The organism is Aurantibacter sp. UH7 (assembly GCF_056839165.1).
In genome coordinates this window covers 57,672-115,342 of sequence record NZ_CM166388.1, presented here as the reverse complement: position 1 = coordinate 115,342, position 57,671 = coordinate 57,672, and the positions used below count along the sequence as shown (strand labels likewise).

General features: G+C 34.5%; 47 protein-coding genes and 1 riboswitch (2 of these 48 cut by a window edge). Of the genes, 17 read left to right on the top strand and 30 right to left on the bottom strand.

What is annotated here, in order from left to right; translation table 11 throughout:
- From UH7x_RS00540 to UH7x_RS00530, 3 genes are all read right to left on the bottom strand, one after another.
- A protein-coding gene (locus UH7x_RS00540) for a 3-hydroxyacyl-CoA dehydrogenase/enoyl-CoA hydratase family protein (protein WP_482361771.1) crosses the window boundary here: on the bottom strand, positions 1-1,196 show its beginning. Its footprint begins 1,210 nt before the window's first position; the window shows 1,196 of its 2,406 coding nt (coding positions 1-1,196); its start codon is at positions 1,194-1,196; its stop codon lies beyond the left edge, outside the window.
- Between the two features lie 12 nt (positions 1,197-1,208).
- Positions 1,209-1,661, bottom strand: coding sequence for a MarR family winged helix-turn-helix transcriptional regulator (locus UH7x_RS00535; protein ID WP_482361770.1), 453 nt, complete (start codon positions 1,659-1,661; stop codon positions 1,209-1,211).
- A 117-nt stretch (positions 1,662-1,778) separates the two neighbouring features.
- Positions 1,779-3,554, bottom strand: a complete 1,776-nt coding sequence (locus tag UH7x_RS00530; protein ID WP_482361769.1) for an AMP-dependent synthetase/ligase — start codon at positions 3,552-3,554, stop codon at positions 1,779-1,781.
- A 252-nt stretch (positions 3,555-3,806) separates the two neighbouring features.
- Here UH7x_RS00530 and UH7x_RS00525 point away from each other — a divergent pair, with 252 nt between their 5' ends.
- Positions 3,807-6,404 (top strand): DUF6923 family protein, encoded by a 2,598-nt coding sequence (locus UH7x_RS00525; protein ID WP_482361768.1) that lies wholly within the window; start codon positions 3,807-3,809, stop codon positions 6,402-6,404.
- Between the two features lie 73 nt (positions 6,405-6,477).
- Here the strand turns inward: UH7x_RS00525 and purL are convergent, their stop codons facing one another.
- Positions 6,478-10,158: a phosphoribosylformylglycinamidine synthase gene (gene purL / locus UH7x_RS00520; protein WP_482361767.1), complete on the bottom strand. Its 3,681-nt coding sequence runs from the start codon at positions 10,156-10,158 to the stop codon at positions 6,478-6,480.
- A gap of 255 nt (positions 10,159-10,413) precedes the next feature.
- Between purL and UH7x_RS00515 the strand changes: the two genes are divergently transcribed.
- Positions 10,414-10,902, top strand: coding sequence for a winged helix-turn-helix transcriptional regulator (locus tag UH7x_RS00515; protein ID WP_482361766.1), 489 nt, complete (start codon positions 10,414-10,416; stop codon positions 10,900-10,902).
- Positions 10,903-10,941: 39 nt separating this feature from the next.
- Here the strand turns inward: UH7x_RS00515 and UH7x_RS00510 are convergent, their stop codons facing one another.
- Complete coding sequence (locus UH7x_RS00510) at positions 10,942-12,159, bottom strand: RsmB/NOP family class I SAM-dependent RNA methyltransferase (RefSeq protein WP_482361765.1); 1,218 nt, start codon at positions 12,157-12,159, stop codon at positions 10,942-10,944.
- 70 nt (positions 12,160-12,229) lie between these two features.
- Here UH7x_RS00510 and UH7x_RS00505 point away from each other — a divergent pair, with 70 nt between their 5' ends.
- Positions 12,230-13,258 carry a WD40/YVTN/BNR-like repeat-containing protein gene (locus UH7x_RS00505; protein WP_482361764.1) on the top strand — a complete coding sequence of 343 codons (1,029 nt, stop codon included), beginning with the start codon at positions 12,230-12,232 and terminating at the stop codon, positions 13,256-13,258.
- A gap of 19 nt (positions 13,259-13,277) precedes the next feature.
- Here UH7x_RS00505 and UH7x_RS00500 read toward each other — a convergent pair whose 3' ends face one another.
- The 9 genes from UH7x_RS00500 to UH7x_RS00460 all read right to left on the bottom strand — a co-directional run bounded on the left by UH7x_RS00500 (position 13,278) and on the right by UH7x_RS00460 (position 24,122).
- Entirely contained in the window at positions 13,278-13,733 is a 456-nt protein-coding gene (locus tag UH7x_RS00500) for a hypothetical protein (RefSeq protein WP_482361763.1), read from the bottom strand.
- Complete coding sequence (locus UH7x_RS00495; RefSeq protein ID WP_482361762.1) at positions 13,726-14,238, bottom strand: hypothetical protein; 513 nt, start codon at positions 14,236-14,238, stop codon at positions 13,726-13,728. Before UH7x_RS00495 ends, UH7x_RS00500 begins: the two co-directional genes overlap by 8 nt.
- 32 nt (positions 14,239-14,270) lie before the next feature.
- Positions 14,271-14,813: an RNA polymerase sigma factor gene (locus tag UH7x_RS00490; RefSeq protein ID WP_482361761.1), complete on the bottom strand. Its 543-nt coding sequence runs from the start codon at positions 14,811-14,813 to the stop codon at positions 14,271-14,273.
- 150 nt (positions 14,814-14,963) lie between these two features.
- Positions 14,964-15,851 (bottom strand): PorP/SprF family type IX secretion system membrane protein, encoded by an 888-nt coding sequence (locus UH7x_RS00485; protein ID WP_482361760.1) that lies wholly within the window; start codon positions 15,849-15,851, stop codon positions 14,964-14,966.
- Between the two features lie 20 nt (positions 15,852-15,871).
- Entirely contained in the window at positions 15,872-18,907 is a 3,036-nt protein-coding gene (locus tag UH7x_RS00480; RefSeq protein ID WP_482361759.1) for a T9SS type B sorting domain-containing protein, read from the bottom strand.
- 122 nt (positions 18,908-19,029) lie between these two features.
- Positions 19,030-20,850, bottom strand: a complete 1,821-nt coding sequence (locus UH7x_RS00475; protein ID WP_482361758.1) for an ABC transporter ATP-binding protein — start codon at positions 20,848-20,850, stop codon at positions 19,030-19,032.
- Entirely contained in the window at positions 20,850-22,559 is a 1,710-nt protein-coding gene (locus tag UH7x_RS00470) for a phospho-sugar mutase (protein ID WP_482361757.1), read from the bottom strand. Before UH7x_RS00470 ends, UH7x_RS00475 begins: the two co-directional genes overlap by 1 nt.
- 39 nt (positions 22,560-22,598) lie before the next feature.
- Positions 22,599-23,564 (bottom strand): glycosyltransferase family 2 protein, encoded by a 966-nt coding sequence (locus tag UH7x_RS00465; protein WP_482361756.1) that lies wholly within the window; start codon positions 23,562-23,564, stop codon positions 22,599-22,601.
- 36 nt (positions 23,565-23,600) lie between these two features.
- Positions 23,601-24,122, bottom strand: a complete 522-nt coding sequence (locus UH7x_RS00460; protein WP_482361755.1) for a DUF4199 domain-containing protein — start codon at positions 24,120-24,122, stop codon at positions 23,601-23,603.
- A 193-nt stretch (positions 24,123-24,315) separates the two neighbouring features.
- On the opposite strand from UH7x_RS00460, the gene UH7x_RS00455 reads away from it, so the two are divergent.
- From UH7x_RS00455 to mtaB, 3 genes are all read left to right on the top strand, one after another.
- A complete protein-coding gene (locus UH7x_RS00455) occupies positions 24,316-24,618 on the top strand; it encodes a type B 50S ribosomal protein L31 (RefSeq protein WP_482361754.1) in 303 nt (100 codons plus the stop codon).
- Positions 24,619-24,702: 84 nt separating this feature from the next.
- Entirely contained in the window at positions 24,703-25,884 is a 1,182-nt protein-coding gene (locus UH7x_RS00450; RefSeq protein ID WP_482361753.1) for a GlmU family protein, read from the top strand.
- Positions 25,885-25,902: 18 nt separating this feature from the next.
- The gene (gene mtaB, locus UH7x_RS00445) at positions 25,903-27,231 is read left to right on the top strand and encodes a tRNA (N(6)-L-threonylcarbamoyladenosine(37)-C(2))-methylthiotransferase MtaB (RefSeq protein WP_482361752.1); all 1,329 of its coding nucleotides are present in this window, start codon (positions 25,903-25,905) and stop codon (positions 27,229-27,231) included.
- 103 nt (positions 27,232-27,334) lie between these two features.
- Here mtaB and UH7x_RS00440 read toward each other — a convergent pair whose 3' ends face one another.
- Entirely contained in the window at positions 27,335-27,628 is a 294-nt protein-coding gene (locus UH7x_RS00440; RefSeq protein WP_348150134.1) for a GNAT family N-acetyltransferase, read from the bottom strand.
- Positions 27,629-27,786: 158 nt separating this feature from the next.
- Between UH7x_RS00440 and UH7x_RS00435 the strand changes: the two genes are divergently transcribed.
- The 3 genes from UH7x_RS00435 to cls are packed head-to-tail and all read left to right on the top strand — an operon-like array spanning position 27,787 to position 30,915.
- The gene (locus UH7x_RS00435; RefSeq protein WP_482361751.1) at positions 27,787-28,455 is read left to right on the top strand and encodes an alpha/beta fold hydrolase; all 669 of its coding nucleotides are present in this window, start codon (positions 27,787-27,789) and stop codon (positions 28,453-28,455) included.
- A 46-nt stretch (positions 28,456-28,501) separates the two neighbouring features.
- Positions 28,502-29,455, top strand: a complete 954-nt coding sequence (locus UH7x_RS00430) for a lytic transglycosylase domain-containing protein (RefSeq protein WP_482361750.1) — start codon at positions 28,502-28,504, stop codon at positions 29,453-29,455.
- Complete coding sequence (cls, locus tag UH7x_RS00425) at positions 29,455-30,915, top strand: cardiolipin synthase (protein ID WP_482361749.1); 1,461 nt, start codon at positions 29,455-29,457, stop codon at positions 30,913-30,915. Before UH7x_RS00430 ends, cls begins: the two co-directional genes overlap by 1 nt.
- Here cls and UH7x_RS00420 read toward each other — a convergent pair.
- Complete coding sequence (locus UH7x_RS00420; protein ID WP_482361748.1) at positions 30,912-31,427, bottom strand: DUF2892 domain-containing protein; 516 nt, start codon at positions 31,425-31,427, stop codon at positions 30,912-30,914. The genes cls and UH7x_RS00420 overlap by 4 nt on opposite strands.
- Position 31,428: 1 nt before the next feature.
- Positions 31,429-32,313 carry a DUF6263 family protein gene (locus UH7x_RS00415; protein WP_482361747.1) on the bottom strand — a complete coding sequence of 295 codons (885 nt, stop codon included), beginning with the start codon at positions 32,311-32,313 and terminating at the stop codon, positions 31,429-31,431.
- Between the two features lie 172 nt (positions 32,314-32,485).
- Here UH7x_RS00415 and rpmH point away from each other — a divergent pair, with 172 nt between their 5' ends.
- Entirely contained in the window at positions 32,486-32,644 is a 159-nt protein-coding gene (gene rpmH / locus UH7x_RS00410) for a 50S ribosomal protein L34 (RefSeq protein WP_153755057.1), read from the top strand.
- A gap of 117 nt (positions 32,645-32,761) precedes the next feature.
- Complete coding sequence (gene carB / locus UH7x_RS00405) at positions 32,762-35,614, top strand: carbamoyl-phosphate synthase large subunit (protein ID WP_482361746.1); 2,853 nt, start codon at positions 32,762-32,764, stop codon at positions 35,612-35,614.
- A 41-nt stretch (positions 35,615-35,655) separates the two neighbouring features.
- Here carB and UH7x_RS00400 read toward each other — a convergent pair whose 3' ends face one another.
- From UH7x_RS00400 to UH7x_RS00385, 4 genes are read right to left on the bottom strand one after another with little or no spacing between them, the layout of a single operon-like run.
- Positions 35,656-36,006: a GIY-YIG nuclease family protein gene (locus tag UH7x_RS00400; RefSeq protein ID WP_482361745.1), complete on the bottom strand. Its 351-nt coding sequence runs from the start codon at positions 36,004-36,006 to the stop codon at positions 35,656-35,658.
- 21 nt (positions 36,007-36,027) lie between these two features.
- On the bottom strand, positions 36,028-36,819 hold the full coding sequence (locus UH7x_RS00395; RefSeq protein WP_482361744.1) for an alpha/beta hydrolase family protein: 792 nt from the start codon (positions 36,817-36,819) through the stop codon (positions 36,028-36,030).
- 6 nt (positions 36,820-36,825) lie between these two features.
- Positions 36,826-38,787, bottom strand: a complete 1,962-nt coding sequence (pulA, locus tag UH7x_RS00390; protein ID WP_482361743.1) for a type I pullulanase — start codon at positions 38,785-38,787, stop codon at positions 36,826-36,828.
- Between the two features lie 44 nt (positions 38,788-38,831).
- Positions 38,832-39,698 (bottom strand): Nif3-like dinuclear metal center hexameric protein, encoded by an 867-nt coding sequence (locus tag UH7x_RS00385; protein ID WP_482361742.1) that lies wholly within the window; start codon positions 39,696-39,698, stop codon positions 38,832-38,834.
- Between the two features lie 113 nt (positions 39,699-39,811).
- Between UH7x_RS00385 and UH7x_RS00380 the strand changes: the two genes are divergently transcribed.
- Positions 39,812-41,116, top strand: coding sequence for a serine hydrolase domain-containing protein (locus UH7x_RS00380; protein WP_482361741.1), 1,305 nt, complete (start codon positions 39,812-39,814; stop codon positions 41,114-41,116).
- Positions 41,117-41,155: 39 nt separating this feature from the next.
- Here UH7x_RS00380 and gndA read toward each other — a convergent pair whose 3' ends face one another.
- Complete coding sequence (gndA, locus tag UH7x_RS00375; RefSeq protein ID WP_482361740.1) at positions 41,156-42,565, bottom strand: NADP-dependent phosphogluconate dehydrogenase; 1,410 nt, start codon at positions 42,563-42,565, stop codon at positions 41,156-41,158.
- A gap of 128 nt (positions 42,566-42,693) precedes the next feature.
- Here gndA and zwf point away from each other — a divergent pair, with 128 nt between their 5' ends.
- On the top strand, positions 42,694-44,211 hold the full coding sequence (gene zwf / locus UH7x_RS00370) for a glucose-6-phosphate dehydrogenase (protein ID WP_482361739.1): 1,518 nt from the start codon (positions 42,694-42,696) through the stop codon (positions 44,209-44,211).
- A gap of 28 nt (positions 44,212-44,239) precedes the next feature.
- Positions 44,240-44,965 carry a 6-phosphogluconolactonase gene (pgl, locus tag UH7x_RS00365; RefSeq protein ID WP_482361738.1) on the top strand — a complete coding sequence of 242 codons (726 nt, stop codon included), beginning with the start codon at positions 44,240-44,242 and terminating at the stop codon, positions 44,963-44,965.
- Here pgl and UH7x_RS00360 read toward each other — a convergent pair.
- From UH7x_RS00360 to UH7x_RS00335, 6 genes are all read right to left on the bottom strand, one after another.
- Positions 44,946-45,491: an acyl-CoA thioesterase gene (locus tag UH7x_RS00360; RefSeq protein WP_482361737.1), complete on the bottom strand. Its 546-nt coding sequence runs from the start codon at positions 45,489-45,491 to the stop codon at positions 44,946-44,948. The genes pgl and UH7x_RS00360 overlap by 20 nt on opposite strands.
- 2 nt (positions 45,492-45,493) lie before the next feature.
- Positions 45,494-45,859: a 6-phosphogluconate dehydrogenase gene (locus UH7x_RS00355; protein ID WP_482361736.1), complete on the bottom strand. Its 366-nt coding sequence runs from the start codon at positions 45,857-45,859 to the stop codon at positions 45,494-45,496.
- 62 nt (positions 45,860-45,921) lie between these two features.
- Positions 45,922-47,265, bottom strand: a complete 1,344-nt coding sequence (locus UH7x_RS00350) for a DNA recombination protein RmuC (protein ID WP_482361735.1) — start codon at positions 47,263-47,265, stop codon at positions 45,922-45,924.
- A gap of 77 nt (positions 47,266-47,342) precedes the next feature.
- A complete protein-coding gene (locus UH7x_RS00345) occupies positions 47,343-48,134 on the bottom strand; it encodes an ABC transporter ATP-binding protein (RefSeq protein WP_482361734.1) in 792 nt (263 codons plus the stop codon).
- Positions 48,134-49,165, bottom strand: a complete 1,032-nt coding sequence (locus tag UH7x_RS00340; protein ID WP_482361733.1) for a FecCD family ABC transporter permease — start codon at positions 49,163-49,165, stop codon at positions 48,134-48,136. Before UH7x_RS00340 ends, UH7x_RS00345 begins: the two co-directional genes overlap by 1 nt.
- A gap of 3 nt (positions 49,166-49,168) precedes the next feature.
- Positions 49,169-50,314: an ABC transporter substrate-binding protein gene (locus tag UH7x_RS00335; protein ID WP_482361732.1), complete on the bottom strand. Its 1,146-nt coding sequence runs from the start codon at positions 50,312-50,314 to the stop codon at positions 49,169-49,171.
- A gap of 126 nt (positions 50,315-50,440) precedes the next feature.
- A riboswitch (cobalamin riboswitch) is annotated at positions 50,441-50,650 on the top strand.
- A gap of 49 nt (positions 50,651-50,699) precedes the next feature.
- Here UH7x_RS00335 and UH7x_RS00330 point away from each other — a divergent pair.
- Both UH7x_RS00330 and UH7x_RS00325 read left to right on the top strand, forming a co-directional pair.
- Positions 50,700-52,529 (top strand): TonB-dependent receptor plug domain-containing protein, encoded by a 1,830-nt coding sequence (locus tag UH7x_RS00330; protein WP_482361731.1) that lies wholly within the window; start codon positions 50,700-50,702, stop codon positions 52,527-52,529.
- 4 nt (positions 52,530-52,533) lie between these two features.
- Entirely contained in the window at positions 52,534-53,958 is a 1,425-nt protein-coding gene (locus tag UH7x_RS00325; protein WP_482361730.1) for a DUF5074 domain-containing protein, read from the top strand.
- A gap of 87 nt (positions 53,959-54,045) precedes the next feature.
- Here the strand turns inward: UH7x_RS00325 and UH7x_RS00320 are convergent, their stop codons facing one another.
- On the bottom strand, positions 54,046-55,512 hold the full coding sequence (locus tag UH7x_RS00320; RefSeq protein WP_482361729.1) for a S41 family peptidase: 1,467 nt from the start codon (positions 55,510-55,512) through the stop codon (positions 54,046-54,048).
- 253 nt (positions 55,513-55,765) lie between these two features.
- Positions 55,766-57,292 carry a S41 family peptidase gene (locus UH7x_RS00315; RefSeq protein ID WP_482361728.1) on the bottom strand — a complete coding sequence of 509 codons (1,527 nt, stop codon included), beginning with the start codon at positions 57,290-57,292 and terminating at the stop codon, positions 55,766-55,768.
- A 242-nt stretch (positions 57,293-57,534) separates the two neighbouring features.
- On the opposite strand from UH7x_RS00315, the gene UH7x_RS00310 reads away from it, so the two are divergent.
- On the top strand, positions 57,535-57,671 hold the 5' end (the start) of the coding sequence (locus UH7x_RS00310; protein WP_482361727.1) for an RNA polymerase sigma factor. Its footprint extends 373 nt past the window's final position; the window shows 137 of its 510 coding nt (coding positions 1-137); the start codon lies at positions 57,535-57,537; the stop codon falls past the right edge of the window.

The following is a 57,671-nucleotide window of genomic DNA, read 5'->3' as shown; positions in this document are numbered from 1 at the left end:
AAACCAGCTTTCATGGCATCATCAATTTTGTATAACTCATCTGTTATTTCAGGAATACGATGTGATACATAAGCGAACAATTGTCCGAAACTTTTTCTGTAAAATTCACCAGCTTTATCTTTTCCATCAACTAAAACAGAAAAACGATTTATTACTTTATCTATAGTCTTAGTTAATTCTAGCGTAGCGAACTTGGCTCTCTTTTTAGAGCGATAATCCATCGTATTTAAATCCAAAGTCAATATTTCGGTCTTACCCGAAGCGTCTTTAGACTTTTTATAAAAACCTTGTCCTGTTTTGCTTCCTAACCATTTATTCTCCATCATTGTGGAAATAAAATCCGGTAGGGCAAAAAGAGAATGACGTTCGTCGTCGTTACAATTTTCTGAGATTCCGTTTGCTACGTGCACCAGTGTATCTAATCCAACAACATCAACTGTTCTAAAAGTAGCTGATTTTGGACGTCCGATGACTGGTCCTGTTAGTTTATCAACTTCCTCAACGGTCATATCCATTTCTTTAACCATATGAAAAAGACTTTGAATACTGAAAATACCTATTCTATTACCAATAAATGCAGGAGTATCTTTAGCTACAACAGAAGTTTTACCTAAAAACTGTTCGCCATATCCATTTAAAAATTCAAGAACTTCAGGAGCTGTTTTAGGTCCTGGAATAATTTCAAATAATTTTAAGTATCGCGCAGGGTTAAAAAAGTGGGTTCCACAGAAATGTTTTTGAAAATCATCACTTCTGCCTTCACTCATAAATTTGATAGGAATACCCGAAGTGTTGGAAGTAATTAATGTTCCTGGTGTTCTATGTTTTTCAATATTTTCGAAAACCATTTTCTTAATATCAAGGCGTTCAACTACCACCTCAATAATCCAATCTACTTTTGAGATTTTTGAAATGTCGTCTTCTAAATTACCAGTTGAAATTCTAGACGCGAATTTTTGTGAGTAAATTGGTGAGGGTTTAGATTTTAATGCAGCCATTAATGAATCGTTCACTAATCTATTTCTAACTACTTTATCATTTAAAGTCAACCCTTTAGCTTTTTCCTTTTCGTTAAGCTCTCTAGGTATAATGTCTAATAGGAGTACTTCGACTCCTATATTGGCAAAATGGCAAGCAATTCCACTTCCCATAATTCCGGATCCTATAACTGCGACCTTATTAATGTGTTTACGCATTGCTTTAGTTTGTTAATTGTTTGTAGTGTTATCTGAAAATATATTCTTCTCTGAAATTAGCTTGTTAATCGTTTCTGTTACTTCGAAAAAGGCCTTAATTTTTTCTTCCGAAACATTTTGTAAAACCATTTCATTAAAACATAAAACCGCATTTTTGGATAGATTTCTTTTTTCTAATCCTGTAGCTGTTAAATGAATTAATACACCTCTTCCGTCTTTAGGGTTTGGTTTACGTTTTATAAATCCTTTTCCTTCTAGACTCTTTAAAATTCGAGTTAGACTTGTGGCTTCCATCCCCATTTTTGGTCCTAAGGCCGTGGATGGGGTGCCAGTTTTAGGGTCTATACTTAATAATGTAAAACCCATAGCCATCGTACTTTCATAGTTCTTAGCCTCTTCGTTATACATTTTTGCAACCAATAACCAAGTTTCGCGGAGGGCATAATCTATGGTAATATCTCGCATAAGTGGTTTTATAAGTATAACCAAATATACGAATATTTATTATGCATGCATAATAAATATTTAAGAAAGTGAATAAATAGATTAGCTTAACATAATGTTTACGGAGTTAGTTTTTAATTAAGAGCGACCATACATATCGTTATAAAGATCTATGTACATTTCTTTTATTACAGACCTTTTCATTTTCATAGTAGGAGTGAGGTGACCTGCTTCGGGCGTCCAAGCATCTTTAGTTAATCTAAAGACTTTTATTCTTTCCCATTTGCCAAATCCAGCATTACATTTATCTAGTTCTACTTGAATTCTATCGATTACATCATTAGAGGATGCAATGGCATCAGCAGTTGCGTTTTTTATATCCTTTTTCTTTGCTAGCCATTCTTGAACAAATTCAAAATTGGGTTGAATAATAGCTGCTGGCATTTTTTCGCCTTCGCCAACGACCATTACTTGTTCTATAAATCTAGATTGTTTTAACTCATTTTCTAACAAAGTGGGAATAACATATTTACCTCCTGAGGTTTTAAACATTTCTTTTTTACGTCCAGTAATTTTAAGGAAACCTTCGCTGTCAACTTCTCCTTTATCACCTGTGTGAAAGTAATCACCGGTCATAACTTCATTGGTTCTCTCAGGGTCTTTATAATAGCCCATCATTACATTTGGACCTTTTACCAAAATTTCTCCGTCGTCTGCAATTTTAATTTCTACATCGTTAAGCGCTTTGCCTACGGATCCTACTTTGTACATTTTATTCGCGTACATGCCAACACTAACAACAGGTGAAGTTTCAGTTAAGCCATATCCTTCCATTACATGCATGCCAGCAGCTCCAAAAATTCTGCCTAATCTAGGTTGCAATGCAGCACTACCCGAAACCATAGTACTTAGCTCACCGCCCAATGCTTCGCGCCATTTGCTAAAAATTAGTTTATCGGCAATTGAAAGTTTAAAACCATACCACCATCCATTTTGCCCGTACGGTTCCCATTGTTCCCCAATTTCAACGGCCCAGTAAAATAGCTTTTTCTTGATTCCGGACAATTCCGCTCCTTTTGCTATTATTTTATCATAAACCTTTTCTACCAGCCTTGGAACGACAGACATTAAATTTGGTTTAATTTCTTTAGCATTATCTCCAATTTTATCCAGTCCTTCTGCGTAATATACTGTACATCCTGCATATTGATATATGTAAATAAGTACTCTTTCAAAAACATGACAAATGGGTAAAAAACTTAAAATTTTAGTTCCAGAGCCTGAAATAGGTAGCCTTTTACAACCCTCAAGGGCGTTACTTGTAACGTTATTATGGGATAGCATAACACCTTTCGGTTTACCTGTTGTACCAGATGTATAAATTATGGTTGCTAAATCGGAAGGTTTAACTGCATCCATTCTTTCTTGTACTTCCGATTGATTGCTGTCGTCCTTTCCTAATTCAAATAATTCCGAGTAATGTTTACAGCCTTCTATTTGATCAAAGCTAAATACGTCTTTCAACTGGGTTGTAGACATAACCTTTTTCACCTTTTCAAATACCTCCATATCTGATACAAAACAATATGTTGATTCGCTATGGTTTAGTACATATGCATAATCTTCGGCAGATATAGTTGGATAAATAGGAATGTTTTGCGCTCCTAATTGTAGAATGCCAATATCCATGACATTCCATTCGGTTCTGTTGGTCGATGATATAACCGCTATTTTATCATCCTTTTGAATACCTAGCCTAAGTAATGCACGACTAATGGCATTAGCTTTATTTATATATTCTTGGGAAGAGGTAGCTACCCATTCTCCATTATATTTGGTGACGAGCGATTTATCTAAATTATACTTTTCGAGTTGGTAATAAGGAAAGTCAAAAAGTCGAGTTACGTGTTGCATACTAAGTATCTAAAAAGTAATTGCAAATTAGTGAAAGAACATGGGATTTTAAAATTGTATTAATAAATATACGCAGTTGTGATTGTAAATTTCATAATTATCATATTTATATAATTGGCTTAATTTATAATTGTTGGTCTACAATAAATTGTAATTGAGCGTGTTATATATGTTACTCATATAATTGTAGGAAAATTCTTTATTATTATTTCCTAGGTTTGTTGTGTTCATTGACCCCAAATCATAGAAATTATGAAGATCTTTTACTTTTTAAAAAGCACTTTTAAGTACTCAACTGCTTTAATAGCAATCTTTTTTTTAAATCTAAATCTTTTTGCTCAGTCAGAGCCATTTGATTGCGATTTTAATGCGTACTTATTTCAGTATAATGATATTTACGCGCTTGATTTAGCATCAGGTAGTTCTTATTTGGTTGCCGAAGATATTACACCGGGTAATGTGAACGGGGTAGGCTATAATGCCACAGACGGATTTTTATGGGGGTATTTAGCAAGCCCATCCAGAACTATTGTTAGAATTGGTAAGGATTTTTCTGTTGAGCAATATACTATACCAGAATTACCAACTGGAAACAAATATGTGGGAGATATTTCTTCTGACGGTATATATTATTTTAAAGCTGGTGGTTCTTCGTATTTTAAAGTGGATATAAATCCCGAATCAGATACTTATTTAGAATATTTAGGGGCTTTCAAGCTAAGTCAAAGTTTGGCCATAGCAGATTGGGCTTTTAACGCCGCAGATGGAATGTTGTATACTGTTGAGGGAAAAAGCAATATTCTTTATCGGATTGATCCTGATACAGGCATTGTCACAACATTGGGTGTTGTACCAATCCTTGAAGGATTGAGATATGCTTTCGGAGCTGTTTATTTTGATGTGGATGGCAACTTTTATATTTCAGCGAATCAGACTGGCTCAGTATATAAAATAGATAGCGTTCAGAATATTTCAAATGGAGAAATAAATTCTAATATTTTTGCCTTTGGACCTGCGGCCTCTAGTAATGACGGAGCACGTTGCCCAACAGCTCCAGTACCACAGGAAGATTGTATTAATGGCATTGATGATGATGGCGATGGTCTTGTTGACTGTGACGACCCTTCTTGTTCTGGCGTTGCATCATGTCCAAAAATCACTTTAACTTCTGGAGCTAATAAAGGTGGATTAGAGAGTAATGATAGATTGTCAACCTTAATAAGTCAACGAAATTACAAACGCGCGAAAACAAATTTTGTTTTTGATAAAAGTGCAGCAAAAATTGTTAAGAAAAGTTCACTGTATGCCAAAAGTGGTAAGTTTACATCAGATAGTATTCCATTGAATGAATTAGTTCCGTTAGAAATAATTGGCGAGACAAGTACTATTGAATCTTCTCCGGTTGATCTCTTAGATTTAACTAATGCTTCTGATATATATTCTGTGGATTACCTTAAAGACTCAGAGAATATTGGAGCATTAATGGTAATAAAAACTGATAATAAAGTTTATGAGCACAGTAAATTTATTTGCGATAGATTTTTAGGGGCCCAGTTGTTGTCTGTTTCTACAATACAATTACGCGAAAAGGATTTTATCAAATCCATAATCAAACAACCCGACGGAAATACGGAGTTTGCCTTGACTTTTTCAGCAAGGTTAAATAATAAAAATGAGTTTGTTATTGAATCACATTGGAATATTGATTCGTATGAAGAGGATACTGCTTATTACAATTTTCAGATTTGGTCGAATACTGTAGATGACTTATTGCTCTTAGCAGATGAAATTTTAAACCTTTTAGAAGTTCATGCCGTTATTAATGAGTATAAAGGCTCTACGCCACCGCCAGTTTTTGTTAAATCTGCTAAGTATGCTAATGGTGAAGTGCAATTGAGATTGTTAAATAATAATAAATCTGAGCAAATAAACTTAGAAGGTGGTGTAAAGAGAACGGAAACAATGACAACAGAAAGTTTGTCTTTTGCTACCTCAATTGAAGGGTATCTCGATTCGGTCGCTCTAAAGACTGGTAGTATATTCGATTTTGGTTTTAGAATTAGTAATTTAAATGGTGGAACACCAGATGATTTATTTGTTGCCGATGCTCCTTGGGGGTTAGATGCTTCGTCTGAAGGAACTGAAATTCAAGTTTATGATGTGTTGGAAGATTTACAACCTTATATTGAAGACGGTTATCAAATAGAACGAAATATAGCCTTAAGTGGTTCTACTTCTAATTATATAGGAGTATATAGAGCATTAAGTCCTAGGTTTACCCCTGTAGACCTTTCCGAATATGAAAAAATATCTTTCGATGCTGAAGGTACGGGAGCATTAGAAGTTAAATTAACAACGGGTGATGGTTCTGTTTTTACTGCAAATGTAAACTTGACTGCCACAGCAAAAAATTTCACATTAACAAATGCAGATTTTGTTGGTGGAAATGGAACTACTGATTTTTCTAGTATTAAGGTTATAAACTTTAATCTTATTGCTGAAAATGGTTATTCGGAACAAAAAGAATTAAAGTTATCAAACGTTAATTTCAACAATAAACAGCCGGAAAAAGTATTTGTTTTAGAGGATACTAATAAATCGTTATTGTATCCAAACCCAGTTTCTGAATCTGCAGATTTATATTTCTTTGAAGAAGGCGCTGGAAGTTACACTTTTGAACTTTTTGATTTATCAGGGAAAAAAATTAATACACATGATATGTCTGGTGATACCCAAATAGGACAAAACCAGATAACGATAAATAAAAAGAACTTAATGCCTGGACTTTATCTTTTTAAACTGAAAAGTTCTAATGATAAAATCTGGAGTGATAAAATAATGATAAAATAGCCGCTACTATATTAGCGGCTACTATGTCGTAATTTTTATCTTTAAAGAAGATGCTAACACCCAAAACCAAGTGCTAGCTATTTTTTTCAATCCACAATCTTGCGTTCAAAAAAGCATCTAACCAAGGTGATACTTCATCAGTACTATTAGTAGGGTAGTGGGCCCAATTCCATGGGAAAGTAGAGCGTTCTATATGTGGCATGGTAACTAAATGTCTTCCTGTAGCATCACAAAGCATAGCAGTGTTGAAATCGCTTCCATTCGGATTTGCAGGATAACCTTCGTAACCATATTTAGCCACAATGTCGTAGTTGTCTTCTGTGTGCGAAAATTTAAATTTGCCTTCTCCATGAGAAATCCAAACACCTAGAGTTGCCCCTTCTAAAGAAGAAAGCATTACTGAATTATTCTTTTGAATCTTTACAGATGTAAAATTACTTTCATGTTTATGTGAATCGTTGTAGGTCATCTTTCCGTGTGTTTCATGTTCCGGATTAATGAGGTCTAACTCCATAAATAACTGACATCCATTGCAAATACCTATCGATAATGTATCTGGTCTTGCAAAGAAGTTCTTAATTACTGTATTTGCTTTTTCATTGTATTTAATAGCACCAGCCCATCCTTTTGCACTACCTAGGACATCAGAATTGGAAAAACCACCAACAGCGCCTAAAAACTGAATGTCTTCTAAAGTTTCTCGTCCCGAAATTATATCGGTCATATGTACATCTTTAACATCGAAACCAGCCAAATACATAGCATTTGCCATTTCACGTTCAGAATTACTTCCTTTCTCTCTTAAGATGGCTGCTTTGGGTTTATTTTGCCCTCTCGATGAAATTTTACCTGTAAAGTTTTTAGGGAAAACATAGTTCAACGGCTGTACCTTATAATTTTCAAATCGAGCAGTAGCTAAGTTATTCGCAGTTTGCTTTCCATCTAATAAATACGATGTTTTGAACCAGGTATCTCGTAATGATGTCACATTAAGTCCCATTTCCATACCGCTATTCTTAATTGTCAGTTGGGGCTCAGAAATTACTTCACCAATCTTTTTGAAATCAATATGTGCAGTTGTTAAATCGGTTTCAATTGAAGCATCTTTTGCCTGAAAAACAATACCTGAGTTTTCAGAAAAGAGTAATTTAATGGTATCCGATTCACCCAAGTTTGAAAGGTTTAAATTGGCTCCTAAATCAACATCTGCAAAACATAATTCTAACAACGTGGTAATTAAACCACCTGAAGCAACATCATGACCAGCAATTATTTGCCCTTTTTTAATAAGGGTTTGAATCGTATTAAAAACGGTTTTAAAATATGCGTCATCTTTTATAGTAGGGGCTTCTGTTCCAATAGCATTTAATACTTGTCCAAAAGAAGAACCACCTAATTTGTAACTGTCTTTTGATAGATTAATATAATAGATTGAACCGCCATCTTTTTGCAAAACAGGCTCAATCACATTAGTAATATCATCGCAATGCCCAGCAGCAGAAATCACCACAGTACCTGGTGCTATTACGTCACCATCTTTATATTTCTGTTTCATGGAAAGCGAATCTTTACCAGTCGGCACATTAATGCCAAGCGCAATAGAAAACTCAGAAACTGCTTCCACCGCTTTGTAGAGCCTAGCATCTTCACCCTCATTTTTACAAGGCCACATCCAGTTTGCAGATAATGATATTGATTTTAAACCTTCATTCAATGGCGCCCAAATAATGTTGGTTAAAGCTTCTGCTATACTATTCTTACTTCCTGCAGCGGGATCTATAAGCGCAGAAATAGGAGAATGCCCAATACTTGTTGCAATGCCTTCTTTCCCTTTAAAATCTAAGGCCATAACGCCCACATTATTTAGAGGTAGTTGTAATGGACCTGCGCATTGTTGTTTTGCAACGCGGCCACCCACACAACGATCGACTTTATTCGTTAGCCAATCTTTACAACCAACAGCTTCTAGTTGTAATACTTGATCTAAATAGTCATGAAAATATTCAAGAGAGTAATCAGCATTATTATATGTTCGCGTTACTGTTGTATCTGTTAATACTGTTTTTGGTGAGCTTCCAAATATGTCACTTAAATGTACGTCCATCGGTTTTTCTCCGGTGGTTTTCGATTCAAAAGTAAAACGGTCGTCATTTGTTACATCTCCGACTTCATACATTGGTGAACGCTCACGTTCAGCAATACGAGTTAATAAATCGATATCGTTTTTGCCAATTACAAGACCCATACGTTCTTGTGATTCATTGCCAATAATTTCTTTTGCTGAGAGTGTTGGGTCGCCAATAGGTAATTTGTCTAAATCAATTTTACCACCAGTATCTTCAACTAATTCGGATAGACAGTTGAGGTGTCCGCCTGCACCATGGTCATGAATTGAGACTATCGTATTTACATCGTTCTCTACCATCCCGCGAATGGCGTTGGCTGCTCTTTTTTGCATTTCGGGGTTAGATCTTTGGATAGCATTTAACTCTATTGAAGAGCTAAATGCGCCAGTGTCCGCACTAGAAACGGCCGCTCCACCCATGCCTATTCGGTAGTTGTCGCCTCCTAAAATTACTATTTTATCACCTTTATTTGGCGTGTCTTTTAATGCTTGTTCCGATTTACCATAACCGATTCCACCGGCCTGCATTATAACTTTATCGAATCCTAATCTTCTTCCTTTTTTAGTTTCTGAAATAGCATCCTCTTGATGTTCAAAAGTTAATACAGATCCCGAGATTAAAGGTTGACCAAATTTATTACCGAAGTCAGAAGCTCCATTAGATGCTTTTATTAAAATATCCATTGGGGTTTGATACAGCCAAGGCCGCGCTGGCATAGTATTTTCCCATTTTCTATTTTCTTCAAGACGAGAATAAGCTGTCATGTACACCGCAGTACCTGCCAAGGGTAACGAACCTTTTCCACCAGCTAAACGATCTCTTATTTCGCCACCCGAACCTGTTGCAGCACCATTAAATGGTTCTACTGTTGTAGGGAAATTATGTGTTTCTGCTTTTAGCGATATTACCGATTCAAATTCTTTCTCTTCGTAAAAATCTGGTTTGTCGGCAGTTTTTGGTGCGAATTGTAAAACTTTCGGACCTTTTACAAAAGCAACATTATCCTTATAGGCCGAAACTATATCGTTGGGGTGTTCTTGTGAAGTCTTCTTTATTAATTTGAATAAAGAACTTGGCATTTCTTTTCCATCGATAATAAATGTGCCATTAAAAATTTTATGACGACAATGTTCGGAGTTTACCTGGCTAAATCCGAAGACTTCAGAATCAGTTAATGGACGTTCAATTTTCTTTGCTAACTTTTCTAAATAACTAACTTCTTCATCGCTTAAGGCTAAACCTTCTTGTTGATTATATTCTGCAATGTCATTAATATCTTTTACTGCTTCTGGGGTTACTTCAATTTTGAATATTTCCTGATGTAAACCAGAGAATTTTTGATATAGCATTGGGTCGAAATCTGTAAAATCGCCGTTGACGCTCTTAAATTTTTCAATTCTGATAATTCCTGAAACTCCCATGTTTTGAGTTATTTCAGTGGCATTGGTACTCCAAGGCGTAATCATAGCCGCTCTTGGACCAACAAAAAAGGCGTCTATTGACGCCGCGTTTATTTTTGGTTGATTGCCGAACAACCAATTTAATTTGTCTGTATCTCCTTGTGAAAGTTCTTGAGCAGTTTCAACTGCAAAAACCTTGGTACTTACATCCCCGAAAAAGTGAATCATGAACAGCGTGAATTGTTAGGTTTAAGAAAGCACAAATTTAAGATTTTACTCGATATCTATTGCGCATTTTTAAAACACTTGTAAACAGTAATTGTTAATGATGATTAACTTTTATGTTTAAAAAAATATTTGGTCAATCCTATTGACAATTAGCGTTTTAAGATTAGTATGTTTTTTAAACCATTATAAAATCCAATAAAAGAGTATGATATTCGAATAAAGTATGTTAATTTGTTCCTCCCTAAAATAAATGATATGGCAATTACTAAAAATAACTCGAAAAGAGTATCGTTAAATTCAGATGCTTGTAGTATAACCTATTGTATGCAATATATTGGTGGTAAATGGAAGCCAATTTTATTGGATCGAATTTCAAAAGGATTGAACCGATTTGGTATTCTAATTAAGAATGTTGAAGGTATTAATCGACAGATGCTGAGTAAACAGTTAAAAGAACTTGAACGCGACGAATTATTAGTTCGTAAAGTTTATTCTGAAATTCCGCCTAGAGTAGAATACGAATTAACATCTAAAGGCCAATCACTTTTACCGCTAGTACAAGCAATGAACAGATGGGGGCAAAAACAACAAAATGGAGGTGTTGAAATAGAAGAGCCTATTATAGAAGCACCTGTGGCGGTTGAAGAACTTAAAAAGCCTGTTGCCAAAGCTAAACCAAAGGCTAAGGCAAAACCAAAAGTTAGTACACCTGCCGACTCTGCTCAGCAGTCACTTTTTGGATAAAAAAGGAAAAATATTTCATATAAAGAAAAGGCGAATAATCTATTTATTCGCCTTTTCTAGTAATGCCATATAAAATCCGTCAAACCCGTCTTTAGAAGCGTATATCTTCTTTTCTTTTACTAAAGTGAAATCACTGCCTTCTTCAGAAGCTAAGAAAGAAATTACCTGATCGTTGTTTTCTTGTGGCAGTATAGAACATGTAGCATATACCATTTTTCCACCTGGCTTAACTATTTTACTATAACTACGAATAATGTCGTGCTGTACCTTTATAATTTTATCTAAAAATTCTGGTTGCATTTTCCATTTGGTGTCTGGGTTTCGTCTAATAACTCCCAAACCAGTACAAGGTGCATCGATTAAAACACGATCTGCACTACCATATAATTTTTTAAAAACCTTCGTAGAATCAATTTCTCGAGGTTCAATATTATGTGCGCCATTCCTACGTGCTCTACGCTTAAGCTCTTTTAATTTACTGCCATAAATATCCATGGCAATTAATTGTCCTTTATTTTCCATTAAAGCAGCCAAATGTAAAGACTTGCCGCCTGCACCTGCACAAGTATCTACAACGCGCTGTCCTGGTTTAACGTCAAGAAATTCTGCAACTAATTGCGAAGAAGCATCTTGTACCTCAAAATATCCCTTTTTAAAAGAGTCAGTAACAAATACATTGGCGCGTTCTGGTAACCGCAATGCTGATGCATAACCCTTAATTGGTTCTATTACTATACCTTCATCTAAAAGTGCTTTTCTTAGATTTTCTTTGGTTATTTTTAAAGTGTTGGTTCGAAGTATTACTTCCGCTTTTTTGTTTAATGCAGCTATTTCGGCGGTCCATAATTTTTCACCAAGTGCCTTAACACAAATTTCATCAATCCAATCTGGTACTGCTTCTCTGAACTTTCTGATTTTTGATAATTCATCAAATTTACCTTTAATTCGACGTTCTGGTGTAGGTTCAATTTGTTTCCAGTCTGGCAATTTTATTCCTTTTAAAACTGCCCATACGGCCCACATTCTAAACAAATCTTGACGATTATATGGTGCTTTTACTTCGGCAATTTCGGCATACAATCGCTTATAGCGTACCATTTCGTAAGTGGTTTCCGCAATAAATCCGCGATCTCTAGATCCCCAACGTTTATCAATTTTAAGTACTTTCTGAATGACTTTATCGGCATATTCTCCCTCATTGAATGTTAAATTCAAAGCGTCGATTACGGCAAAAACCAAATTTCTGTGCAGTTTCATTCTTGTGAATTAAGTTTGCAAAGGTATTGTATTCATGCCTATTCCTTTTATTTTTGATAAACTTTACTTTATGAAGCCCTTTTATATTGTCTTAATTATATTTTGTTTGCTTTCTTGTACAGAAAAAGTACAGAAAACTCCATATTCTTCAGTCTCTGTTGAAAACTTATTTGAAGATTCGCTGAGTATTCGGGCAATTGATTTAATGGGTAATAATTTGGTTTTTGCAGCTAATAAGGGCGTATTTGGTACAATTTCTTTGACGAGTGGAAAAGTACACGCTAATGTTCAAGGTATTAATTCAACACTTCCAGAATACAGAGCTGTTGCTCATAATGCTACTGATTTTTTTATGCTTTCTGTGGCAAGTCCTGCATTACTTTATAAAACAGGAGAAGACGATGTAATGGATTTGGTTTATGATGAGAGCGATCCAAACGTTTTTTATGATGCGATGACCTTTTGGAATAATAGAGAAGGTATTGCAGTTGGCGATTCTATGGATGGATGCTTGTCGGTATTAATAACTAGAGATGGTGGTCACCATTGGAGAAAATTGTCTTGTGACGAGTTGCCCGCTGGAATCACGGGTGAAGGGGCCTTTGCTGCTAGTAATACTAACATTGAGGTCAAAGGTGATAATACTTGGATTGCTACAACAAGTAGTAGGATTTATTATTCTCCGGATAAAGGAAAAACATGGGAAATTCAAGATACCTCTATTGTAAAGGATGAGTCTACACAGGGTATTTACTCAATAGATTTTTATAACAATAAAATAGGTATCGCTATTGGTGGTGACTATACCAATCCTGAATTGAATCAACAGAATAAGGCATTGACAATTGATGGTGGTAAAACCTGGAATTTAATTGCTGAAGGCCAAGAACCGAATTACAAAAGTTGTGTTCAGTTTGTGCCAAATTCTAATGCCAATGAAATTGTTGCCTTAGGCTTTAATGGTATTTCTTATTCACATGATCGGGGAGAGACCTGGCAGAAAATTTCCAACGAATCGTTTTATACCATTAGATTTCAAAACGACTCTGTGGCTTATGCCGCAGGTAAAAATCGTATATCTAAATTGGTTTTTAGATAATTGACAAAAAAACACCTTTTTAAGGGTGTTGTTTGCTGCCTGAATGTTTCTTTCTGTATTCACGAATTAATTTCCGTCTAAAATCTTCCTCAGCTCGAATCAATTTTAAAGTCTTTTTCGCTGTAATTTTTTTACTGATTTTAGCATAGAAATTTTTGTCCAATTCTTCCTCTTCTTCTTCATAATTAAGATAATCTTCCAAAAGATTACTGGCTTCTTTTTCGGTGTATGCGTCAGCCTCTTTCATTTTATTTCTCAACTTATCAAAACCATTTTTTCGGAGTAAGTATCTTTCTTTTTCATAAGCATTATACACAGGCCAAAAAGCCTCAGCTTCACTAGTTGTTAGTTCTAATTGCTCTGTGAAATAGGCAACTTTAAGCGATTTTATTTTATCCCAATCTTTTTTTTGCGAATAAAAAGCAGTCGTGATAAACAGAAATAATATTACGGTTAAGTTTTTTAAGCTATTCATCTGTTTCAAAATTTAATTCTTCTAAATAATCAATATTATCATCAAGATAATCGATGATATGGTCATCATTAAGTTGGTTATCTAGTATATCATTAATATCTAACTCATCAAATGACATTACTTCGGCAAGTTCATATGAAGATAACTCCATGTCATTACTTTCAAAGTAACTTTCTATGTCTGTAGCAGCTAATCCTTCAAAAGTTGGATTACTTTTTGTATTTAAATTAATTCCGAAAAACAAAAAAACCGCCGCTGCTACAGCTGCTGCTGCGAAATAATATTTTCGATAAGGATTTAATTGTATAACCTTGGTTTCTTCCTTTTCAAGTTTGTGTAAGATATTCTCTTGGATTGAATCAAAATAACCTTCAGGAGCAATAAAACCATCATCCTTTGGTAAAACAGATTGTTCTCTAGATATTTTGTTGAGCAACTTACCTGTTAGACCTTCGAAGTAACCTTCTGGGGTTTTAAATCCGTTATTTTTATTTGATGCTTTCATCTTATTCTTTGACTATCAAATTGTTAAAAGGTTTAATCTTCTTTTAAATATTTTTCTAACTTTTTCACTGCTAAATGGTATGAAGCTTTTAATCCGCCTACAGAAGTATCCAAAATCTTTGATATTTCTTCGTATTTCATCTCATCAAAATACTTCATATTAAACACTAACTTTTGCTTTTCTGGTAACGTAGCGATTGCTTGCTGTAATTTGAGTTGAATTTCACTTCCTTCAAAATAAACATCGGCTTGTAGGTTCTGCGCCATATGATCATGAAGTTTTTCATTGTTTACGCCCAACTTCCTTGCTTTTGTTTTCATAAAACTCAAGGACTCATTGGTGGCTATGCGATACATCCACGAATACAATTGGCTATCTCCTTTAAAACCTTCTATATTCTTAAATACCTTTATAAAAGTATTTTGCAATACATCATCAGTATCATCATGGTCTAACACAATTCTACGAATATGCCAATACAAACGTTCTTTATAAGTATCTATAAGCACCTCAAAAGCCTTAGCTTGCGTATCCGCCTGCCTTAATTGATCTACTAAGTTTTCCTCTGCAACCAATATTTAATTCTTGTGTTTAATTCTTAGACTGCAATTGTAGTAAAAGGTTTAATGTATGTATAATTTAATGGTATTTTGTTAATTCCCTTTATAAATATGGCAAGTGCTTTTTTATTGAGGGGATTATAGTAATTGCTAAATGATGACTATTTACAGTTGTAATTTCAAAATCAATTCATGAGATGCATTATCTAAACCATTGATTTGATTATTGGTTGCGGTTTCATAGGCGTATCCTAATTTAAATGAATCGCTTACATTGAACATGAGCATACCAGCAATTGCTGCGTCAAATCGATAAGAAACTCCTAAGTTAAAACGTTTACTAAAGTCAAAAACACCGGTAATATCTAAAGAAGAAGGTGCTGCACCAACATAACGATATAGTGAGCTTAGCTCCAGATTGATACTTGAACTAAGCATGAATTTATACCCAGCGGAGGCGTAGAAATGTTGCTTTCCTGAACTCAAAGTTGCTACGCCGTTTTCTTCTTCTAGTCTTTCATTTGATAATAACCTAGGAGCTGATAATGAGATAAAATACTTATCGTGCTTTAAATATGCCCCAGCACCAACATTGGGAGTAAACTTACTATTGAAATCCATTAAAGTGGCGTCTTGACCAACACCGTATGTTATTAAACCATCAGTGTTAATATTGTAGGTATTACCACTTGCTTTAAGCCCCAAAAAGAGGTTGTAGTTTTCATTCAAGGTAACTTTATAACCCAAATCTATGGCTACGGATGTTTGTTTTTCAATGAACGTCTTATCGTTTTGAATTGAAACGCCAAAACCTAAGTTTTTTCCTAAAGGAGATGAAGCGATTATATTTTGACTTTCGGGAGCGCCTTGAACACCTGCCCATTGACTTCGAACGCCTAGTGTTATATCAACATGATCTTCTGCACCTGCATATGCAGGGTTAATTAAATTCATTTGATAATTATAAAAAGTGCGATGCGAGTCTTGTTGGGCAATAGTATTTTGAGCCGTTAAGCATGCTATTACCGTGAACATAAATATTAATTTATTCATTACGATACTTGTTTGGTTTATTAGTAGTTTAAGAAAATCCATCCTTGAATAGGTTCTGAGTTGTCACCTAATTCAATGATATACATGTATTGACCTGCGGGTAATTTTTCGCTATTCGCTTTATAAAAACCTTCCCAAGTGTTTTGGTATGATTTCGTAGAGAATACCTCATTGCCCCATCGGTTATAGACTCTTACTGAATTATTGGGGTAGTTTTCGATACCCGGTATTACCCATTGATCGTTGTTGCCATCACCATTTGGAGTAAAAGCCTGTGCTGGTACAAGGGTAGGTTTAATTGCTGCAGTTGGCACCTCTTCATCTTCAGGGAAACTATTCGCATCCAACGGATCTGTATTTGCTGTTTCTTCTTCTGTATCTGTAAAACCATCGTCGTCGTCGTCGGTATCGGCATTATCACCAGTACCATCATCATCAGTATCGGTATCTTCGGTTTCGTCCAATGGAAAGGCGTCATTCTCGTCTGAAGTCCCATCATCATCATCATCAGTATCGGCATTGTTACCAGTACCATCTTCATCGGTATCTGTATCTTCTGTTTCATCTAACGGAAAATCATCTTCCACATCTGACATACCGTCACCATCGTCATCGTCATCACAAATATTTCCTACTCCATCATTGTCGGTATCCAACTGTTCGGCATTGGCTGTATCCACACAATTATCCAAAGCGTCATTCACACCGTCTTCATCAGTATCTTTCTGCGAGTCAGAACAGCCGTTTTCGTCAACCTCTTCCCCTGTTGGTGTGTTGGGGCAGGTATCTTCAGAATCACGCACGCCGTCTTCATCTTCATCGGCTGGGGTAAACGGTGCTTGAAAACCTTTGGCATATACAAAGCCATGGTCAAAAACAAAACCTATTTCATTGGTTGGGCTTATCACTACTTTGTACTCATCCCAATAGGTATTGGCTAAAGCATCTGTATTTAAAGTTTCCCAAGTGTCATTGTCGGCATTATATCTTTTTAATTTGAATTTGGCACGAGTACCGTCATTCAAATCTTCTCTAAAACCAACAATAGGAATAGCATCGGCTCCTAAACTTACTTGCGGATTGCCCCAAAACTCATATTGGGTAATATCTTGACTAAGCGTTATAAACTGCTGTGTTGTTTCCGTATAAGTTATAACTAAAGGTTCGCGGGTGTCGTTATCTTCATAGCTTATATATATGGTATCGTCTTCCGCAATATTTAAACTAAAAATTTCATCTGAATCTGGTAGACCGGTAACATCTATTTCGGTCCAAGTTGTTCCGATATCATATTTAAAGAGTTTAACTTTATCATAGTCGTCATGCATTAGCAACATAAAAGGAACACCTGAGCTGTTCAAAGCCAAACTATACTCCTCTTCAATTTCTAAAGGGTCGTCACTTTCGTCTAAAAATCTAAAATCACCTATGGTTTCCCATGTGCCATTAATTAGTTTTCTGACTTTTATATATTCTTCATCGTCATCATCCCAATAAGCTATTAGAGGATTATCAGAACCATCAACTATAAATTGAATTTCATCTGGCTCATCTGCTTCCAATTCTAAGACGGCATTATTACCTACTTCAGTCCAGTTGCTGTTCTCATTTTTGAATACAGTAATTTTATCATCGTAAGTAATAGGGTCGCGCCAACTTAATGCGACAAATATATTTGAGTTTTCTTTATTGATAATCAATTTTGCATCATCTATATCTATGTTTTCTAAGAATGTTGTTTCATTCTCCCAAGAATTAGTGGTGGGATTAAATTTATTTAAGAAAGCACCATTATCATATTCGGTTTGGAGTACATAGAGGTTTTCTTCACTATCATAACTTGCGTCCAGAGCTACACCAAAAGCTTCCATTTCTAAAATTCCAGGTGTACCTAAATAGTCCCATGAGTTGTTGCTATTATTTAATTTTCTTGAAATTCCTATATTACTATTGTAATAGCTTATGATTGGAATATTTTGCTCATCAAACATAAGGTCTGTGTAACTAAATGAATTAACTATTGCGATAGAGTTACCTATTAAGTTCCATGTTGATGTATTAGCATCTAATTTTTTAATAAAACCAAGTTTATCACTATCATTAGTGTCACTTGAAGACCCCATGATAACAACATCACCATTTTCATCATTTTCTATTTCATTAATGTAGGATCGAACAGTAGAGGACACCGTGCCTACCTTGGTAAACGCTCCGTCATCTAACCAAACTTCTGCCTGAAAATTGGAATATGCAGTTACTATGATGTCTTCATTGCTACCAGTTAAGATAAAATCACCTGGTGATGTAAGTAGCGAAGTAGTTCTATGGTCGACCCATGAATTACCTGTAAGTTTCTTAAAATAGGTTGTATTACCTGTACTTAATGTATGCCCTAGTATGGCTTCATTACTTGAATTGAATTCTAAATCAAGAAAATAGTTGTTGGTATAGCCTATATTAATTTCTTGCCCCTCTTGATTCCAACTGGTGCCGTCGAAGGAATACATATTTAGAACACCTGAATTTTGGCTTTGGTTGTTCCAGACAAAGTTCATGCTGGCAGTTGCCAACATTAAAGTATCATCATCAGAAATTCTGAAACGTAGTTTACTAACTTTTTTACTAGTAATGTCGGCCTGACCTACAAGTTCTAAATTGTTGCCGTTTTTCTTTAGAACTAAAGCACGTTCATAATTACCATTAACTTCACCGATTAGACCGATATACATGACATTATTCGAATCAAATTGAATAACATAGTCCCTCCCTTTATTTTCGGTGTAAGGGTTAATAGCAATTTTCTCCCATAAACCATTTGCAGGATTAAAGGTTTTAATCACAATGGTTGCCTCGTCATCATTAAAATTTGGATAAGCTGTATACTGTAATCCATTGTTGTCTAAAGCAGTAGTGAAATATACACTACCGTCTTTAAAAGGGAAGGGATGATTAGCATCTATTGGACCTATAGGTGCCCAGTCTTGTGCATAAGTAATATTAGTTATTACGAACGAAATGAAAAGGCCTATATATAAGTACTTTTTTTTCTTCAACATGTTTTTTTGAAATTGATTACCTTACAAATGTGTAGGAATAATCGTTCAAAAACATATTTATGTTGTCAAAGAAAAATATTTGTGTGTGAAAGCTAGTAAAATTGTATTTTAAATTTCTTTTTTTATAAAGATTGCATTTCTACAAGCTTCTTGTAAGTCCCATTTTTTGATAAAAGTTCTTCATGTGAACCTTGTTCTACAATTTCACCTTTTTGTAATACAACAATGATGTTCGCTTTTTGTATGGTAGACAGGCGATGGGCGATTACTATCGAAGTTCTATTACGCATCATTTTTTCTAATGCATCTTGTACCAGACGCTCACTTTCAGTATCCAAAGCTGAAGTAGCTTCATCTAAAATCATGATTGGTGGATTCTTTAAAACCGCACGAGCAATAGATAAGCGCTGTTTTTGACCACCACTTAATTTGTTGCCGCTATCACCAATATTTGTATTATAACCTTCTGGGAGTTCGGAAATAAATTCATGTGCATTGGCAATTTTTGCTGCTTCAGTAATTTCTTCGATAGTAGCGTTCTCATTGCCTAGCGATATATTCTTGGCAACTGTATCATTAAAAAGAATAGAATCTTGTGTTACAAGACCTAAAAGACCTCTTAAAGACTTCTTCGTCATATCTTTAATGTCGATACCGTCTATGCTTATTTCGCCTTCATTTACATCGTAAAATCGTGTAACAAGGTTGGCAATGGTACTCTTGCCGCTACCAGACTGACCTACAAGAGCAACAGTTTCTCCTTTTGGAACCTTTAAGTTGAATTGTTTTAAAACATATTCATCTTCATATTTAAAGGAAATATTTTTTATTTCAATACCAGATTTAAAATCAGACTTTTCAATTGCATCAGGTTTATCACTAATTGGATTTTCTGTTTCTAAGATTTCCAAAACACGTTCTGCAGCGGCATTTCCTCTTTTTACGCCGTAGGATGCTTTGCTTATTGACTTTGCAGGAGTTAGTATGTTATACGCTAAGCCCATATATGCTATGAAAGAGGAGGCATCTAAGGTTTTATCGACTAATACCATTTTGCCGCCAAACCATAATAAAACACCAATTACTAAAATACCTAAGAATTCACCCGTAGGCGATGCTAAATTTTGACGATTTAATAGCTTATTACTAAAATCGAAAAACCGTTGTGTTGAATTTGAAAAAGTTCTATAAAAACGCGATTCAGAATTAAAAGCTTTAACAACACGCAAACCTGCAAGGGTTTCTTCGACTATAGATAAAAATTGCCCTTGCTCTTTTTGAACATTATCCGATTGCTTTTTTAACGATTTTCCAATTCGAGATATTATAGCCCCCGCAACAGGAATAAAAATAAAAACGAATAAAGTCAATTTGGCACTAATTCCAAACATGATTATAATAGTAAACAATATGGTTAATGGTTCGCGTACTATTAATTCTAAAATTGATAAGAAAGAATGTTGAATTTCTAAAACATCTGAAGTGATTCGAGCAATTACATCACCCTTCTTTTTTTCTGAATAATAAGAAATTGGCAATTCCGTAATTTTCTGAAACATTTTATTTCTAACGTCCTTTAAAACCCCATTTCGCAAAAAGGTTATAAAGTACATCGCCAAATAATTAAAGAGATTCTTAAGCAGGAATAAAACTAGAACAAGACCAATTACTAGAACTAAACCTTTCATGTCATCATCACCAGAATACGCGGTAACGCGATAATTAATATATTCTTGTAGAAAGTCTTTTATATGAGACATTCCTTGATAAATAGGCCTTGCAAACACCTTTTTTTCAGGAGTAAAAAGCACATCTAGCATTGGTATTAATGCAGCAAAAGACAGCGCACTAAACAATGCATACAAAACATTAAAGAAAATATTAAGATAGCCGTAAGAGCTATAAGGTTTCGCAAAGCGAAGAATCTTTTTAAAATAGTCCATTAACCGAGGTTAAGTTCGCTCAGAATACGTTCAATTTTTCCATTAATAGCTGCTGTAACTTCTTTGAAATTTTCAGCTTTATCTAAAACAGTGTTGGTGCTGATATAGAATTTCACTTTTGGTTCCGTTCCACTTGGCCTTGCAGCCACACGCGTGCCATCTTCAGTTTCGTAAATTAATACGTTAGATTTTGGAATTTCAATTGCTTTTTCTTCTCCAGTTATGATATTTGTAGCAATTGATGTGTTGTAATCTTGAATCCACTTTACTTTAGAACCTGCTACAGATTCAACCGGATTTTCTTTAAAATCGATTAACATTTGCTTTATTTCTTCAGCTCCTGTAATTCCTTTTCTAGTTAATGATACTAGATGCTCTTTGTAGTAGCCATAATCCACATAACAGTCAATTAAATCTTTATAAAAAGAACTGCCATTCGCTTTTGCTTGAGCAGCTATTTCACAGGCTAGTAGGGTAGAGGTAACCGCATCTTTGTCACGCACAAAATCGCCAACCATATATCCGAAACTCTCTTCTCCACCACCTAAAAAATTAGATTCTGGGAAGTCTTTTATCATTTTTCCAATCCATTTAAACCCAGTTAACGCAGTTTTAAACTCTACTCCGTATGCTTTTGCCATGGCTTCCATCATTGGAGTAGAAACAATTGTAGTTGCAACAAATTCGTTTCCTTTAAAACCTTTTTGTTTTTGCTTCTCTAAAAGGAATTTTGTCATTAAAATCATGGCTTGATTGCCATTTACGATTTCCATTTTCCCTTCTAGATTTCTAACTGCAATACCTAAGCGGTCACTATCAGGGTCCGTACCTACGACCATATCAGCACCAATTTCTTCAGCTTTAGCTACTGCCATAGAAAGCGCTTCTGGTTCTTCGGGGTTTGGAGATTTAACTGTCGGGAAGTTACCATCTGGTTTTGCTTGCTCCTCAATTACAGTTACGTTTTTGTATCCTGCGCGTTTTAATACTTCTGGAATGGCAGTAATAGATGTACCATGTAAAGATGTAAAGACTATTTTAAAATCATCTTTACCAGAAGCATTGAAATTTACATTGGCTACAGAGGCTTCCATAAATGCTTCATCAACCTCTTTATCTATTAATTCAATTAGGCTATCATCACCATTGAAATTTATATCTTCAAAATTCAATCCATTTATTTCTGAAATAATGGCACCATCTTGTGGTGGTACTATTTGGCCACCATCGGTCCAATATACCTTATATCCGTTATACTCTGGTGGATTGTGAGAAGCAGTTAATACAATACCCGCATGACATTTTAAATGACGTACTGCGAATGATAATTCTGGAGTAGTTCGTAATTCAGAGAAAAGAAAAACTTTAATGCCGTTAGCTGAAAATACTTCAGCAACAGTTCTTGCTAAAGTGTTGCTATTATGTCTACAATCATAAGCTATTACTACTTGTAGGTCCACGTTAGGGTAAGACTTTTTTAAATAATTGCTAAGACCTTGTGTGCTTTTTCCTAAGGTATATTTGTTAATGCGATTGGTGCCAACGCCCATTAATCCACGCATACCACCCGTTCCGAATTCCATATTCTTATGAAAACGGTCTTTTAGTTCATCGGTATCAGTATCAATAAGGTTTTGTACTTCAGCTTTAACATCTGTATCAAAAAAATCGGTTAGCCAGCTTTTGGCAGTAGTAATAAAGTCTTCCATAGTTATTTGCTAAATTCTATAATTTTAAAAATACGAAGATTACTCTTCTTTTTCAGTGCTTTGATTCAACTTTTCAGAAATGTTATAACGCGACTCGTTTTTACGAGAGCGAATAATAATTTCACCAATAAAGCCTGCAAGGAATAATTGCGAGCCCATAAGCATGGCAGTTAATGAGATGTAAAACTGTGGTCTATCGGTTATTAATCGTCCTGTTTTATTGATAAAAACTTTATCAATTCCTAAATATGCTGCAAAGCCAAAGCCTATTAAGAACATTATAACGCCAATTGCTCCGAAAAGGTGCATTGGTCGCTTACCAAATTTTGATACGAACCAAATTGTTATTAAATCGAGAAAACCGTTTATAAATCTACTCATACCAAATTTTGTATTGCCATATTTTCTAGCTTGGTGTTGCACCACCTTTTCTCCAATATTTGAGTAACCAGCGTTTTTTGCTAAAACAGGAATGTATCGGTGCATCTCACCTGAAACCTCTATATTCTTAACAACTGCATTTTTGTATGCTTTTAAACCGCAATTAAAATCATGTAGCTTTACACCAGATGTTTTACCAGCTGCCCAATTAAATAATTTTGATGGTAGGTTTTTAGCTATCACTGAATCGTATCGCTTTTTTTTCCAGCCAGACACCAGGTCGTAACCATCAGTTTCAATCATGGTATATAATTCTGGAATTTCTTCAGGATTATCCTGTAGATCTGCATCCATGGTAATAATTACATCACCCTTAGCTGCCGCAAAACCAGCATGTAACGCCTGTGATTTGCCAAAATTGCGTAAAAAACGTATTCCCTTTACATTAGAATCTTGCTCAGAAAGTTCTTTAATTATATTCCAAGAATTATCTGTACTGCCATCATCTATGAATAAAATTTCATATAAAAAATGATTGGACTGCATTACGCGAACGATCCAATCATGTAGTTCTTTGAGAGATTCCTCTTCGTTTAGTAAGGGAATTACTATCGATAAATTCATTTGATACCTTTGAAAAGCATTTCAAAAGTACGAATATTAATTATTTGGGTTAGTTTTTTTCATGATTGCTCCAACAATAGCTCCAATTATTAGCCCGAAAATAACATTTACAACAATACCTATAGGGTATGCTAGCCATGCAAAACTCTTTTGAATTTCCACACCTTGTTGCCATTGTTCATCTGTCATTTGTGGGTTCTGGGACATTGCTTGTACTTTGGCTATTTCCATTGCTTTATCCATAAAACCTGGCTCTATTACATTTGTTAATAGGGCATACCAAATTAAACTTAGAATAGCAGAAACAACCCCAATTCCGGCGCCTAATTTTACTGCATCAACAACCTTGAGAAATCCTAAATTGGCTTTTTTAAATTGAGTTACAGCTAAAACAATTGTAGCGACCATTAAAACTACTCCAACGACACGTACTGCCCAGCCTTGTTCATAATGCATTTCCATGGAGTACAATATAACACCAAAGATTACACTCGCAGCCCCCAATAGTAGGCCGTACGTCCAAGAAAATTTTCCGATATTTGGTTGATTGTCGTTCATTTTAATATAGTTTTTAGGTTTGTTTGGTTAGTAATACGTTTGGTTAAAATGTTACATTTAAAGATACATTATTTTTAAAGCTATTGGCTGATTAGTTTTTTTGGATAAAATAATTGCGAAATCGTAAAAAATCAGTAAATTTGCAGCCTTAAAATGAGTGCCTGTCGGAATGGGTGCGTAAAATTTTAAAAGAATGAAAAAAGATATACACCCAGAAAGTTATAGAGTAGTAGCATTTAAAGACATGTCAAACGAAGATGTGTTTTTAACTAAATCTACTGCAGATACTAAAGAAACATTAGAAGTTGATGGCGTTGAATACCCATTAGTGAAATTGGAAATTTCAAGAACTTCACATCCATTTTACACTGGTAAAGCCAAATTGGTGGATACCGCTGGTAGAATTGATAAATTCAAAAACAAATACAACAAATTTAAGAAAGCACCAGTGGCAGCTGCAAAAGAAGCTCCAAAAACTGACGCTGATAAAGAATAAATTAATTTTATTTTTTCAAATTATAGCGACGCCTCCGATTTATCGGGGGCGTTTTTTGTATATTTTTGTTGAAAATTGCTAACCATGAACTACATTCTCTTCGATGGTACCGTTCGAGACAATTTACTCCCTTTCACCTATACCAGACCAGTTGCCGATATCCGTATTGGAATATTGACTATTCGTGAGAAATGGGAAAAATATCTTGGTAATACCACCACCACTATTACTGAAGAATACCTCTCTGAAAAGTACCCCATGGTTGAAATGTCAGAGAATGTGTTGCTAAATTCTTCTTTTTTACCCAATAAGGCTTTAGTGGAAAATATAGAGGACTTACAAGAAAACCAGGCTATTTTTTATGGGGAAGAGGTGGTTGCTTTTTTTACTACCGATACCCAAGATGAGGTTGATTTTACAACGTATGAGCAGCTGGAATTTGAAGGTGATGTGCTTCGTATAGAACATACCTGGGATATTTTCTCAAAAAATGGTGAAGCTTTACAAGCTGATTTTGATCTGATTACAGCAGATAGAAAAAGTCAACCTATTTCTGATACCAATAAATTAATTAATCCAGATAATATCTTTTTAGAAGAAGGTGCCAGTGTTGAGTTTTGTATTTTAAATGCTACTGATGGCCCTATATACATTGGTAAAAATGCTGAGGTTTGGGAAGGCGCAATGATACGTGGTTCATTTGCATTGTGTAATAACGCTACCGTGAAAATGGGTGGTAAAATGTATGGCGCTACAACTGTTGGTCCCTATTCAAAAGTAGCGGGAGAAGTAAGTAACGCTGTTATTTTTGGGTATTCGAGTAAAGGTCATGAAGGATATTTAGGGAATGCGGTGTTGGGGGAGTGGTGTAATATAGGTGCAGATAGTAATAACTCCAACTTGAAAAATAATTATGCGCAAGTACGATTATGGAATTATGCTACAGAGAAGTTTGAACATACTGGTTTGCAGTTTTGTGGACTTATGATGGGTGATCATAGTAAAACTGCAATTAATACAATGCTAAATACAGGTACCGTTGTTGGTGTAAACGTAAATATTTATGTGCCGGGTTTTCCTAGGAATTTTATCCCGAGTTTTAGTTGGGGTGGGGCATCAGGGTTTTCTGCCTATTTGCCACAAAAGGCTTTCGAGGCAGCCAAAGTAATGATGTCTAGAAGAGGTGAGGAGTTCGATGATCAAGAAGCTCGAATTTTAGAACATGTCTTTGAACTCACCAAAAAGTGGCGGAATTATCAACATTAATAATCAATAATAAACTTTGTGAAAAAGAAAGTCGCATTTTACACATTAGGTTGTAAACTTAACTTCTCTGAAACCTCTACGATTGCTAGGGGTTTTCAGGATGATGGTTACGAACGTGTTGATTTTAGTGATAAAGCGGATATGTATGTAATAAATACATGTTCAGTTACAGAAAATGCTGATAAACGCTTTAAAACCATCGTAAAACAAGCGCAAAAGGTAAATCCTGAAGCTTTTGTTGCTGCTATAGGTTGTTATGCGCAATTAAAACCAGAATCTTTGGCTGCTGTTGATGGCGTTGATTTGGTGCTTGGTGCTAGTGAAAAATTTAAAATTGCCGATTACGTAAATGATTTATCTAAAAATGATAAAGGTCAAGTGCATTCCTGTGAAATTGAAGAAGCCGATTTTTATGTTGGTAGTTATGCTATAGGAGATCGCACGCGTGCCTTTTTAAAGGTTCAAGATGGTTGTGATTATAAATGTACCTATTGTACAATACCCTTAGCTAGAGGGATTTCGCGAAGTGATACACTACAGAATGTTTTAAAAAATGCAGCTGAAATTTCTGCTAAAGGTATTAAAGAGATTGTTCTAACAGGTGTAAATATTGGTGATTACGGTAAAGGTGAGTTTGGTAACAAAAAGCATGAACATACATTTTTTGAGTTAGTGCAAGCATTAGATGTTGTTGATGGAATACAAAGGTTACGTATTTCTTCCATTGAGCCCAATCTTTTAAAAAATGAAACCATCGATTTTGTGGCGCAAAGTAATTCTTTTGTGCCTCATTTTCATATTCCTTTACAAAGTGGTAGCGATACTATTCTAAAGCTAATGAAACGGCGCTATATGAGTGCTTTGTACATTGATCGCGTTAGTCGTATAAAGCAGACGATGCCCCACGCTTGTATTGGAGTAGATGTTATTGTTGGATTTCCTGGCGAAACCGAAGAACGATTTTTAGAAACCTATCATTTTCTTAATGACCTTAATATTTCTTATTTGCATGTTTTTACCTATTCTGAGAGAGATAATACGCTCGCAGCCGATATGGATGATGTAGTGCCTAAAAATGTACGAAGTAAGCGTAGTAAGATGTTGCGTGGCTTATCGGTTAAAAAAAGACGCGCTTTTTACGAAAGTCAATTGGGAACTAAGAGAACTGTACTTTTTGAAGGCGAAAACAAGGAAGGTTATATTTATGGGTTTACAGAGAATTATGTAAAAGTGAAAACACCTTGGAATCCTGAATTGGTGAATACCTTACATCAAATAGAATTAAAGGAAATTGATTTAGATGGTATTGTTAGATTTGAGTTTCTTTCTATATCAGTTGAGACTTAGCGCTAGGACGGATATCATGTTTTACTTATAGATTTTAGTTGTACTGTATAAAAAAACTCGTTTAGTTGCCTAAACGAGTTTTTTTAATTTTGTCATACAAAGATTAGATTCGAATGCCTACAGGCAACATTTCTTTGTATTGTCTGTGTTTTCTAACAAATCCTGCAATTTGAGGGCTTGTTGGTACCACTCTCAAGTTTTGATCTTGTATGTGGTGTAATACAGCTTTAATGAAATTCTCTTTGAAACCTTCTGCAGTAATTCCCTCAGGTATGACCAATTTGGTCAAAAATACTTTTCTTTCTTGAGAAGAATACTCGATCTTTGCTAGATGGCCATCATTTTTGGTTTCAAATTGGCGCAAGAAACTGTTGTCATTAATTTCCATTTCATTCATATAGTTTGATTTTAATTGGTCTCTTAGAAAAAAAATTACGCTGTTCTATAGACGTAATTCCAATAAATCGGTCAAGCTTCTTAATACAAGAGTTGAAATATGGCCGAAAGTCAAAAGTATAAAAAAATTGGCGATTTTCCTATTAAAAAGTTCATTTGATGATTGACAAAAGTAAAATAACTCATATTTATTTCGTACCTGGTCTAGCAGCAAGTACTTCCATTTTCGAGTATATAAAATTGCCAAGTGAGCTTTTCGAAATTCATTTGCTTGAATGGTTCGTTCCTGAAACTAATATGAGTTTAGCAGACTATGCTTTGGTTATGAATAGTAAAGTTTTACATGAAAATGCCGTATTAATAGGGGTTTCCTTTGGGGGGATAGTGGTCCAAGAGATGGCTAAGCTTAAGCCAGTAAAAAAAGTAGTTATAATATCAAGCGTTAAAACGAGTGAAGAATTGCCGAATAAAATGCGATTTGCTAGTTTTACACATGCTCATAAATTATTGCCAACCAGCTTAGTTAATAACGTGGAACTCATGGCGAAATATGCTTTTGGCGAAACGGTTACAAAACGACTGGAATTATATGAGAAATACTTAGATGTTCGTGATGCTACCTATTTAAATTGGGCGATAGACCATATGGTTAACTGGCGACAGAAAACGCCGCTTGAAAATCTAGTACATATACATGGTGATAAAGATCCCGTATTTCCTTTTGAAAGAATAAAGGACTGTATTGCTGTAAAAAATGGTACACATACTATGATTATACACCGTGCTAAATGGTTTAATGAACACTTAGCAACAATTATTTTGCAATAAGTGAGTTCTAATATTACCTTTGAGTAACTCCAAAAAAAATACCAAAATGAAGCTATTAAAGAATATATTAATGGGATTAGGTGTTGTTTTCGTTATAAGCACCTTAATTTTCGCAATGCAAGATAAAACTATAATTGCTGTGCAACAGGCAGATTTAGCAAATGATAGTGATAAAAGCGTTGCTAAAGAATATAGAATTACTTCCATAGAAATTCCTGAAGATTTAAATTTTGCAGGAGAAAGAGTGCCGCAAGATGATCCGGAAATATTGGAACGAATTGATCGTGAATTTTTGGTGAATACATATTGGCAATCTAATGCTGTATTATTAATAAAAAGAGCACATAAATATTTTCCGATAATAGAGCCGATTTTAGCGAAAAACGGAATTCCAGATGATTTTAAATATTTGGCTGTTGCTGAAAGTGGATTAACCAATGTAGTTTCACATGCAGGTGCTACAGGTTTTTGGCAAATTATGAAAGGTACGGGTCGTGAATACGGTTTGGAAGTGAACACCAATGTAGACGAACGTTACAATTTGGTAAAATCTACAGAAGTAGCTTGTAAATATTTAAACAGATGGAAAAGCAAGTATGGTAATTGGACTCTTACTGCCGCTGCTTATAATGCAGGCCCTGGTGCGATAAATAAATATTTGGGTGCACAGCAAGTAAATGACTATTATGATTTATTGTTAGGTCAAGAAACTGGTAGATACGTTTTTAGAATAATGGCCATAAAAGAAATTCTTTCTAATCCTAAGAAATATGGTTTTGATATTCAGAAAGAAGATTTATATGTGAATGTTCCAACTTTTGAGGTTGAAATTGATGCTCCAATTTTTAGTATTACTGATTTTGCACAGCAGTACGAAATAAATTACAAAGTGTTAAAACGTCACAATCCTTGGTTGCGCGAACCACATTTGAATAATAAATCGGGTAAAAAATATACCATCCAAATTCCTAATAAAGGGTATTATCGTGAATCGAAGTAATGTGGGATTTTCTAAATGAATATTGGTCTTTTCTATTATTAGGGTACTATATATTTGTTTTATTTTTTGCTGTTATTCTTATTCTAAAGAATAAGAATCCAATAAAAACTTTATCATTTCTTTTTACACTGCTCGTTCTTCCTATATTGGGATTACTAGTTTATTATCTTTTTGGACAAGATTACAGGAAGTCCAAAATTTTCGAAAAAAAGTATCTCTTAGATAATGCCAAAATTAGAGAATGGCGTAAGCAATTTCATCTAGATCAAGAAGAGCAAGAGGATTTCGAAGATAAATATGGTTCTGGTATATTTAAAATATACCGACTTCTAAAGAATAATGAAAAGGCTATCTTAACTTTTGATAACAAAGCAGAAATCATTGTTAACGGTGAGCAAAAGTTCAAAAGGCTAAGAGCCGATTTAATTGCTGCTCGTAACCACATTCACCTCGAATATTTTGTAATTTTTAGTGATATTCTCGGCACAGAACTTATTGATATACTCTGTGGTAAAGCTCAAGAAGGTGTACAAGTACGCGTAATTTATGATGACGTTGGTAGCTCTATTTCTTCAAGAGTTAAAAAGAAAATGACCGCAAGTGGTATTGAACACTTTGCATTTATGCCTGTGCTATTTTCTAATACTACGAGTAAATTAAATTATCGTGATCATAGAAAAATAGTCGTTATAGATGGCGAAATCGGATATGTTGGAGGAATCAATATTGATAAAAAATATGATAATACCTATGATAATGAGCGGTATTGGCGCGATACACATTTAAGAGTTAGTGGAGGTGCAGTAGGATCGCTTCAGGCTTCTTTTTTGTTGAGTTGGAATTTTGTTTCGAAAGCTGAATTGGTTATTGAAGAAAGATTATTCCCAGTAACCAATTCGAATACGGTTAATACTACAGCCATTCAAATAGCAGCAAGTGGACCAGATACAGATTGGGCGAACATTATGGAGGCCATGTTTTGTGCTATAAATACGGCTACTGAACGCGTATATATTACCACACCTTACTTTATGCCTAATGATTCAATTATGACGGCATTGACTACGGCAGCAAGAAGTGGCATAGATGTTCGTGTGATTTTACCTTATAACTCTGATTCCTGGGCAGCACAATATGCATCAGATTCTTATATAGCGCACTGTTTGGAATCTGGGATTCGAATTTTTAGATATAACAAAGGGTTTGTCCACGCTAAGACAATGTTAATGGATCAAACGCTTTCCATTGTAGGTACTGCTAACCTTGATTATAGAAGCTTTACGTTGAACTTTGAAATTAATGCACTCATTTATGATGAAGCAATTAATAATGAGATGTCAACAATCTTTTTAAACGATTTAGATGACTGTGAAGAGGTCAAACTAAAACGTTGGCAAGAGAGAGGATTACTTAGAAAATTAAAAGAATCTTTTAGCAGGTTATTAGCGCCGTTACTTTAGATTCTCTTCATTTGTTTCTGCATTTCTTTTATTTGCTCGGTCAACATTTTATTTTTATCAAGTCTTTTAGCTTCTTGAAGTAGGGTAGTAGCCTCTCGTTTTCTTCTTTTTTGCATGGCTATACCTGCTAAACTTAGTTTGGCCATGGCTATGTCATAATCCATGGTAAGACCTAATTTCAATGCTTTTCTAAAATATTTTTCAGCTGTGGTTAGGTTCTTTTGCGAGTAAATAATTCCATGTAAATAATTAAAATAACCTTGCTGTTTCGTAATTAACGCTGCTTCCGGATTCTTAATCTTAGTTAGCCATTTCTCGGTACCTTCTAAATCTTGCTTTCTCATACGTAGAAAGGCCAATAAAATAATTTCATTTCTAAAATAAAGAAAAATGAAAATTCCAGATAGGAGTATCAAAGCAAGGCCATTGCCAATGTTTCCTTCAATAAATTGATATACTGCGTATGCTATTATTAAGGCTGCTATAACCAGCTTTATGTTTTTGTTGAACATTTTAGTCTTTAATTAATTCGTAAGTTATTGTTGATTTTATAGTTGTTGGTATTTTTTGGTCTGCCATTTGTACCATTGTCGAACTGCCTTCAGATTCACCTTCTACGGTCATTTTTGTTATGAAGCCCGTAACAGTATCTGTAGTAACCGCAGTACTTTGACTCCCGTTAAGGTTCATGATTAAGGCTGGTTCTTCAATATTCATAACAACTTCTGCAAGGCCTGATATAGTGGCATTCGTGTCTGTTAGTTCCTCTAGTGACCAGGTGTTTTTCGCATTTAATTTGCCTGAAAACTCATTTTGCCACGTATCACCAACATTAACGGCATCTGACGAATATATGTAAGTCATTTGCTCATAACTTTCTGTAAGAGCATCGGATCCAAACTCCTTTTCCAAAGATTTTTTCATCATGTTTAAGGAAAATTCATCTTCAAGGCCCGATTTAGCTACCATATTTTCTACAAGTTTATCTCCTCCAGAGACTTCAATTATTTTTCCGTTTTTGGAAAGTATAATATTTACAGGGTTTCCCAGAAGACTATTAAACATTTTTGCTTGCATATCATCTTCAGCCACTTCTTTAGCCCGCACATTCATTATTTCACCCTGTATACTCGAGTTCATCTTCATATTAAGATCTTCGAAGGATAATTCAATCTTATAATTATCGTCATTTACTTCAACAACCTTAAATTTTAATACTCCATTAATTATATTGGTTAAAACATGACTAGCACCATCAAGCTCTTGGGTGATTACCTGCTTTGCTTGTTGTTTTACCAAAAACAGTTGGTCTTGTTTTAGTTTGTATTCCAATGTTGTTTGGGCAATTGCTGATGTAAACGCCAAAAAACAACATAAAATGAATGGGAGCTTTTTCATAATAATTCTAGTGCCAAAAATACATTCTTGCAAAAGTACTAAAAAGCGACTCGGGGGAACGATTCAATAATTAAAAAATATTTTTTTATATAGGCTTGGAGAAGAAAAAAGTCTTTGTATATTTGCACCCGGATTTTGCCAAGGTAAGATTCTTAATAAACGTAGCAAAAAAATGAAAAGAACATATCAGCCATCAAAAAGAAAACGTAAAAATAAGCACGGCTTTAGAGAACGTATGGCATCAGTTAATGGAAGAAAAGTTTTAGCCAGAAGAAGAGCTAAGGGTAGAAAGAAACTTACCGTATCATCTGAATTACGACATAAAAAATAATGATTGGATTATTTTATAATATTGAAGTGTTACTTTTTTGGAAGTAGCACTTTTTTTTTGCTCAAATTTTTAAAAAGTTTGTTAATCAACTAGTATCCTTAATAAAGAAGTATCAGAATGCCAAAAAGAAAAGATTTAAACACTATTTTAATTATTGGTTCAGGCCCTATAGTTATTGGGCAAGCATGTGAATTTGACTATTCAGGTTCTCAGTCATTGCGCTCTTTAAATGAAGACGGAATCAAAACAGTTTTAATCAATAGTAATCCGGCAACAATTATGACGGACCCGTCAATGGCCGATCATATTTATTTGAAACCACTTACTACAAAATCTATTGTTGAGATTTTAAAAGAGCACCCTGAGATTGATGCTGTATTGCCAACGATGGGAGGTCAGACCGCTTTAAACTTATGTATAGAAGCTGATGAAAAAGGCATATGGGCAGATTTTGGCGTGAAACTTATCGGTGTTGATATTGATGCAATCAATATTACAGAAGATAGAGAGAAATTTCGCGAGCTAATGCTTAAAATTGGTGTTCCAATGGCGCCACAAGCGACAGCTACATCTTTTCTTAAAGGAAAAGAAATAGCTCAAGAATTCGGATTTCCATTAGTGATTAGAGCATCGTATACCTTAGGAGGTGCAGGTGCTGCTATAGTTTATAAACAAGAAGATTTTGATGAACTTTTAAGCCGTGGATTAGAAATCTCACCAATACATGAGGTGATGATTGATAAGGCTATGATGGGTTGGAAGGAATACGAATTGGAGCTTCTACGAGATAAAAATGATAATGTAGTTATTATTTGTACTATCGAAAATATGGATCCTATGGGGATACATACTGGTGACTCTATAACTGTTGCACCAGCAATGACCTTATCTGATAGAACTTTTCAGAAAATGCGTGACATGTCTATCCATATGATGCGCAGCATTGGTGACTTTGAAGGAGGTTGTAATGTGCAGTTTGCTGTTAGTCCTGATGAAAAAGAAGATATTATTGCAATTGAGATTAACCCTAGAGTATCTCGTTCATCGGCATTAGCATCGAAGGCAACAGGGTATCCTATTGCTAAAATCGCTACAAAGCTTGCTATTGGCTATTCACTTGATGAATTAGATAATCAGATAACAAAGTCTACTTCTGCCTTATTTGAACCAACTTTAGATTATGTGATTGTGAAGATTCCGCGATGGAATTTTGATAAGTTTGAAGGTTCAGATAGAACTTTAGGTCTTCAAATGAAAGCTGTTGGGGAAGTTATGGGTATTGGGCGCTCTTTTCAAGAGGCCTTACACAAAGCGACACAATCTTTAGAGATTAAAAGAAACGGTCTAGGTGCAGATGGTAAAGGATATACAAATTACGATGAAATAATAAGCAAATTAACGATCCCTAGTTGGGATCGTGTGTTTGTTATTTATGATGCTATTCAATTGGGAATTCCTTTGAGTCGCATTCACGATATCACAAAAATTGATATGTGGTTCTTAAAGCAATACGAAGAACTATATTATTTAGAAAAAGAAATTTCTAATTATACCGTGGATACCTTATCCAGGGAGTTGATGCTCGAGGCAAAGCAAAAAGGTTTTGCTGATCGTCAAATAGCACATATGCTTGATTGTTACGAAAGTGAAGTGCATGAGAAAAGGGTAGAGATGAACATCAACCGTGTTTTTAAACTGGTAGATACCTGTGCAGCAGAGTTTAAAGCGATGACTCCTTATTATTATTCAACTTTTGAAGCGGAAATTGAAACGACTGATGGAGAGCGTTATGTAGAGAATGATAGTAAGGTGACGGATCGTAAAAAAGTTGTAGTTCTAGGATCTGGACCGAACCGTATTGGACAAGGTATAGAGTTTGATTATTGTTGTGTGCATGGCGTATTGGCTGCTGCTGAATGTGGTTATGAAACTATAATGATTAACTGTAATCCAGAAACGGTTTCTACCGATTTTGATACTGCTGATAAGCTTTATTTTGAACCTGTATTCTGGGAACATATATATGATATAATAAAACACGAAAAGCCTGAAGGTGTAATAGTGCAGTTAGGTGGGCAAACAGCTTTAAAACTTGCTGAGAAATTGTCTAAATATGGCATTAAAATTCTAGGTACTAGTTTCGAAGCTTTAGATTTAGCTGAAGATCGCGGAAGTTTCTCTGAAATGTTACTTAAAAATGATATTCCTTTTCCTAAATATGGTATTGCAGAAACTGCTGATGAAGCGAGTGCACTTGCTGATGAATTAGATTTTCCACTTTTAGTTCGCCCATCATACGTATTGGGTGGTCAGGGTATGAAAATTGTAATTAATAAAGAAGAATTAGAAGAGCATGTTGTAGACTTGCTTCGAAAAATACCAAATAATAAATTATTATTGGACCATTATTTAGATGGAGCAATTGAAGCTGAGGCAGATGCAATTTGTGATGGTGAAGATGTTTACATTATCGGTATAATGGAACATATTGAGCCTTGTGGTGTGCACTCCGGCGATTCCAATGCTACTTTGCCACCATTTAACTTAGGTGAATTTGTAATGCAGCAAATAAAGGATCATACTAAAAAGATTGCACTAGCATTAAATACAGTTGGTTTAATTAATATTCAGTTTGCAATTAAAGATGATACGGTTTATATAATTGAAGCTAATCCACGTGCTTCTCGTACAGTACCATTTATTGCAAAAGCATATAAAGAACCGTATGTGAATTATGCTACCAAAGTAATGTTAGGAGAGAAAAAGGTTAAAGACTTTAAGTTTAATCCACAATTAGAAGGTTTTGCAATTAAACAACCAGTGTTCTCATTTAATAAATTCCCGAATGTGAATAAGAATTTAGGACCAGAAATGAAAAGTACTGGTGAAAGTATCTTATTTATTGATAGTTTGAAGGATGATGCCTTTTATAACCTTTATGCAAGACGGAAGATGTATTTGAGTAAGTAACTGATATGTTAAAAACCATCCTAAATTATTAGGATGGTTTTTTAGTTAAACCAAACCGCGTATTTTTTTCTTCTCAATTCTAAAGAAAGATTTTTTTCCATTTTTAATGCTTGAGCTCGCGTTGGCATTGGGTCGATATGGTTGTATAGGCTGGGTCTTAAATAAGCACCATATTTTCGAACAATACTAGAAGATAAATTATGTCCCTTTTTACTTAGGGTGCCTTTTTTGTGTTGTTCAAAACGTTCCTTTGGTGATTTACTCGTCATACCGACATATAAACATTCGAGTACCCCATTAAATTGTGGATTAGCTTCTCTAAACTTTCTGTTCTCAGAAAATACTTTTTTTGAAAGTTCTACAACATATACTCGATACTCTGTTTTTGGCATGAATTAAAAGGAGTTATGATTTTATTGACCTGTATGTTTTAAAATAAAATCGACAATTGGTTTTGGGTTTTTTAAACTATGGGGATGATGCCCAACATCTTCTTTTATAATCAATTGAATGTCACCTCCAGCCGCTTTAAATTTTTCCTCAAGTTTTGCTGTGTTTTCTTTGAATGGAACTACAATGTCGGCACCTCCACAAACATGTAATACCGGAATGTTTGCCTCGGCAACTTTCACCGCATTGTTTATTGGAATGGATTCAAAGTCCAGCACAGTTTTTTCATTCAATCCATATACTTTTAAACACTCTTGCCAATCATTCTCACTTCCTTGTCCAGAATATAAACCACCAGGCCAACTTTTAATATCACAAACAGGTGCATCTGCATAAATGCAAAAAACTTTGTCTGTATTAACAGCTGCCCAATTGTAAATGATTAAGCCACCACGACTTAATCCTTCTAAAACTGTTTTTGAATTTAGGTCATAGACTTTAATAAGGTAGTCATAGAAATTATTCCATAGTTCTACGGCTTCATTATTGCCAAACAGTCCTGCTACATCAACATAAACTATATGAAAACCTTTTTCTAAGAGCGCCAAATCTGTTTGGGGTTCATGCCCCCAGAAACGTGCACGCCATACCCATAAGCGTTCATCATTGGCCTTAGCTGGAATAACAATTTTTGCGCTCTTCCCTTTAAAAGCGAATTCATTTGTTTTGTAATCGCTGAATGTATCTTCTTGAGATTGTACATTAACAATTACTAGTAATAAGAAAACAGTACATAGTAAGGAAATTAATTTCATCTAAAGTTATTTTTGAAATAGAATCGACATAGAGATCGACGCTATCTTTATTTGGGCTTCACAAAATTTATGATTCTCTGTGAAGAAATTATTGCCAGAAATAGCAATATACCATTGTTCTTTAAGCTTGTAATTTACCGCCTTTTTTCGGGCATTATAAATAACTAGAAAATTTTTATAAACATCGCCATTGCTGTAATTCTTTATTTTATAAATAATTAGTCCTTTTTCCGTTTTTATGAATTCTAAATTTTCTCGTACTTTTTTACCACTTGTCATTCTAAAGGCTGGATGCCGCTTTCGAAATGCAATTAAATTTTTATAATATTCAAACACTGCCAGATTTTTGGATTTTAAAGTCCAATCGATTTCATTAATAGCATCGGGTAAATTATAAGAATTGTGTTCTCCTTTTTTTGTACGTAAAAATTCTGCTCCTGAATGAATAAAAGGCGTGCCTTGTGATGTCAATACAATTGCATTAGCGAGTTTATCCATCGCAATAATTTCTTTTTCTGATACCTTTGGTTTGGATAGTTTTAACTTATCGTACAGCGTATGATTGTCATGACAGGAAACATATGATATAGATTGCCATGGATCAAGAGCCCATGATTTTTTAGAATAATTTACTTGTGTATTATCAATTTGTGAATGTGCGATGGAACCAACAATTCCAAATTTTATACTTTCTTCCATTTCAGATTTGCCACTTACAAAACCAGTGTCACTTTCTTTGAATACGGAACCTTTAAGCCCATCTCTTAGTTCATCGCAAAAAGCAGAAACTTGTGGAATCTTATGCATATTTGATTTTAATGCACTTTTACTTTTTGGTAATATGGATTTGTCTGCTGTCCAACCTTCACCATATATAATTATATTTTCGTTTATCTTTTTAAGCGCTGAAGAAACAGCATTCATAGTTTCAATATCGTGAATTCCCATTATATCAAATCGAAAGCCATCTACATGGTATTCTTTGGCCCAATAGGTAACAGATTCAACTATAAATTTACGCATCATAGATCGTTCCGATGCTGTCTCATTACCACAGGCAGAAGCATTAGAATACTGTCCGTTTTTTAACTTTCGATAATAGTAATCAGGGACTTCTTTATTGAAATTAGATGTTTTTGTTTTTCCCGTATGGTTATATACCACGTCTAAAATTACGCCAATACCATGATTATGAAATAACATTACCATTTTCTTGAACTCTAGAATGCGGACTTCAGCATTATATGGATCTGTAGCATAAGATCCTTCTGGCACATTGTAATTCTGAGGGTCATATCCCCAATTGTATTGAGGATTTTCTGACTTAGTTTCATCTATAGAATAAAAGTCTGAAGTAGGAAGCAAATGAACATGTGTTATACCTAATTCTTTTAAATGACTTATTCCTGAATTAACACCGTTAGGTCCTTTTGTATTTTCTTCAACAAGACCTAAATATTTCCCAGTAATTGAAGAGCCAGAATTCTTGCTTATCGTAAAATCTCTGGTATGCAGCTCATAAATTATTGCCTCATTCGAATATTTTATTTCTGGTCCTTTATCTTCGTCCCAACCGTTTGGATTTGTTTTTTCAAAATTTAAAACCTTAGCCCGGTGCCCATTAACACCGACAGCTTTGGCATAAATACCAGGTGTTTCATTTAGCCATTTTTCGCCAATTTGAATTTGATAAGTATAAGAAGTGCCATGTAGGTCGCCAAATAGTTCAATTGCCCAAACACCTTTTTTAGTTAATTTAAGAGAATGCCTTTTAAGTATTTTTCCTCCATCTCCATTTATATAAAAATTTAACTTAACCGCATTTGCAATCGGTGACCATAGCTTGAAAATTGTTTTTTCTGAACTATATTCTAACCATAGATTTGCCTCGGTAGGAGTAGGGTAGTTTTCAAATGTGTTTCCTACTTTTTTATTCGAAGAATAAGAATTTGAAGGAGTACTATTCATAAAAGAAAAGAGTATGTATTCGAATTAGTAGTGCGCAACAATTATTAATAACTCCAATAAGATGATTCACATTCAACAAAATGAATTGGGATGTCTTTAATAAATTCACCCAACCAGTCTGCACAAAATTTCATTCCGCTTTCCTCAGAATTTATATGGCCGATAAATACAATTGCCTTTTTACGACCTTGTAAATTTGCATCGCGTACATATTCATAAGTTTCCCATTGCGGAACTTCGCCTGCGATTACAACATCTACTTCACTTTTTCTTAACTGACCAATTTGAGCCATTGTACCAGAAGCTCCTGGGACCATAACTACATTGGTTAAATTCATCAAAGAATCTCCAACCACATTAAAAGCCGTATCTGGAAACGCGGTTTTTACATTTTTTAATAATTCACCTAATGTAATTTTCTCGAAACTAAATGCATATGGATTACTGCTAGATTGGTTTTCTTTCCAATCAAGTTTTTCAACCATGCCCGAGATAATTCCATCTGGTTTTATACGATGTATATAATCGTGAAATCGCCATACTACTAAATTGTTGTCCTCAATAAATTTCTTTTTCTCCAAATAAACAGGGTCGTTTTTGAAATTTTCATCACTGTCTAAATGATTATAAAATAACGGCTCATGCGTAATTATCAAATTGCAATCTTTTGCTATAGCTGCCTTAAGAACATCCATAGTGGCAAACATGCAAGTAACAATGCCTTTTACTTTTGTAGCTGCGTTACCAGCTTTAATTACATCAACAGTATTATTTACTCTGGTCGCTTCTGTTTTATCAATTATTGTTTCAATCATTTGTTCCGCACTAATAGAATTAGTAATTTTTCCGGATTGAGCCACAATTAACATTGGTAAAATTAAGATGGAAATTAAAATGAATCGACTTTTCATACACTTGTAGTTTTATAAGTGGATAATTTAATAAAATATTAAGTAGAATCGGGCGTTTATAAAGTAATATAGTCCTAAATTAAAGTTTACAACCATATCAAAAAGCTTAACCTATGCGACGATTTAAAATACTAGTCGTTTTTACATTTTCAATAATGTTACTTCTTTTTTTATTAGTTCTTAGTGGTCATAAACCGGCTTCGAAAGAATTAGAAACTGCTAGTTTTATTGATGATAAACAAAATGTCCTCGAAGCTGAAGCTAACCGTGCTTATAAAAAACAGCAACACGAACTAGAAGTTGCTATTTCCGCTTATTTCGCAAAAGCAATAAAAGTTGGTGATATAATTGGTGCAGGGGTAAGTATTGTTAAAGGAGATTCTATTTTACTATCAAGTGGTTTTGGAAAAAGAAATGTTGATGTAAAAGATAAAGTAAATGCCGAAACTGTTTTTAGACTGGGTTCTTTATCAAAGGGCTTTACAGGTGTATTAACAGCAGAACTTAAGAACGAGGGAGAATTGAGTTGGCAAGATAAAGTAAGCGACTATTTGCCACAGTTTCAATTAGGAAGTAAAAGTAATACTGATGAAGTAAAATTGTCTCATATATTATCACACACGTCAGGAACACCTTATCATAGTTTTACAAACCTCGTTGAAGCGGGAATTTCTTTGGATAAGATTGCTGGTCGTTTTAATGAAGTAAAACCAATTAATAAACCAGGAGAAATGTATAGCTATCAAAATGCTATGTTTGCTCTTACTGGCGAGGTTACTAAGAAAATTACTGGTAATGACATTGGCGTGTCCTTAGCAAACCGTTTTTTTAAGCCTTTAGGGATGTGCTCTGCAAATACAGATTACGAAACATTAATTAGTAATAAAAATGTAGCTGTACCGCATTCTAAAAGTAGAAGAGGCTGGCGTAGTAAAAAACTAAATGATCATTACGATAATGCAATTGCTGCTGGTGGTGTAAATGCGAGTGCATTGGATATGGCAAAGTGGATGCGTTTTTTATTAGGTCATAATCCAGAAATTTTAGATAAAACTGCTTTAGCTGAAGTATTTAAACCCCGTGTGGATATTAATATTGGCCGAAAATATTATAAACGTTGGCCAGGACACTTAGCGTCTTATTATGGTTTTGGATGGCGTATTCATAAGTTTAAAGACGAAATCACTCAAAAACAGCAAACAATTTGGCATCATGGAGGTAGTGTAAATAGCTTTAGAAATGAAATTGCTATGTACCCAACAGCTGATATAGGAATTTGTGTTTTATTAAATAGTAACTCACCAATTGCTAGAACAGTAATTCCAGATTTACATAAAATTGTTGAAGAAATTTACTTGAAAAACGAAATAAAATTACCTGTTCATCTTCCTGAAACTGCAGTAAATACTTTTGAATAAAGGTTAAACTTTATCTCATATTTAAAAATCGAATATTGACTATGCTTCCCATTCCGTGTGAAATATTCCTTCACGGTCTAATCTTTCATACGTATGTGAACCAAAATAATCGCGTTGTGCTTGAATTAAATTTAACGGTAAACGAGAAGATGAATACGCATCAAAATATGTAAGTGAATTTGATAGTCCTGGTACAACAATGCCATTTAAAGCAGCATAGCTTACTAATTCGCGAGCAGCATCCACCGTGTTTTGTATTTTCTCAACAAACCGAGGAGAAAGTAAAAGATTAGGCAAAGAATTATCTTCTTGAAAAGCTTGCATAATATCACCTAATAAACCGGCTCTAATTATACAACCAGCTCTCCATATTTTGGCAATTTCAGCCATATCCAATTCATAACCATATTCTTTAGAAGCATCTGCTAATTGATGCAAGCCTTGCGCATAGGTAACTATAAAAGAGAAGAAAAGTGCCTTTTCAGCTAAAGTGCCTAATTTAGCTTTATTCATTGGGGAAATTTCAGGTCTATTGTATAAGGCATCTGCTTTTACACGCTCTTCTTTCAAAGCTGAAATTTCGCGCATACTTACTGCAATATCAATAGAAGGAATAGGAATACCAAGGTCCATAGCATTTTGACTTGTCCATTTGCCGGTACCTTTTTGTTTGGCTTTGTCTAGAATTTTATCAATAAGATCTCCTTCTCCTAATTCATCTTTTTGTTCAAATATTTCTGCAGTTATTTGAACTAGAAAAGATTGTAAACGACCTGAATTCCATTTTGCATAGGTCTGGTGTAGTAATTCGTTTGAGTAGTCTCCACCTTTTTTTAATAAATCATATATTTCGGAGGTCAATTGCATAAGCCCGTATTCGATACCATTGTGCACCATTTTAACGTAATTTCCAGCTGATTTAGGTCCGAGGTATGCTACGCAAGGTTCGCCGTGTGCTTTTGCTGCTACAGCTTCGAAAATAGGTTTTACATGTTGGTATGCTTCTCTATTGCCGCCAGGCATAATACTTGGTCCTAGTCTTGCGCCTTTAGCTCCACCTGAAACTCCAGATCCAAAAAAGTGAATTCCCTTTTCCTGTAAATAAGCTTCTCTGCGGTCGGTATCTGTGAAAAAAGAATTTCCACCATCAATAATTATATCATCATGATTTAATAGGGGGAGTAAATTTTCGATAACGATATCAACAACCTTTCCAGCAGGTACTAGTAACATTATTTTTCTAGGTGATGAAAGCGAATCTACAAAGGTTTTTAAGTCTGTTGAAGCATTCACGCGGTTTGTGTCGCCACCTTCTTCTATAAGAGCATTTACTTTTTCAGAATCTACATCATTTCCATAAGCCTTAAAACCATTGTCGGCTACATTTAAAATAAAATTGCGTCCCATAACACCTAGACCAACTAATCCGAAATCGTACATATGTTCCATAGTATTTTTATTGAAAGTTTCAATGAACTCAAAATTAAATGAAAATTTCCGGATTTAGTTCTTTTAAACTCCATAAGGTTGGTTATATTTAAATCAAGCTTGTTTTTGAATAATAAACTAAGATATATATGGATAAAACCGAAAATCAGATGCTTATCATTTTTGGAGCATCAGGTGACTTAACAGCACGAAAATTAATACCAGCAATCTATAATTTATATAAAGGGAATCACTTACCTGAAAATTATGTGGTGTTGGGTGCTAGTAGAAGTGATTGGTCGGATACAGATTTTCGTAAAAATGTTGTTGAAGAAAGTGCATATCTTAAAGAGGAACTAAAAGATGTTGATGAAGCTTTCCTTTCTGGGTTTTGTGATAAACTTTTTTATCACCAGCTAAAAGAAGATTACGCTTGTTTAAATGAGCGCATAACAAAGTTAAATAGTAAGTTTAGCACTGATAATAACTATATTTTTTATTTTTCTGTTCCACCATCTATTTACGAATCGCTAGCTAAAAATATATACGATCAAGGTTTACATAATGAAGATGATGGGTGGAAAAGAGTGATTGTTGAAAAGCCGTTTGGTTATAGCTTAGAAACAGCCAAGAATTTGAATAATGCACTGCATAAATACTTTAAAGAACCGCAGATTTTTAGAATTGATCATTATTTGGGAAAAGAAACCGTGCAAAATTTATTAGTAACGCGCTTTGCTAATAGTATTTTCGAACCACTATGGAACCGTAATTATATTCACCATGTTGAAGTTACAAATGCCGAAAGTGTTGGTGTTGAAAAAAGAGGCGGATATTATGACAAAAGTGGGGCTTTGCGAGACATGTTTCAAAATCATTTGCTGCAAATAGTTTCATTAATTATAATGGAGCCACCCATAGGATCCAATGCTGAGGAAATTAGAAATGAAAAAGTAAAGGCTTTAAAATCTTTACGAATAATGAAAGATGATAAAACATTGCATGACAACACTATTAGAGCACAATATGTTTCTTCTGTAATTGATGGCGAAAATGTAAATGGATATAGAGAAGAAGATGGAGTAGACCCGAATTCAACTACAGAAACCTATGCAGCAATAAAGTTTTTTGTAGATAATTGGCGATGGGCTGATGTACCTTTTTATGTTCGGACAGCTAAAAGGATGCCGACCAAGGTAACAGAAATCGTTATTCACTTTAAATCTCCTCATCATCAAATTTTTAAGGAATCTGATATTGCTAATAAAGACAATAAATTGGTTATTCGAATACAACCGGACGAAGGAATTTTAATAAAATTTGGTGTAAAAGTTCCTGGACAAGGGTTTAATGTAGAGCGGGCGAATCTTGATTTTTATTATTCTAGTTTAGTAGACACTTATGTGATGACTGCGTATGAAAGATTATTGCTTGATGCCATGCAAGGGGACGCTACGCTGTATGCGCGTGCAGATGAAGTAGAAGCGGCTTGGGAATTTGTAGATCCTATCTTAAATTATTGGAAAAATTCTGATTCTAGAGTATATGGTTATTCTGCTGGTGTTTGGGGGCCTGAGAACGCAGATGAACTTATTGATGGAGTAGCTATGTGGAGAAATCCTAGTGCCAACTTAGCCGATGATCCTGGTTTTTGCGTACTTAAATAGTAAACCAACTAATCCTCCTAAAAAAAGCATGAGTTTAAATGTATCAAGTTCGAAAGTAGAAGTTGCTAAAAATTTTGCTAAATACTTTGCAGAAATCTGTAAATCAAAATCAATAGTTCATATTGCTTTATCTGGAGGTAGTACTCCAAAAATTGTATTTGATGAGTTAGCTACTAATTATGCTACTGCGATAGATTGGTCTAAAGTACATTTATATTGGGGAGATGAACGCTGTGTTTGGCCATATGAAGATGAAAGTAACTACAAAATGACCAATGAACATTTATTGTCTAAAATTAGTATTCCAGAATTAAATATACATAGAATAAAAGGGGAGAACGGGCCACAATATGAGGCTGAACACTATAGCCAATTTTTAAATATTGTTTTACCTAAAACAAACGAAATTCCAACTTTTGATTTGGTCATTTTAGGAATAGGTGATGATGGACATACTGCTTCAATTTTCCCGAATCAAATGGAATTATGGTATTCGGAAAATTATTGTGAAGTTGCCGAGCACCCAGTAAGTGGTCAAAAAAGAATTACGATTACCGGCCAATTAATTAATAATGCTGAAGCTGTTGCTTTTTTAGCAACAGGTGAAAGTAAGGCCGATAGATTAGATGAAATTCTGAATAATAAAGATATAGCTAAAAAGTACCCAGCCAGTTTGGTTGCACCAACAAATGGTAATTTAGTTTGGTTTTTAGATAAAGCCGCTGCAGCAAAGGTTACTTCAACTCAATCTTAACATTTTCAGTTTTTAGTAATTCTAAGTGTTCTGATACTTTAAAATTACTAGAGTCAAATTTGTTATCGCGATCAAAGGCCGATTCTTTTCGGTATTTGCTTCGCGAGTATCTTCGAATGCCTTGTTCGTTTTCGACTAACAAACCTGGAATAGGAATGTTTTTACCATTCGCGTCTTTTGCAACCATAGTAAAATATGACGAATTACAATGTCTTTTTTTTCCTGTGGTAATGGTTTCAGATTCAACACGAACACCAACAACCATAGAAGTTCTTCCGGTATAATTAATTGAAGCTTTCAATGTTATTAATTCTCCAACTTCTACTGGTGAAAGAAAATCTACACGGTTTACAGAAGCAGTAACACAATAACACTGCGAATGTTTAGAAGCACATGCAAAAGCTATCTGATCCATTAAACTTAGAATATGTCCACCATGAACTTTACCGCCGAAATTAGAATGGGAGGGAAGCATCAATTCTGTGATAGATACATTGGACTCTTTTGCTGATTTAAATTTTTGCATTGTTATTTATTAAAATGTGGAGATTTTTCTTGGACTACTTCAGTAATAAAATAATTACTATCACCTAACCAAAAGAAGGTGGCATAACGCTCAATGTAGGTTATTTTTACATACCTACCTTGGTAATCTTTTAGTTTTTGAATAACGTCTTTCTCTTTGTCTAAGACCGAAAATGAAAAAATTTGAGCCCCAGAAATACCCTGACTTATTTCACCTTCCCAAGTTTTTACAAGCATACCTTTGCTACTAAATTTAATTAATTCACCTGATCGGTACCCTTGGCTATAGGGCACAAAATAGATAAATGCATAATATGCAGCAATCGCTATTAGTAATAATGATAAACCAAGAATGAGTACTTTCTTCATGCGATAAAATTTGTATCAAAATAGGGATTAATAAAATAAGGTAGTTAAATCAACCTGAGAAATTATTGCAATCTAGGTTCTTCTTCATAATCACTTTCTTCTGCACGTTTTAAAAATGCATCGGGAATTGACTTCTTAGCTTTGGCGCCCATTTTCTTCAATTTCTCAATACTCGTAATTATATTTCCACGACCATCAACTAACTTATTCATTGCACCTTTATATTCGCTTTTAGCATCGTCTAACCTTTTACCTACTTTGGTAAGGTCGCCAACGAAACCTTCAAATTTGTCGTATAAAGCTCCTGCTTGTCGTGCAATTTCTATAGCATTACGTTGTTGTTTTTCGTTGTTCCACATACTATCAATAGTACGTAATGTTGCTAATAATGTAGAAGGAGTAACTATAACAATATTCTGCTCAAAAGCTTTGTTATAAAGAGCATTGTCATTATTTATAGCAACTGCAAATGCAGGTTCTATTGGTACAAACATCAAAACAAAATCTGGACTTTCCATTTCATAAAGGTCCTCATACTTTTTGGCAGAAAGTTGATCTACATGTTTTTTGAGCGAGTTAATATGATCTTTTAAGAATTTCTCTTTCAGTTCATCTTCGGCATTTACGTAACGCTCATAGTCAGTAAGTGATACCTTCGAATCGACTATCATTTTTTTACCATCAGGTAAATTAATAATTACATCGGGCAGCACACGAGAACCGTCTTCTAAAGTAAAACTTTGCTGTACCATATATTCACGGTCTTTTTCAAGTCCCGATTTTTCAAGTACACGTTCTAAAACTAACTCTCCCCAATTACCTTGCATTTTGCTATCCCCTTTAAGCGCTTTTGTAAGGTTCTCCGCTTCTTGTGTTATTTTAAGGTTTTGATTCTGGAGATTTAATAATTGTTCTTTAAGCGCTTGGTGTATTCCATAGTTTTCTTTCCTACTTTCTTCTACCTTTTTCTCGAAAAGCAAGATTTTTTCCTGCAAAGGATTTAGAATGTTTTTAATATTCTTTTGATTCTGCTCTGTGAATTTGTTGCTTTTTTCATCTAAGATCTTATTGGCAAGATTCTCAAATTCTTTAGTGAACTTTTCTTGAAGCTTTTCTACCTCTTCTTTTTGTTCCCTATTTTTTAACTGAAGATTTGCCATATCTGCTTCATTCCGTACGATTTGGTTACCTAACTGTTCTTTTTCAGTTTGCAAATGCATTTTATGTTCTTCTGCATCACGTAAACGTTGTTCGATAACAGCTAAGTTATTTCCCAATTGTTGTTCTCGCTCAAGTAGTGCACTCTGCTCAGATTTAGTTTTAAGTGCATTAATGTACTTGCCTGTAAAATAGCCGATTACAAGGCATAGTAGTCCTATTATAAGGTAGATTAAATATTCGTTCATTCTCTAATAATGTATTCGAAGTAAAGATAAGGGATTTTGAAAAAGAAGGATGATTAAGTTTTACACTATAGTCATAATTACCTAATCTTAAATGAATTTGTTTCAGTATTAAATATTACGGTATCCGTAGGGAATAATTTTTGAAATGCTTTCTGATGAATTAATTCTTTTGGAGTATCAAAAGGATTGTTGTCACCATTAAGTATTAACATTTTATCTGTTACTTGAATTGCCATATCAATTTCATGAGTTGTGAAAACAATAGTTTTTTTGCTTTCTTTGGCAATGGTTTTTAATAATTTCAAAATTTGAACTTTATGATATATATCTAAATGACTCGTCGGTTCATCCAGTAAAATAATAGCGGTGTTTTGAGCTAATGCTCTAGCAATCATAACACGCTGTAACTGTCCGTCACTCAGCTCATTACATTTTTTATTTTGCAAGGATTCAAGTTCAACTTGTTGTATGGATTTTTCTATTATTTTAATATCCTTTTCAGTTAACGTACCTAGCCAATTTGTATATGGAGAACGACCTAAAGCCACCAGTTCAATAACAGTCATACTTTTAGAAGCAATTGATTCTGTTAGCACCAAACTTATTTCAGCTGCCAGTTTTATGGGTCTAAGGTCTTCTATAGATTTTCCATTTAAGTTTATCTTTCCAGATAGCCTTGGTTGAATAGTTCCTAAGGTTCTGAGTAGTGTTGATTTTCCAATCCCGTTTGCACCAATAATCCCAGTTAACTCGCCTTCGAATAAATCAAAATTGATGTTATTCGCTATAATCGTTTTTTCTTTTTTAGTAGTATAACCAACAGCCAAATCTTGTACACTTAAAGTAATATGTTGTTTTTCTATTGCCATTAAAACATCATTTTTCTTTTTCGTAACAATAGCCAAATAACTATTGGAGCTCCTATTATACTGGTAATTGCATTTATCGGTAAAACATTAGCGGAGCTTGGTAATTGAGCAATTGTATCGCATAGTAACATTAAAATTGCCCCATAGATTAAAACTGCAGGTATTAAGATTCTATGGTCGGTTGTATTAAAAATTTGTCTGGTAAGATGGGGTACAGCCAATCCGACAAAAGCAATTGGTCCGGCAAAAGCAGTAATACTGCCAGCTAATATTCCGGTCGCAATAATAATTAGATAACGTGATTTTTTCATATTTACGCCCAAACTACGCGCATAATTTTCACCTAAAAGCAATGCGTTTAATGACTTTATGGAAAGTATACTTAAAAATAATCCTACTAAAACTAATAAGAATAATAAGAGTAATTGTTGCCAAGATAGATTTCCTAAACTACCAAAAGACCAGTAGATATATTGTTGCAATTTTTCTGCATTGGTAAAGTAGGAGAGTACACTTACAATTGCGGCTGTAATACTGCCAAACATCAAACCTATAATTAATAAGGCCATAGTATCTTTTACTTTGGTGGCAACCGACATTACTATAATTAGCACCAAAAAACTACCAACACTAGAAGCTATTGCTAAAGAAACATCATTTATAAAACTGAAAGAAAATAAACTGGCTAATACTGATGAACCCATAATTAATAAGGCCGCACCTAAGCTGGCTCCTGAACTTATGCCCAGTACAAAAGGTCCTGCTAACGGATTTCGAAATAATGTTTGCATCAATAAACCACTTAACGATAATCCTGCGCCTACGAGAATGGCAGTTAGTGCCTTAGGAATGCGATAATCCCATATGATATATCTCCATGATTCGTTTGACAAATCGCCTCCAATAATTGCATTTAGTGTAGCTTTTAGTGGAATTACAACAGAACCCGAACTTATATTTAACCCAAAAACTAGTAGCAATACAATGAGTAATAGCAGAAAAGAAAAACGATACGATTTTGACTGCTGCATTAATTAATCTAAAGGTTTAAAGAAGAATAGTTTATGTTCAGGTAATATTTCTGGGTGAAATATATGTACCAAGTCTTTTAAAACCAAATCTGGTCTGTTTGGCGCTAATTCAAAATAAAGTAATCCACCAGTTTCCCCCTTTGTTTTTGCGAACGTGTATAGTTTTTTATTCTGAAATGCATCGAATTGAGTGTAATGCCTACCAGCTTTTTCCATTTCTTTATATGCCGTGAATTGAGAAGGTGAAATCCAATAGTCAGCATTTTTTGCATGGGTTAAAACAGCTTCAATACCTAATGATAAGCTACCCGATTCCTCAGTTTCTTTGTATAAATAATTGGCATTTGCATCCTCAATAAACTTGGCAGCCCAACTATTTCCACCAGGTAAATACCACACATCTTTATACATAGCTCCGCTTAAAATGGTTGGTTGTGTTTTTGCTTTTTGTGCTAATTTTTTAACCTCTAAATAAGAATTTTCTATTTCCTTAAAAATTGTATCCGCCTTTTCTTCCAATTCAAAAAACGGAGCGAAAAATTTAATCCATTCTGCTTTTCCTAGCGGTGTTTGCTCTGTCCAATCACCATTGTATGCCACAGGAATTCTAGTGCGCTGTATGGTTTCATAGGCCTTATTTTCACTGCTAATGGAGAAACCAACAACAAGGTCAGGATTTAATTCTATTATCATTTCAGTATTTAACGCATGGTTGCTACCCAATTCTTTTATTTTTTTTTCAGAAATAAGTTTACGTGCTTTTTTCGTAGATATATATTGGGTGTCAGGAAAGCCTCTTAATTTTTCTAAAACACCTAAAGCTTCTAATGCGGGAATATGCGTGGTAGAGGTTACTACTATATTTTTTACTGGTGTGGCGATAATGGCATCATATTCATCTGAATTAAGCGTAATTGCAGCCATTTTAGATTTTGGTACTAGGGCATATGTAAATGCACTTTCTGAATTCGGCCATGGCGAAGAAATTTTAAGTACCGTAATATCACCAGATTTTTCAATGCAAAAACCGTTAGCATGATTGATAACAACTTGTTCTAGTTTTTTTGTATCGAGTTTATTTTCTTTTTGCTTAACATCTGTTTTGCAAGAAAGAATGATGAAAGCAAGAAGTAAAAGTATCTTTTTCAAATCGATGATTTTAATTCGGGTCAAATGTACAGTTAATCTTAATATTTTATTTGAACCATATTTTTTTGCAAATTCAGAATTATCAATTTTAGCTAATTAAGTATTGATCTTGATAAAAAGACACTTATATTCGCAGCGAATTTTGGTTTGATACACATAATTGCTGTATTGATTAAAAGGGAATCTAGTGAAAATCTAGAGCTGTTCCCGCAACTGTAAGCTTTGCCGATTTTATCGGATTTCGCTACAAACTTCGAACCACTGTGCGCCATAGGCGAATGGGAAGGTGAGTAGCAGAAAGCAAGTCAGGAGACCTGCCAGAATAAGTAAGCCTTAGGCGAACTTAAACCAATATTTAAAAACTTTCGGGATAAAAGTTTAATATATGAGAAACTATATAATCACATTAGTTCTAGTACTGTCTTGTTGTTGGCAGCTATCTGCCCAGGTAACACCTATCTGGATGTTGGATGAAGTGGTTATATCCGATACGCGACTAAAAAGTTTTGTAGAAGGACATAAAGTAAACGTGTTATCAGATAGTACTATTCAGAAAAATGGGCAGTCTCTTACTTCATTATTGAGTTTTAATTCTAATATTTATTTTAAAGAAAATGGTTTTGGGATGGTTTCCTCACCAGCCTTTAGAGGGACTAATGCCTCACATACCGCTGTTGTTTGGAATGGAATAAATATTAATTCTCAAATGAATGGGCAAGTAGATTTTAATACTATTAATACGTTAAACTATAGTTCTGTCGCTATTAGAAGTGGAGGAGGAAGCGTGCAATTCGGAACCGGAGCCATTGGTGGAAGTGTGCATTTAAATAATAACCTAGATTTTCAAAAACACTTTGATAATCGATTTGTTATTGGTTACGGTAGTTTTAATACTAAAAATGCGAATTATAATCAAAGTTTCGGAAATGGTAAGTGGTCATCAAGTCTTGGATTTAACTACAATGCATCAGACAACGATTATAAATATTTAGAAACGGATCGGAAAAACAGTAATGGTGAGTTCGAAAACCTTAGTCTTAATTTTAATTCGGGTTATTTAATTTCTGACCATCATGTATTAAGATTATATCACCAAAGCTTTATTGGTGATAGAAATTTATCTGGGAATTTATCGAGTCTCGGAAGGAGCCGATACAAAGACAATCATTATCGAACCCAATTAGAATGGACACGTTTTGGTGAGAAAGCGATTTCAAAATTAAAAGTGGCTCATCTCGATGAGGCCTTCAAATATTTTGAAAATAAAGACACAGATATATTTTCTAAAGGACGCGTTACAACCTTGCTGGCTCGATATTCCTTAGATATAAAATTTACTGATTTATTTCGATTGAATTCTTTTTTGGAGTACAATCATTTTAAAGGTGCGGGGAGTAGTTTTGGAAATCCAACGCGTAATGATGCTTCGGTCACTTCTATTCTAAAATATAGTTTATCCGAAGAAGCGGTTTTTAACTTCAGTTTGAGAAAGGATTTTTCTTCCGATTTTTCCAGCCCTTTAATATTCTCTTTTGATGGTAATTATATATTTAATTCGAAGTACGCAATACAGTTAAATGCTTCTCGAAATTTTAGAGCCCCCACTTTTAATGACCTTTATTGGAAACCTGGTGGAAATTTAGACCTGATTCCGGAACAGTCGTATCAATTGGACTTAGGACATCGATTAAAATTTAATAGGTTATCTGTTCGTCTAAATAGCTTTTATATCACTACTGAAAACATGATACGTTGGCTGCCTCAGAATAGTGGTATTTGGTCTCCAACCAATGTTGATGAGGTACAAATTTATGGTGTAGAAGCAGAAGCAGGGACCTTGTTTTCTATAGCTAAAAAACATACGATAACTATTAAAGCAAATTACGCTTATACCGTATCAGAAGACAAGGAAACTAAAGAGCAACTTATTTATGTTCCTTTTCATAAAGCTAAAGCGTCAATAGCATATTCGCTATCGAATCTGGAGCTATTTTATCAACACCTTTATAATGGTCCGGTATCAATTATAGGAGGTGAATTAGAAGGATATCAAGTGTCTAATTTGGGCATAACCTATGAGCTACCATCCAACAATAAGTTGAAGTATAAAATTGGAATTACCTTAAATAATCTTTTCAATACCTATTACGAAAATGTTGCATTGCGACCAATGCCTAACAGAAATATTGAATCACAATTAATCTTAAATTTTTAAACTAATGAAACTTACAAGTAAATTTTTAACCGCTGTAATTGCAGCTCTAATATTTGGAGCATGTAGTAATGACGATAATAATGTGGATACACCAAGCGGGTCTATTACCATATCGGTATCGGATAATGCTATTTCCGAAGATGAAAGTGTTGTTCTTCTTGATTTTATAACTACAAGCGCTTTTGCAACTGATGTATCAATTTCATATGAAGTATCTGGTTCGGCGACTTCGAATGAAGATTATGAGAGGTTGGATGGTTTAGTAACTTTGAGTGCTGGAGCAACTACAGCAACGCAATTTATTACAATAATTGACGATGATGAAGTAGAGACTAATGAACAACTTACTGTAACTATTACTGCTATTGATGGTTCACAAGAATTTATTGGATCAAATAATACTGTTACGCTTTCTATTTCTGATAATGATTCTTTTGCTTACGAAAATGGAATATTCGTTTTGCATGAAGGTAATTTTGGTGCTGGTAATTCTTCAGTTTCATTTGTATCGAACGACTTAACAGTAACTGAAAACGGCATTTTTAAATCTGTTAATGACTTGGATAGCTGGGGTGATACTGCTCAAAGCATAACTTTTAATGAAGATTTAGCATATATCGTAATTAACAATTCACAAAAAATAGAAGTGGTTAATCGGTATACATTTAAATCGGTTGCAACCATAGGAGGACCAACGAAGGCTGATTTTTTAAACCCAAGGTATATGACTATCGTAAATGGTAAAGGTTATGTTACAAATTGGGGTGATGGTAGTAACCCTGACGATGATTTTATCACTGTTATAAACTTGGCAGACAATACCGTAGCATCACCGATAGCTGTTGCTGAAGGCCCAGAAAAAATTGTAGCGAATGAAAACAGTATCTACGTAGCGCATAAAGGAGGTTACAATCAGAATAATATTATCTCTGTTATTGATGCTACAACGAATACGTTGAGTACTACAATAACTGTTGCCGATAGACCTAATTCTATTCAATTTGATGCTGATGGAAACTTATGGGTGCTTTCTGGTGGAAATCCATCTTGGACAGGAATCGAATCTGCTGGTCAATTAGATAAAATTAACAGTGTAGATAATTCGGTTTCAGAAACGATTGCATTCGCTGCTACTGAACACCCTGGAGCAATGTCCGTAGCAGATGGTAACTTATATTATTATTTATCTGGATCGGTTTATAAAATGGATGCTTTGAGTACAACGTTACCAACTACGGCTGAAATTACAGGACTTAGTTTTGCAAATATGACCGTAGTTGATGGTAAACTTTTTGGTGTAGATGCTAAGGATTATGCGAGCAATGGATCATTAGAAATTTATAATCTCGAAAACAATACATTATTGTCTACAAAGGAGATTTCTATTATCCCTACTGGTATTTATTTTAATGGCGATTTTGAGCTATAGAAAATAATAACTTAAGCGTATTTTATAAAACTAAAAGCGGCTATGTAGAATCATAGCCGCCTTTTTTTATTTGTACAATAATGATTTTTACTCCGACAAATGGGTAATAAACATTCTATCGCCTAAAGGAGAAAACATTTTTGAATCTGAGATTAAGTTCGCAGGCATTTGAACTTCAAAACTTCTTTTTCCTGTAGCACTCGTAATATCTTGAATCGCTCTGGCCAGCAGGGCTTCATTTTGATCACCTAGCACACCGTAATTAGATAAATCTTCTTGTAATTCTATATCAGGCACAAGTCCTGTTGTATAATCAGAAAATCCATCGGCATTTTCATTACGTCCACATAATGGTTGAATTGCCCATTTGTTACTTGGGTTTATTTTATCTTCCCTACTTCTAGAAAATAAGTATGGGTAAGTTGGACTCTCTACATCGTCAACAAAGGTTAATGAGAATTCATTTTTTCCTCTTGTTTTTTCACCTACATGTATGACATCCATATGAGGTCTAAGACTATTGATTACTAATTCACTTGCGGAGGCCGAACCATAAGTAGCTATCACGTAAACCTTGCTTAAGTTTAAGGTGTTGATTGGTGTTCCTGCTCTTGTCTTATCTCCAAAATATTCGGTAAGGTCTTTTCCGAAAAATTCTTGCCATTGTGCATTCCAACGTTGGGTTAAAAACACTTTATCTGTATGTAAACCATGAATCATGCTAGATAGTATGCGCGCGGTGTTTACATCGCCACCTGAATTATACCTTAAATCGAGTACTAATTCTTCAACTTGCCCTGCAACAAACCTTCCAAAGACTTCATTTAATTCTTCATCATATTCATCTGTGAAGCTATTGTATACTAGGTAGCCAATCTTTTTTCCATCAATCTCAAATATTTTATCTAGAAATACGGGGTCTTCGCTAAGGCCTTCATTTTTTGTTAGATTAACCTCTACATCATTTGCCGTCAATTGATTGTTTTCAATTGTTGCCATGTTCAAGGTATACGAGTCAGCATCTCCAAATAACAAGTCTAAGTAATTATCATCAGTCATGGTTGTACCATTTACACCCATAAAAACATCTCCTCTTTTAATTGCTTTAGTTGAAGCATCAGAATTAGGAACAATATATCGCACGATACCAAAGATGGTATCTGATTGATTTAATCGTACCAATCCGAATTCTAAACCATTACTTTTTGAAATACCGGACAAGGCATTTGTCCATGTTTTATAATCATCGCTAGAACGACTAAAACGATCCTCGCTATATTTTAATTTTTCAAAAAAGGCACTTGGATCTGTCTTTGATTCTAAAAATGCAGTATAATCTTCAGAATTCGAAAAGCGGTCGTTTGCAAGATCAGGAGTATCGGCTTTCCAAAAATACCAGGTATTCATAGCCCGGTACATAAAGTCTTGAACACCTACATTTGCTTCTGCGTTTGGCACTGGAATATTGGGGTTAACCAATAAATTGTCATCATTTTTACAACCAATTACTACTAGACCTATTAAACATAGTAGCGTAAAATACTTATTCTTCATAGTTTTTTTATTTGCTTTCTCAAAACGACGACGTCTTTTCAAAAGCTCTGGAAAATATTTTTGTTACCCTATTCTTTATTATTGCTAACGTATATACGTGTATGTTTAGTTTAAAGTTTAACAGCTTACTTAAAATAAAATGTAATGAACATATTTTTTAGATATTCGTATTACGAGGTTATTTTGAATTGAAGAGCTCTATTATTTAACTTTGTCATTGTATATTAAACTTTTTTAGTAATATTTCGGTTCACTATTGAATACCAATAAAACCTTTGTGTAATATACCGTTTAAAGGTTTCTTTCTACTCGAGCTGCTTATAGTCTTAATTTTTAAATTATCTGATATCGGGGACTTTAAAGATTTAGAGCTAGCACCGGTAATTTTTTCGATGGCCAAATCTAGTAAAGGTTCACCTTGTTCACCTAATTGTCCTAAATTACCTAAGACTTCAAGTAGTTCGTAGTCTGGTAGTAAACCATCCGTAAAATCACCAAAACCCGCAGAATTCTCAGCGAGACCAACAATAGGTTGCAAGGCATATTTGTGATTAGGATTCGCATCTTCAAGGGTTGTAAAGCCAAGTTCTTCGCTTAAGGCTATATAAGGTAGTTCTAAATTAGGTTGGCCAACAGGTGAACCATCTTGTGTTTCATTATCTAATAAAGTTACTGATAACTGATTTTTGCCAACAGTAACATCACCAATATGTATTACATCAATATACGGTGCTAAGTTGTTCATTACATATTCACTAGCAGAAGCGGTATCATCTGTTGCAATAACATAAATTTTATCGAGATTGAGATGATTTATAGGGGTCTCATCAATTTTGTCTACAAAATAATCATCGGAGCCAAATACTTCATCCCAATTACTATTCCAAGTATCTCTTCCCAATAATTGACCAGTAAATTGCCCTGTAATCATACTACAAAGTCTTCGAGCGGTTAGTCCACTACCACCTCCATTGTAACGTAAATCCAAGACCAATTCGTCAATATTTTCACTTTTTAGCTCCCCAATAGCATTATTTAGTTCAATATCAGCACCAAAAGGAAAACTGTTGTACATTAAGTATCCAATTTTTATTCCGTTAACTTCTAAGGTTTTTGAGACTAAAATCGGATCTTCAGTTATTTCTGCTTTCGTCAATTCAATATTAACATCATTAGGTACCGTTAAATTATCCTCTGAGATATCTGCAAAATTCATGGTAAACGTATCCGGGTCTAGTAAATCTAAATTACTAGAAGTAATGTATCCATCACTATCAGTTTCTGCGAAAAGTTCTGTACCATTCACTGCATAAAAAATATCACCTCTTTTTATTTCTTTTAAATCAGCATCTGATCCAGATACTACATATCTTACAACGCCCACAATTCTATTGCCCCCCTCTGGTGGTCTAGTAATAACATATTCAACTCCATTGGTTTTATATACCCCAGATAAAAAATTAAATAAATCATCATAATCATCTACGATAGCACTAAATCGGTCTTTAGGTGAAAGCAAAGTTGAAAACAAAACGATTGGAGAAGAAAATTCATTTAAAAAGGTATTATAATCATTTTCGTCTGCGAACCTGTCTTCATCGAGTTCTATTACTTCATCTTGCCATATGTAAAACGAATTCATTGCTTTCCACGTAAAATCATTGGCCTCATTCTCAAGTGCTACATCTTTGGTTTCTTGGGCAATAGGAGCATCATCATTTTTCTTACAACTGGCAATAAATAAGGAAAGACTTAAAAGTAGAAATAGGGGTTTTCTCATTGTTTTGAGTTTACTTTTATTGGGTATAAAACAATTTTTAATATAACAACCGAGTTCTTGTAATCCCTACTTTTATTAAAATAAAAAGCATGAAAGTTGAAGAATTTGGTGCTAAAAGAGGTGAAATTACTTACTTCTGAGGTATAAAAAAATAATTTGTAACAAATTTAGATATAATTCGTCTTCCTATTGTAGCCCCCTAACAAGGAGAAACAATCATCAATCAAACAGCAATCAAAATAATGCATCAATCAGAATTTCTGAAAATAGTAACACCCTTTAAAGACAAGCTTTTTCGCATGGCAAAGCGATTATTAGTGTCGACAGAGGAAGCAGAAGACGCAACACAAGAGATATTGTTAAAGTTATGGACCAAGCA

What these genes read in the sequence shown, in the direction of transcription:
- UH7x_RS00535 (WP_482361770.1), bottom strand. Translation starts at nt 1,661, where the DNA reads ATGCGAGATATTACCATAGATTATGCCCTCCGCGAAACTTGGTTATTG.
- UH7x_RS00530 (WP_482361769.1), bottom strand. Translation starts at nt 3,554, where the DNA reads ATGCAACACGTAACTCGACTTTTTGACTTTCCTTATTACCAACTCGAA.
- UH7x_RS00525 (WP_482361768.1), top strand. Translation starts at nt 3,807, where the DNA reads ATGAAGATCTTTTACTTTTTAAAAAGCACTTTTAAGTACTCAACTGCT.
- purL (WP_482361767.1), bottom strand. Translation starts at nt 10,158, where the DNA reads ATGATTCACTTTTTCGGGGATGTAAGTACCAAGGTTTTTGCAGTTGAA.
- UH7x_RS00515 (WP_482361766.1), top strand. Translation starts at nt 10,414, where the DNA reads ATGGCAATTACTAAAAATAACTCGAAAAGAGTATCGTTAAATTCAGAT.
- UH7x_RS00510 (WP_482361765.1), bottom strand. Translation starts at nt 12,159, where the DNA reads ATGAAACTGCACAGAAATTTGGTTTTTGCCGTAATCGACGCTTTGAAT.
- UH7x_RS00505 (WP_482361764.1), top strand. Translation starts at nt 12,230, where the DNA reads ATGAAGCCCTTTTATATTGTCTTAATTATATTTTGTTTGCTTTCTTGT.
- UH7x_RS00500 (WP_482361763.1), bottom strand. Translation starts at nt 13,733, where the DNA reads ATGAATAGCTTAAAAAACTTAACCGTAATATTATTTCTGTTTATCACG.
- UH7x_RS00495 (WP_482361762.1), bottom strand. Translation starts at nt 14,238, where the DNA reads ATGAAAGCATCAAATAAAAATAACGGATTTAAAACCCCAGAAGGTTAC.
- UH7x_RS00485 (WP_482361760.1), bottom strand. Translation starts at nt 15,851, where the DNA reads ATGAATAAATTAATATTTATGTTCACGGTAATAGCATGCTTAACGGCT.
- UH7x_RS00480 (WP_482361759.1), bottom strand. Translation starts at nt 18,907, where the DNA reads ATGTTGAAGAAAAAAAAGTACTTATATATAGGCCTTTTCATTTCGTTC.
- UH7x_RS00475 (WP_482361758.1), bottom strand. Translation starts at nt 20,850, where the DNA reads ATGGACTATTTTAAAAAGATTCTTCGCTTTGCGAAACCTTATAGCTCT.
- UH7x_RS00470 (WP_482361757.1), bottom strand. Translation starts at nt 22,559, where the DNA reads ATGGAAGACTTTATTACTACTGCCAAAAGCTGGCTAACCGATTTTTTT.
- UH7x_RS00465 (WP_482361756.1), bottom strand. Translation starts at nt 23,564, where the DNA reads ATGAATTTATCGATAGTAATTCCCTTACTAAACGAAGAGGAATCTCTC.
- UH7x_RS00460 (WP_482361755.1), bottom strand. Translation starts at nt 24,122, where the DNA reads ATGAACGACAATCAACCAAATATCGGAAAATTTTCTTGGACGTACGGC.
- UH7x_RS00455 (WP_482361754.1), top strand. Translation starts at nt 24,316, where the DNA reads ATGAAAAAAGATATACACCCAGAAAGTTATAGAGTAGTAGCATTTAAA.
- UH7x_RS00450 (WP_482361753.1), top strand. Translation starts at nt 24,703, where the DNA reads ATGAACTACATTCTCTTCGATGGTACCGTTCGAGACAATTTACTCCCT.
- UH7x_RS00440 (WP_348150134.1), bottom strand. Translation starts at nt 27,628, where the DNA reads ATGAATGAAATGGAAATTAATGACAACAGTTTCTTGCGCCAATTTGAA.
- UH7x_RS00435 (WP_482361751.1), top strand. Translation starts at nt 27,787, where the DNA reads ATGATTGACAAAAGTAAAATAACTCATATTTATTTCGTACCTGGTCTA.
- UH7x_RS00430 (WP_482361750.1), top strand. Translation starts at nt 28,502, where the DNA reads ATGAAGCTATTAAAGAATATATTAATGGGATTAGGTGTTGTTTTCGTT.
- cls (WP_482361749.1), top strand. Translation starts at nt 29,455, where the DNA reads ATGTGGGATTTTCTAAATGAATATTGGTCTTTTCTATTATTAGGGTAC.
- UH7x_RS00420 (WP_482361748.1), bottom strand. Translation starts at nt 31,427, where the DNA reads ATGTTCAACAAAAACATAAAGCTGGTTATAGCAGCCTTAATAATAGCA.
- UH7x_RS00415 (WP_482361747.1), bottom strand. Translation starts at nt 32,313, where the DNA reads ATGAAAAAGCTCCCATTCATTTTATGTTGTTTTTTGGCGTTTACATCA.
- rpmH (WP_153755057.1), top strand. Translation starts at nt 32,486, where the DNA reads ATGAAAAGAACATATCAGCCATCAAAAAGAAAACGTAAAAATAAGCAC.
- carB (WP_482361746.1), top strand. Translation starts at nt 32,762, where the DNA reads ATGCCAAAAAGAAAAGATTTAAACACTATTTTAATTATTGGTTCAGGC.
- UH7x_RS00400 (WP_482361745.1), bottom strand. Translation starts at nt 36,006, where the DNA reads ATGCCAAAAACAGAGTATCGAGTATATGTTGTAGAACTTTCAAAAAAA.
- UH7x_RS00395 (WP_482361744.1), bottom strand. Translation starts at nt 36,819, where the DNA reads ATGAAATTAATTTCCTTACTATGTACTGTTTTCTTATTACTAGTAATT.
- pulA (WP_482361743.1), bottom strand. Translation starts at nt 38,787, where the DNA reads ATGAATAGTACTCCTTCAAATTCTTATTCTTCGAATAAAAAAGTAGGA.
- UH7x_RS00385 (WP_482361742.1), bottom strand. Translation starts at nt 39,698, where the DNA reads ATGAAAAGTCGATTCATTTTAATTTCCATCTTAATTTTACCAATGTTA.
- UH7x_RS00380 (WP_482361741.1), top strand. Translation starts at nt 39,812, where the DNA reads ATGCGACGATTTAAAATACTAGTCGTTTTTACATTTTCAATAATGTTA.
- gndA (WP_482361740.1), bottom strand. Translation starts at nt 42,565, where the DNA reads ATGGAACATATGTACGATTTCGGATTAGTTGGTCTAGGTGTTATGGGA.
- zwf (WP_482361739.1), top strand. Translation starts at nt 42,694, where the DNA reads ATGGATAAAACCGAAAATCAGATGCTTATCATTTTTGGAGCATCAGGT.
- pgl (WP_482361738.1), top strand. Translation starts at nt 44,240, where the DNA reads ATGAGTTTAAATGTATCAAGTTCGAAAGTAGAAGTTGCTAAAAATTTT.
- UH7x_RS00360 (WP_482361737.1), bottom strand. Translation starts at nt 45,491, where the DNA reads ATGCAAAAATTTAAATCAGCAAAAGAGTCCAATGTATCTATCACAGAA.
- UH7x_RS00355 (WP_482361736.1), bottom strand. Translation starts at nt 45,859, where the DNA reads ATGAAGAAAGTACTCATTCTTGGTTTATCATTATTACTAATAGCGATT.
- UH7x_RS00350 (WP_482361735.1), bottom strand. Translation starts at nt 47,265, where the DNA reads ATGAACGAATATTTAATCTACCTTATAATAGGACTACTATGCCTTGTA.
- UH7x_RS00345 (WP_482361734.1), bottom strand. Translation starts at nt 48,134, where the DNA reads ATGGCAATAGAAAAACAACATATTACTTTAAGTGTACAAGATTTGGCT.
- UH7x_RS00340 (WP_482361733.1), bottom strand. Translation starts at nt 49,165, where the DNA reads ATGCAGCAGTCAAAATCGTATCGTTTTTCTTTTCTGCTATTACTCATT.
- UH7x_RS00330 (WP_482361731.1), top strand. Translation starts at nt 50,700, where the DNA reads ATGAGAAACTATATAATCACATTAGTTCTAGTACTGTCTTGTTGTTGG.
- UH7x_RS00325 (WP_482361730.1), top strand. Translation starts at nt 52,534, where the DNA reads ATGAAACTTACAAGTAAATTTTTAACCGCTGTAATTGCAGCTCTAATA.
- UH7x_RS00320 (WP_482361729.1), bottom strand. Translation starts at nt 55,512, where the DNA reads ATGAAGAATAAGTATTTTACGCTACTATGTTTAATAGGTCTAGTAGTA.
- UH7x_RS00315 (WP_482361728.1), bottom strand. Translation starts at nt 57,292, where the DNA reads ATGAGAAAACCCCTATTTCTACTTTTAAGTCTTTCCTTATTTATTGCC.